We start from the raw sequence: 48,074 nt of genomic DNA, 5'->3' as shown, positions 1-48,074 counted from the left end.
ATTTGAAAATTTCGTTAAAGGGTTCTGCGATTTTATCAAGTCAAAAATTGAAAAAACTAATTTTTAGAACCCACCTTTACTCATATGGCCAACCTGATAGAATTTCGCGTTTTCTGCGGGTTCACCATTGTAAAGCTTTTCTCCTTTATACAAATTTGTGGTTGATAGCATTTCTTGCAGAATTTGTTTATCGTCATCCTTCACCAGATTGAACCATCTATTAACACCGTCTTTTTCCAGCTTAACCAAGGTTTGTTCTTTTACAACTATTTGCTTAAGAATTGTATAATCATCAGCTCCAATGATTTTGTTGTTTTCTATCAATGGTGAGATGTTAATAAATTGATGATACGATTGATGCTTTGTTTCAGGTGTTAGCTTAAGCCCATTGTTAAAAATGTAGATACATAAAATAGTAGAAAAGACAATTAGCAATGCTCCCTTAATAAACTGCACATATGTAGTGGATGTCATGCCCGCGGTTGCTACAATAAATATAACAATGACCCCAACGATGATTACTCCCCAATGATGTTCTAAACCCAGCAATGGTTTTACCAAAGCTCCTGCACCAACCATTTGAGGTATGAGGTAAAACATAGATACAATTAAGGTGCTGATGGCAGCTGTTAATTGAATAGCCTTAGAGTCGAATTTTGCATCCAAGGCATCTGTGAAGGTAAATTTACCCAATCGCTTAAGTGGTTCAGCAACCAGAAACAGCGCAACAATCCATCCGGCCAGATAACCTATCGAATACAGGAAGCCATCATACCCTGAGAAGGCAATCATTCCGCAAATGCCAAGAAATGAGGCAGCCGACAGGTAATCGCCGGCAAAAGCGATTCCATTAACGCCCCAGTGTATAGTGCCACCTGCTGCATAAAAGCTTGAGGCTGATTTGGTTTTGCCTGCGAAGTAAAACGATAAGCCAAGTACTAGTGCCACAAATAATATAAAAATAATGATGGCGGTTATTGATGGTGTATAGATCATTATTTGTCCTCCTTATTCATTGAATTTTCATAATTGGTGCAGATGGCGTTGTAGATTAAGCCAAGAACAATAGCAAAAATGATTAGTCCAAAACCATAGACAACAGCTAAGTTTTGCCCGGCAAAGATGATTTTACCCATTAATTCATAATTGACAACGCCAATAACGACAAATCCTGCGTAGACCAGTGAATAGAAGATAAATAGGATAACGCCGAGCTTTGATTTTTTCTTTGATGCATGATCAACGCCAAGTTTGGCAGCAGGTCCGTGTTCCATAAAGCTTATGTATTAGTTAGTAATTGGCTGTGAAACCACCACTAAAAGTGGCCGGGAATAAAGTTATTTGTAATTGTCAGAAAGTAAGGAGGATAGGATAGTAAAAGTTATGAAAGAATGTTCAGAATAGAAATAGAACTGAGAGATTATTTTTCAGTTGAGTAAAGAATTGTAGCTTAATCGTCAGCTTGTAAATAAATATACGAGGTTGAATGCTATCAACACCTTCTAAAAAAGACTATTTTTACATGTAACATATGAATGTATTTCTAGAGAAAAAAAGTATGATACGACCTTCAAAAGAAAAATGGGAAAAAATAAGATGTAAAGGAAAGATACGATATGCGATAGTATACGGAGCGTTAGGGATGGGGCTATTTTGGGCAGCTATTACTAACGTTATTTCTCATCTTGTAGAGCCTGTTGAAACTTGGCATATTCGATTAATTCTTTTTACAATTGGAGGATTTATACTTGGTTTTTTTAATGGTTTAACTGTTTGGAAGTTAAATGAACGAGCTTATCATAATAGTTAATCAAGAGTTTATCACATGTTCGTTGTAGCACTTACGCTTTGTCGCTGTTAAAAAGACAACAGACAAAGATATTATTCCACCCGATTTTCATTACACCATTTCCAATGGTGTTCATTAATAGGGTAGTTACGACAGATACCGGCGCGAGCCTCATATACACCACATGTAAAGAAACCATTATCTATTTTTAGGAAGATGCAATCGCCATTTTCTTTCGATTTTAGAAAGTAGCCATCATCATAACTAGGGCCACGAGGGTCGGTAAATTCATGACGGTGCATTTTCGTGAAACCTTCTAATGCTTTCAGTTCATTCTCGTTAAGTTCCACAAATGGAAAGTTACGACAACAAACACCACAATTCTGACAGGTAGGCGATGAGATTTTGTTTTCCATAAAGCAATTAATCTTAGTTTAATTTGATTCGTTGCGAATGGAAAGAGGCATTGTAATATTCATTAATATTATCCCATCCGGATCAAAGGTAAGGCTTTTTATTTCAATCTGAGTTTTATAATTTAAATTGAACTCACGTTAATAATTAGCAAAAGTTTGACCAGTCTGTTAATCGAAACGGCAGCCGCCTTACTTATTGTAAATCTATGTTAATGATTAGAATAAAATTTATATTTTAGTCATCTTAACATTCTCACACATCCCAGATCACCATGAATAAAAACACAATTTACAACTGGAGTTTATTAATTCTTATACTTAGTGCTTTTGCTGCCTGTAACAATAAGAAAAAAGCCAAAGGCTCTGCCAAAGTAGAAGTTAGCTACACAGAAGAACAAGCCAAAGAGGTTAGTTTTGTAACAAGTGGCGAGATTCATTTCGACGAAAGCATTAAAGTGATTTTCAACAACCCGGTTATCGAAGATAACGAAGTGGGAAGTTCAGCAAAGGAAGCTTTTAGCTTTTCACCAGCCATTAAAGGTGATGCCAAATGGGAGAACAAACGCACTTTGCTTTTTGTACCTGATGAAGCATTGGAGTTACGCACAGCTTACCAGGGAACACTACACCTGCAAGATATTATTGATAAGTTTAAAACAGCCAGGCTCGATGATTTGGAATTTGCTTTCAATGTTTTGGGTCGCGACATAACTGCTTTTAAAGGCTCATTGGAGTTAAAAGATCATAATAGCCCCAAGCTTTTGGTCTATCGTGGTAATATTACTTTCTCTGAAAAAACAAAGCTGGAGACACTGCAAAAAGCGGCTAAGATCAAAGGTGGTAAATGCACGCTTAACTGGAGCCAGGTGGATGACTGGAATTTCCAGTTTAGCACCACTGAGATTACCCGCTTAGATAATAACCAGAACTTTAGCTTCATCATTCAAAAAGAAGACCTGGAGCTGGAATTTGACTATACCGAAACCTTTGTGGTTTCGCCTCTGAAAAAGATGGAAGCCAACAAATTCAGGGTTGATGAAGATGGGCGCAATCCGCGTGTGCGAGTGGTTTTCTCCGATGACATAAGCATGGAGCAAAATATTGATGGCTTGATTTCAGTGTCACCAGCCATCGATTATAAAATTAAAAAACTGGGCAAGACAGCCATCATCGACGGTAACTTTAAGTTTGGCTCTTCCTATACCATTACAGTTAACAAGGGTGTTAGCAGCCGATGGGGCACCAAAACTGAGTCTCAGGTAAGCAGGGAAATTAGCTTTTCAGATATTCCACCACAGCTGGAGTTTGCATCCAATGGTATTATATTGCCTACATCCAATAACAAGAAGATACAGTTTTACACCACTAACCTTAGTCGGGTGCACCTGCAGGTTAAAAAAGTGTTCACCCAGCGTATTGGTGATTTTGCCCGTTCGCAACAACTCAACAGTTCACGCACCCGTAACAAAGGATTTGGGAGTAACTATGAAAGCAACATTGGAGTCATTGTTAAAAACCAAACCATCGAAATTGGTGCCACACAAAACGAGTGGTTACTCAATGAATTTGATTTATCCGATCTGTTTGGAAAATACGATGACGGTTTATTTTTGATCCGCATCAACTTCACACCCGAAGACATGATGAAGGAAACGGAAGAAGACATCCTTCATTATGTATTGAACAAAGGCCAGATATACAAACCTGTCTTCTTAAGTGATTTGGGCATGACATTGAAACGCACCAACGATGGTACTAATGTTTTCGTTACCAATATAGTGAGTGGCAAAGCCATGTCGGGTGTACGTGTTTCATTACTAAACTGGCAGGGAGATGTTGAAGCCAGCAACACAACTAACAGCCAGGGCTTAGCAAGCTTTGGCAGTCGTAATTATTACAATTACGTAAGCGCTGAATACAAGAACCAACTAACGCTGCTAAATAAAAACGAGATGAGCTGGAGTAATTCAGGCTTTGATATTGGCGGTGTGCATAACAATCGAAACAAAACTAAAGGTTTTATCTACCTGGAGCGAGGCGTATACCGTCCGGGCGACTCCATTCATGTGTCCTTCATCGCCAGGAATAGTGACTCAACTTTTCCACACAATCATCCGGCCGAAATATCGGTTCGCGATCCGCAATACAACACCATCTTTGAGCACGTTGAGGTAAACTCAACCGATGGCATGTATGTGTTTAAAATGACCACCGACGACAATGCACCTACCGGTACCTATAACATAAACATACAGGCTGGGGGTTCTTATTTTAATAAAGAATTGAAGATAGAAACGGTGGTAGCCGAGCAATTAAAGGTGCAGGTTAAACCACGCAAAAGACAGTTTATATGGACGGATAAAGTCATTGATTTCGATATTAATGCCAAGTACCTGTTTGGTGCTCCGGCGTCCAACCTTAAGGCGGAAGCAAGCATTGAGGTGTTACCTTATGAAATGACCTTTCCCAAATATCGCGAATTCACATTTACACGTGAAGATGTGGAGTTTAAAGCCAGCACGCACAATGTGCTTAAGACCGAATTAGATGCGAAAGGTCATCACAGTGCATCCTGGTTTGTACCTTCCCTGGGGAAAGTCCCATCAGCCTTAAAACTAAAGATTGCTGCCAGGGTATTAGAAAAAGGCGGTCAACCCAACGAAGGTTGGAATTACACCAGCATGCACGTTTATCCTAACTATGTTGGTATTAAAGACCCAAGTGGATACGGTTATTATAAAACCAATCAGGAGGTTAAGTTCCCAGTTATTTTACTCGATACCAACGGGCAGCCTGTAAGTGGCAGCACTCTGCAATATAAAATTTACCGAAACGATAAGCGCTGGTGGTACCAGTATGATTCGCGCAGCAGTTATCGTTTAAAATATAAAGAAGACAACCAGACTTACCTCGAAACAGAAGGAAGCATCAATTCAACAGATGGTGTGGCCACCATCAGCTTCGAACCTTCAGAAGATGGCGAGTACCTGATTGAAGTGAGTGATGGGGGTAATGGGCACTCAGCTTCTATTTTCTTTAGTGCATACCGTTATGGCAGCTCAGGGGGCAGTGATCGCAACGAAGGAACTTTGGCCATTAAAGCCGATAAAGAAAAATACAGTCCGGATGAAACAGCTAAGATTAAGCTGCCTAATCCTAAACGTGGTAACGTATTGGTGACAATTGAGCAGGGCAATGAAATGCTAGATTGGTTCTGGGTGGACCCATCAAAAACAGATGCAGACGAGCTGGTGATAGACATTCCGCTTGACAAGAGCATGCTACCAAACGTATATGCCACAGTATCCGTATTGCAGCCGCATGACCAAACCATCAACGACCGTCCGATTCGGATGTTTGGCATCATCCCCATCTATGTGGAAGATGAAAATACCAAAATCAAATACCTGATTAGCACGGCCGATAACCTGGTGCCCAATGAGGATTTTACTGTGGATATCAGTACCGAAAATGGTCAGCAGTCACAATTTACCATTGCGGTGGTAGACGAAGGTTTATTGAGCTTAACACAATTCAGAACGCCTCGCCCATGGCGCGAGTTCTATAAAAAAATTGGTTTGTTTGTAGATAGCTACGATATTTTCTCACAGGTAATCAGTGCCAATAAAGGTGATGTTTTTCAAACCTTCTCCATTGGAGGAGCCGAAGAAATGGATTACCGCGAATCGCAGGTTGATCCGGTTGATGGCAAGAAACGATTTGAACCGGTGTGCATGTTTAAAGGTCCGCTTATGACTGATAGCAATGGTAAAGCAAGTGTATCGTTCCACATGCCTAATTACAGCGGTGCTGTACGCGTAATGGTAGTGGGAGCACAGCGTGGAAACTTCGGTAATGCTGACAAAACAGTTCCTGTTCGTTCCGATATAATTATGCAACCAAGCATACCGCGTATGCTTAACCCGGGTGATGAGTTTACTTTACCTGTGGCTTTGTTTAACCTTAATAAGAAAATAACACAGGCCGACTTTACAATCAGTACTGAAGGTCCACTAGAGGTCATCAGTCATATCAATCACTCTGTTGATTTCTCTCAAAGTTCGGAAGCGGATATTGCCTATAAAGTGCGTGTTAAAAAAGCAGTGGGACAGGCTAAGATTGTGATCAAAGGTCAGTCGGGCGATATTGTGGTCGAAAGCACAACTAACATTAAGGTGGTACCCAATGCCACGCGCCAATACGATAAGGAGACACAAAAAGTAGCGAAAGGCAATAGCATTGAAATGAATGTGCCAAAAGTAGGACTGGATGGAACCAATAATGCTTCCATAGAACTAAGTGTTTTCCCCAATATGGACTTCAACCATCGCCTGAAGTGGCTGATTCGATACCCTTATGGCTGTGTTGAGCAAACGACATCGGCTGTATTCCCACAGTTGATGCTTAAGTCAATGGGTTATTTCAGTACCGGAGAGGGCAAGCAAATCGATGAAAATATTAATAATGGTATAAAACGCCTTCAGCGTTTTGTGGTTGCCAATGGTGGCTTCTCCTATTGGCCGGGGGGGACATCAATCTCCTTCTGGGGTACCAATTACGTTACCCACTTTTTGGTTGAAGCCAAGAAAATGGGCTACGCTGTGCCTGACTATTTATACGATAATGGCATTAATACCTTGCGCAATTACGCCAAAAAGCATAAAGGGGACTTGATGACGCGCGTCAATCGCGTATTTATCCTGGCTTTAGCTGATCGCAGTGTGATGTCTGAGATGAACTTGCTGATGGAAAATAAGATTGATAAAATGAGCAGCACGCAAAAGTGGATGTTGGCTACAGCTTATCACTTAAATGGTGTAGAAGATGTGCGGGAGCAGATTCTGGCTAAAGCCGAGCACACAACAGAAGAATATAAACCGGATATCTACAGCTATGGTTCAAAGCACCGCGATGACGCCATCATTCTTTATTGCGCCACATTGATGGGTAAAATGAATGATGCCGAACTGTTGGCCAAAAGCACTGCCCGGAAATTATCCACTTTAGATTACCTGAGCACTCAAAGTTCCGGTTACATGTTATTGTCATTAGGAAAGTACTTTAAGGCAAGAGGAATTGAAATCGGTAATGGGCAAATTATGACCGGTAACATCATATTGGCGAATGGAGACAAGATTGCCTTTAATAAAGCCGGTAACTACTCGGTAAAGATACCCGATAACTTTGGACAAACTCTTAAGGTTGAATTATCTGAAGCTTCGGATCTTGAGCAAGTCTATGCGACTTTATCCTGGAATGGAGTGCCTTTTGAGGACAATACACCAGCAGTAGAAAAGAATCTGAACCTTGATGTTGAGTGGTATGACGAAAATGGCAAGCATATTAATCCGCAGAATCTAAAACAGGGAACTACATTCTATGGACGATTCAGTGTTCAAAATGCCAGTGCAGTAAGTGATTTAAATGAGTTAGCCTTGGTGCAAATAATTCCATCCGGATGGGCCATTGAAAACACGCGTTTGAATGGCACTTTATTACCCGACTGGGTAAGAGAATGGAGTATCGGGCATGAAGATTACCTGGACATACGTGATGACCGCGTGATGTGGTTCTTTGATCTTGATGGTAAAAAGAAACTAGACTTTGTAGTGAAGCTCAACTGCATTCATGTTGGTCAGTTTGTTTTACCTCCAACATTAGCCGAGGCTATGTACAACAGTGATTTTAAAGCGACAACAGAAGGAGTGAAAGTGCATGTTGAGTCATATAAATAAAAGAAAAGTATTACGATGGTTGGGGGGCTTGCTTCCAACCATTGTTTGCTTCTATTTAATAATTCCCTTTTCTAAGCCATTATTCAAAGAAGAATACAGTACCACAGTAAAAGCAAGTAATGGCAGCTTGTTGCATGTGTTTATAAATGCCAATGAACAGTGGTACTTTCCCCCTGATACCACAGTTGTGCCTAACAAGCTTAAAACAGCTGTTATTGCGTTCGAAGATGAACATTTTTACCAGCACTGGGGCATTGATGTAAGAGCCATCTTGAGAGCTATGTGGCAGAACATTCAAAATGGACAGATAGTCAGTGGAGCAAGTACTATCCCTATGCAGATTGCCCGTATGTCGGCGCCAAAGAAACGGACATACATCAATAAGTTTCGTGAAATATGTCTGGCTATAAAGCTTGACCTTCACTATTCAAAAGAACAACTGTTAAAACTCTACCTCGATCATGCACCTTATGGGGGGAATGTGATAGGCTATCGTACAGCTGCCTTTAAATTTTACGGCAAAGATGCCAGCTTACTGACCTGGGGCGAGGCAGCTACTCTGGCCGTATTACCCAATGCACCCGGCATGATCTACCCCAAAGATAGTTCAGCGCCACTGCGGAATAAACGTAATCGCTTACTTAAAAAAATGCTGGATAAAGGGGTGATTAGTGATCAAAACTACCGCCTGGCTTTACTCGAAGATTTACCCGATCGCTTTATTTCATTTGAATCACATGCACCTCACCTGGCACGTCGCTTAAAATCAGCCAGTCCCCAACAATGGCTATTACAAACCACGCTTGACGAAACGACCCAGAAGCGTTGTGTTCAATTGGCCGGGAAATACCGAAAAATCTATGCTCCCTACGATATCAACAACCTCTCAATTTTAGTTGCTGATACTAAAACAGGTGCCATAAAAGCCTATGTTGGCTCACCTGATTTTTTTGATGCTCAACATGGGGGACAAGTAGATGGTGTGATGGCTGCCCGTTCTTCAGGATCAATATTAAAACCCTTTTTGTATGCCCTAAGTATTGATGAAGGCATCATTTTACCGCAAAGTTACGTTCGCGATTTACCAACTTATTTTGATGGTTTTTCACCCCGAAATGCCAATCGTGAATTCCAAGGAGTTGTCACCGCGCATGAGTCATTGGTACGTTCTTTAAATATTCCGGCTGTTCGTCTGCTAAACTACTATGGCGTCTATCAGTTTTACAGTTTCCTCAAGCTCGCAGGGACAAGCACACTTTTTCGAAATGCAGATGAGTATGGCTTGCCTCTCATTTTAGGAGGTGCTGAAGTAAAAATGTGGGACATGGTAAAACTGTATCGCGGATTGGCCAACAATGGTGTTTTTAGCGATAACTACCTTTTGCAAGGACAACAAGGCAGCCAAGCAAGTGCCCAGTTAATCAGTAATGGTAGTTGTCAGCTCACCTTGGAGATGTTAAAAGACTTAAAGCGTCCGGGAAGTGAATATTTCTGGGAACGCTTCAGTAATTCAAGACCCATCGCCTGGAAAACTGGTACGAGTTACGGACATAAGGATGCCTGGGCTATTGGCGTAATTCCGGAATATACCATTGCTGTTTGGTGCGGCAATTTTAATGGAGAAGGTAATAAGAATATTAGTGGTGCTGTAACTGCAGGCCCCATTTTATTCGACATACTTCAAATGTTACCAGTTAATTCTGGTAATTCCTGGTTTGAATCTGCTGACATGGACTATAAGCCAATGAGTATATGTTCCTTATCTGGCTTCAGAGCTACAGATGCGTGCCCCGTGGTGGATACTTTATTTGTACCAGAAGAGATGAAGCCTCTTCGATCTTGTGATTATCACCAGTTTAAATACTTCTCAGCAAATGGTCAACATCAGTGTTGTTCGAAGTGTTGGAACGACATTGGCCGTGAAAAAAAAACGGTAACCGTTTATCAACCGGATATTGCCTTTTATCTGCGCAAGAAAGGTCAATACATTGCCCGGGCTAAAAGTCATTACCCTAAGTGCAAAGCCTACACAACACAGAACACGCTTAAAATCATCTACCCCAACCCCAATGCAAAGCTGTTTTTACCCCGTGACTTTGATGGGCAGTTACAAAGTGTAGTTTGTAAAGCTGCTCATCAGGATGAAAACATCAAGATATATTGGTATCTGAATGAGCAATATATTGGTCACACATTGGGGGAAAACAAGATGGAAATGATATTAAAAAATGGATGGAATCACCTTAAAGTAATAGATGAGAATGGTTCTTCTGACGCGCAGCGGATTTTTGCAACATTAAAGGACAATTAGAATATGATTTCTAGTTTAATCAGTAGATAAAACATAGAATTACACCAATGAGACTGGCCTCTTGGTAATCAATATCTTGGAGCCATTATTGTGGTTTGAAAAGTTGTTTATCACTAAAAATTATTCATTCGTCAAGGAAATAATATCGTTTATCAACAGGAGTGGCTTATTGGCGTTTCTATTAAAGATAACTATTATTTTTAAATGATAAATGAACCCAACTCCAAAGCACTTGATTCATGCTAAGAAGGAAAAAAGCTCTCGAAGACACTTACATTGATGACGCAAAGTCACGCCTGATGATGGCCTCTCTGGTTGATAAACTAAAAGATATCGGACTGTTTATTATTGTTGCGGCTGTGCTAACTTGGTTAGTTTTAGGCGTTTTGTAGTCGCTTTTCAAATCCAATAGATATTACTTTTGGGCATTATATATTTATGTAGCTTTGCTCACTAAAATTATCAGGGTTACATATGTTGAGAAAATTAATACTAACGATTTTAGATTGGTTCTACCAACCATTTGAAAAATACCTACCCCGTCAAACATTTAATTATGCTGCTTGCGGAGGCGCTAACACCGCCTTTGATATATTTCTTTATTTTATCACTTATAACTTTGTGCTGGATAAACAGATAGTACAAACAGGATTAGTGGCCATTAGTCCCCATATTGCAGCTTTTATTTTTGTGTTTCCCATCACTTTTGCTACCGGATTTCTACTATCAAAATACATAACATTCACCGAATCGAATTTGAGGGGACGCATACAATTAGTGCGCTATGGTTTAACTGTTCTGGGCAGCATTATTCTAAACTATATACTCTTAAAACTATTTGTTGAGCTTGTTGATTTGTACCCAACTGTAGCAAAAATAGTAACAACTATAATTGTTGTAGGATACAGTTATGTCTGTCAGAAATACTTCACCTTTAAGGTGAAGATACATAGTAAGGAATAGTTATTTGTGAATAAAAAATTGTCATTTCACATTAATTAACGATTTGTTTCTTCAAATGCTTAAACTTTCTTGTCGGGCCAATGTTCTGATGGAAAAGCAAAATAAACCATGGAGAATAACTTCAACTTACCACGCAATAACAAAAAGCGAATCGTCATTATTGGAGCAGGATTTGGCGGACTGAAACTGGCTCAAAAATTAAGTGGCTCGCCTTACCAGGTTGTGGTCATCGACAAACAAAATTTTCATCAGTTTCAACCTTTGTTTTATCAGGTGGCTTCGTCCGGAATTGAGCCCAGCTCAATTTCTTTTCCGGTTCGAAAGATTTTTCAATCGCATAGTAATCTTCATTTCCGAACAACCGAGTTGGTGTCAATTAATGCCGATAAAAAAAGTATAACAACATTGGCTGGCGAAATGAATTACGATTATCTGGTTCTGGCCAATGGGGTGAATACCAATTATTTTGGCTCCGATAATATGGAGAAGCATAGTCTGCCAATGAAAACTACGGCCGAGGCTATTAATCTTCGAAATCGTATTTTATCTTCGTTTGAAAAGGCCAACTTAACTGAAGATGCCGACGAACACGCGAAGCTAATGTCGGTGGTGATTGTTGGAGGTGGTCCTACCGGGGTTGAATTGGCAGGTTCCATTGCCGAGATGCGTCGGTTTGTGTTACCAAAAGATTATCCCGAACTGGATTTTAGCAAAATGAAGATATTACTGTTTGAAGCCGCACCCCGGGTTTTAAATGGTATGTCTGATCGGGCCGGGAAAAAGGCATTAGAGTTTCTAGAAAAGCTTGGCGTTGAAGTGTGTTTAAATACGCGAATAGATGATTATGATGGAAATAAAATCAGTTTATCTGATGGTGCGACACTTTATGCCCGAAACCTGATTTGGACAGCAGGTGTAAGCGGACATCAAACAGCAGGTATTGACTCAGCCAATTACACTCGTGGCAATCGTTTGTTGGTTGATAATTATAATCGATTAAGGCCATATGATAGCATATTTGCCATTGGAGATGCCTGTTTAATAGAGGGCAATGATAAGTACCCGAATGGTCATCCGCAGGTGGCTCAGGTGGCTATACAGCAAGCCCTTAATTTGGCTCGAAATTTTGTAACAAAGAAGCCTTGGCGTGTTTTTAAATATACCGATAAAGGAAGTTTGGCAACCATAGGCCGTAACATGGCAGTAGCGGATTTACCAGGATTTAAATTTTCAGGTGTCTTTGCTTGGTTTCTTTGGTTATTTGTGCACCTGATGGCTATTGTAGGAGTTAAAAATCGCTTTTTTATATTTGTTAACTGGGCACAGAGTTATTTCTCGCGCGACCAATCTCTACGCATTCTAATATCGCCTTATAAGCGAATAAAAAAATAGAACTTTGCTGCCTGAATATCGGGCAGTTAGTTTAATCTGTTGTTACAAAAACCAGCTTTTAATTCGGTATCGTCTTCAAGTGTTACGTAAACAAGATACTTATCCATTGGGTAGGTATCATTGTTTGTATTTTCTTCAAAACGAAATTTTTTCACACTTGTACGGAAGTAACGTTCTAAGGAGGTGAGTAGATGGTTGTAGGTATTAATTTTTAAAGCGCTTACCTCTGTGCCATGCTGAAATCTAAATAGAATCGAATCATGACTGTCGCTTCTGGCGCTTTGAATACTATTTATAGTGTTTCGAAGGCCATTTAATTGGTTAAGCTTGTTTAACTTAGCTTGTTGTTGTTTTTGTTGTAGCAGAATTTCATTCTCGCGTTTTTTTTCGAGCTTTTTATTTTCAGGATTTAATGTGTGGTATTTGAGGAAACTTAATTGCTTGAATAGTTCAATGATAAAATCTTTCTTATCATCGGGTATTTCAATTTTAAAAATAGCCATGATCAGTTATTTGAGTGTATGTAATTTTAGGTCGGACAAATATAATCAAATAAATGAACCGCGCTAATACGCACTCGATGTTATTAAAAAGGTGCTAATTTAGTTTCTGAAATTCGAAAGACTCGTTGAAATACTAAAGTGATTTGACGAACCAGCCAGATGATATCTGGCAGAGCCATAAGCGAAGTGAAATTTATATACCCGAAAGCCAAAACCCCACGAGAAACCAGTTGTCGACATCTTTTCTGTGATGCCCAATTCTTTTCGTCGTCGATGATTGTAACCAACAGCCACATAAAAGTTATCTGAAGGTACTAATTCAAGTCCAAAAACCATGTGACGCATGAGTTGATCGATGCCATTGGCATTGTTGCCTTCACCTTCAATGATATCGCCATTGCCATCTTCCACTTTGTATTTCATATTCCAGTCAAATAAATCTTGAGCTGTTAATGAAAAACGGAATGGGGCATGAGCCAGTTTTTTGCTGATACCAATCTGCAAATCAGTTGGTAATGGCTCATAGGTGTCGTTGTAAGTTGTTATTTGCGAACCGACATTTTTTAATGTTATCCCCGCCGAAAATAACTGATTCTCGGAGTGATAAAGCAGGCCTAAATCAGCTGCTAAACCAAAAGAATTGTACTGTTCGAGGTTAGAAATAATTGGTTTCAATGAAATACCAGCTCTTAATTTTGGTGACAATACTTTTGAGTAGCTCAGGTTAATGGCGTATTCAGCTGCCGAGAAAGTACCGTTTAAATTACCATCTACATCGGCACGATCAAAAGTTCCATAGTTAATGGAATGAATGCTTACCCCAAAAGTTCCGACGCTTTCAACTGTATGAGCATAACCTGCGTAAGTCATTTTAATATCACTTACATAAGGCACATAATTAAATGTCATTGTTTGATGAAGCTGTGAAGACAGATTGGCCGGGTTGTGAAAAACTAAGCTGACATCATTTAAGTGCATGCCAACCTGATTACCCCCCAAAGCACCGACTCTGGCCGAGTTGGTCAGAGTCAAAAAGTCATAAGTATTACTGCCTGCTTGCTGTGCATTGGCATTAATAGTCCATCCGCATAATAGGATGGTAAATAAATATATGACTGCTTTTCCCTTCATCGTAAGTACTAAAACGGTAAAAATATTAAATTAGTGTACCTGCTCCAATCATTTATCAAAAATGGGTTTAAGACCTTCAACCACGTCGAATGCAGCAGGGCAAACAAATGTGTTTTTATAAGTAAGTGTCGTAATCTGATAAAAGCGTTTTCGGTCGGTATGCGGGTACTCTCGACAGGCTTTAGGACGTGATTCATACACCATGCAGTAGTTATCAGCCATTAAAAAGGGACAAGGTGTTTCTTTGAAAATATAATCGCCATCATCATCCAGTAACAGGTATTGCTCAATAAGCTGTTTAGGTTTCATGCGCAGATGATTTGCCAAACGGTCCACGTCTCTGTCTAAAATTATAGGGCTGATAGATTTACAGCAATTGGCGCATTGAAGGCAATCGGTGTATTCAAATACTTCCTGATGCAAACGCTGGGCTTCGTCATCAAGATTTTTAGGCCGTTTCTTTTTGAGTTTGGCTAAAAATGATTTGTTCTCCTTGGCTTTGTTACGAGCCTCCTGGTCTAATTTCTTTGGGTCAAACTCCACGCTTTGGCACTTTAAATTGTGAAACAAATACCCCACTTATTAAGATAGCAATACCAAGTAACATTTGAAATGTGAGAACTTCGCCCAATACGTACCAGGCAATTATGGCTGTAAAAACAGGAATCATATTAACAAACACATTGGCTTTTGTAATGCCAATAATGCGCATGCCGTAGGTGAAAAAGATAAATGCCAGAGAAGATGCGACAACCGCAAGTGCAACAACCGCATAAATAGCCTCACCTGTAATGGGTTTGTCGCATAGTTTGGGTACATCGTAAATAAAAAATAGCGGCAGGAAATAGATAAGCCCGATGGCATTCTGAAAGGTAATAATGCTAACTGCATTGTAATGTTTTGGTACTTTTTTTAGAACCACAGAATAGCCTAATGCCGCAAAAACGGCGAGAAATACCAGTAATATACCTTTTAATGGGGCTGCCAATGAAAAGTCATCTTTAAATATGAGCATTAAAACGCCGGCAAAGGATACAAAAATACCCAGTATATTGGCCCAGCTTATTTTACTTTTAAAGAATATTCTGTCGGTGATTGGGGCAAAAAGAGGAATGGTGGAGACAATAACCGCGCCTACGGTTGAAGACACCAATTCTAGCCCAAAACTTTCGCCCATGAAATAAAGAAAAGGCTCGAAGAATGCTAACAGTAGAAACCACTTGAAATCAGCTTTTAGCATGGGCTTGAGCTGTCGTAATAGCTTTAAGATAATGTACAATAAGCAGGCACTGATGGCCAAGCGCATCACAACAATTGTTAATGGATTAAACGATACAAAAGCCTGCTTTATCCATACAAATGAAAAGGCCCAACATATCATGGATAACACCAAACTACCCAATACTTTAAAACGCTCTGACATTGACTGAATTTTAGTGAGCGCAAAGGTAAAAAAAAGCGCTTAGCTACAATTCTTAATAAACTAGCTTTTTTAGTGCGAAACCTGTATTTGATATTTACGCAATAAACCAATTAACTGGTCGCTTGAGAATTTGGCTTTATTAATGTTGTTTCGTTCCGGATCAATAGTGAAGTTGTAGCAACTCGATAAATCAACTTTAACCAGGTTAGTATTGTCAAATAAGGCATTGCTGCAATCGCAATTAGCAAAGCTCGTTTTTGTTAGATTGCAATCCGCAAAGTCGACTTCGTGCAATTGGCAGTTTGTAAAACTGCAGTTCTTGAGGTTTCGGCTATAAAATGAGGCCAAGCGTAGTTGGCAGTTATCAAAACTCGGGGAGAAGAGCATTCCATTGCATTCAGTAAATTGAATGCCCAGTAGTTTACAATCTTTAAATTTCACATCACGCAAAACCGCATGAGCTACATTGGCATTGCTCAAATCGCAATTTACAAATTGGCATTCTGTGAATTGGTAATCGCTCAAGTTGGTTTCAGTAAAAATACAATTGGTAAACAGGCAGTTATCATACTCACCTGCAGGAAGAATATCTTGCGAAAAATCCTTGTTGTTGTAATCTTCTTCTTCAAAAAATGGTTTAATCATTGTCTTCCAAACTAAATATTTCTTCAACTGCTACTTCGAAAAATCGTGCAAATTTAAGAGCGAGGACTGTTGATGGTACAAACTTACCTTTTTCAATCGTGTTGATTGATTGTCTGGATACACCAATTTCATCGGCCAACTGTGCCTGAGTAACATTTTTAATGGCTCGGTATATTTTTAGCTTGTTTTTCATCCGGCGTATTTGATTTTTTTAGTGTACGCATATACAATAACATAAATAAGCATTTGAATTTGCAGGAAAGCCAATATTTTAACCTCAGTTGCACCTTTTATGAGCATCATTGCGCCTGAAAAGATCAAACTTGCAAGAAACGCGATAAGTAAGGCATTAGCTCGTAGTTTGGCCAAAAATTCATCTTCCACCTTTTCTTTGGAGAAAGAGTATATTAAAAGACCACTCAGAGCCAGCCAAAAAATAAGCTTCTGAATATGTTGATGTTGAGTCTCAGTAAAAACATAATACGAATTCTCACTTGTTGTATCAGTGGTTTCTTGAGTCGTTGCATTTATAATGTTTCTTGGGAAAAGAAGATGCTCATCAAAGCTTTTAATAAAGGAAAATAATATTGATAACATGAATAAGGCTATGCCAATTTTTCGAAAGAAATAGGGTAGGAAGGTCTTCATGACTTAATGTTTAGTAATCAATACATGACTAAAAGTAAAGTAAACCTTACAAAAAATCAAATGAACACGTCAATATTTTTATTGATAGAGCCAAATAGCCTTTATGCAAATGGAGGGTGATGAGCTAAACTTACATGTAACTATAGGCTTATTTGAAATAAAATCCAATTGAGCCAGTGGCTAATGGTAGAGGCTCTTCTGTAGTAAGTAGATTCTGAATTAACATTGTAAAGTTCAGAGCGTTTCATTATTTCAACGACTTCATCTTTCGAAGGCTTTTCACCTTTCTCGAAGTAAAGTTGCAAACACGCTTTAAAAGCCTGATGTTTTAAAACTTGCTCGATAAAGGCCATTTTTCGTTGTGCCAATGTCATTTTGAAAAGCTGTTGGCCCATGGATGTTAATTGATATTCAATCTGCTGGTTCTGGTTTTGTTTTTCAACGAGCCCGAGGTAACGACAAGCGTCTGTATAGTAATTGGTTTGTCGAATATTAAAGTCGTAATTTTCGGTGACCGCATTCCTGCTAAGTGACTCTTTTGAGTTCAGTAATTCGCATAAGTTAATAATACGTTCAAAAGAATCGGCCTGAGGAAAAGGAATTGGAGGCTCTGCAATAGTGGGAGTTCTTTGCATTAGCTTATTTAGAGCTTTCACATCAAGCTTTTGATTGCTAATGGCATATTTCTTCTCATTAATTTGCCGAATGGAGTTATAATTATTCGGATCATCAAAATCAAACTCTCGGCAATGAAATACACCATCCGAATAAGTTAAGAATACAGAACGTATGTCTTTTCTTGATTTATTACGCCACAGGCGATAAGGATAATATAGTTGACGAATTAAGAAGTCATCTGACAGGTTGTTTTTCGCTTCAATCAAGATGATGCTATCGTTGCTTTCAAAACCGGCATCAATTTCAATTTGTGCATTCTTAACGTCGATTATTAAGTTTTGCTTTGACGTTTGAATGTTAAACGAAAATTCAGAAGAACTCATTCTGCCATTAATAGTCTGATATAATTTTTGTTTACCGAGAAAATCACTTAGAATACCGGATAAATAGGCGCAGTTTATGGCAGTTGATTCACTGGTAATGTTATTGTAGTTGATGCTCTCAATTTGCGCAGGAAACTCGATTTCAATAATCTCTGAATTATTATTTTCGAATTTTTGAAAAGTCTCAAAATCTGAAATGATGTAGCCTCCACGCGAGTTGGGTAAGATTGATAAATGGTATTGCTTAAAGATGGCTGGTAACTGAGAGGCATAATCAAACTTGGTCATTAAACGTGCTTCCCTAAGCTTATTAATGGTGGCTGAAGTAATTTCGAAACAGCCGGTTTCATTAACTATTTTCGCAATATTGTATTGCTCGAATAACTCTTGCCACGCAACATCATTTTTTGAAGCATTACTCATAATTTCTCACCAATACTTCGTCAATGGCACCTCGTTTGGCTGCGTTGGAATTAATGGCTCTGGTCGCTTTTACAACCTTAATGTCATAAGCCGCATAAAGCTCATGAATAATTGGGGTAGAAGAGTTGGACAATAAAAACTGAACCCCTTTATCGTTTAGGCGATTACATACATCGCGCAAGCGTTCCTGCTCGGCAAGGTTAAAACCGCCTTGTACATATCCCGTAAAGTTGGCGCTTTGTGAAACTGGTACATATGGTGGGTCGAAATACACAAAATCACCTTCTTTGGCTGTTTCTACTGCTTTTTCGAAATCGCCGTTCAATATTCTTACCTTATTGCTGTTTAGGAATTCACTAACAGCATTAATAGTAATGTCATTAACGATATTCGGATTCTTGTATTTGCCAAAAGGCGAATTAAACTCACCCGAATTATTTACGCGATAAAGCCCATTGTAACAGGTTTTATTGAGGTAGATGATGCGAGAGGCTTTTTTTATAGCAGAAAGCTTATTAAAACCCGGCTTTCTGTCAAGGCCTCGAATTTCGTAAAAGTAGTCCGATTCGTTTTTGTGCTTTTTAAGGTCTTTAATCAGCTCTTCAGGATGATTCTTAATCACCTTATACACATTAACCAGTTCCTGGTTAAAATCGTTTATAATGGCATTTTGAGGCTGTAAATTAAACAAAACAGCACCACCACCTACAAACGGTTCGTAGTAGTTATTATATGATTTGGGCATGTATTGATTAATAGCCGGCAGAAGTTGTCTTTTACCGCCAACCCATTTTAGAAAAGGTGCTATTAATTTGTTTTTGCTCATATCAATTTATTATAGCTGCAAAATAACAAAAAATAGCTGTAGCAATATTCATTTGTTGATAAGTTAAGTGCACAAAAAAAGCAGAATCACTTTCGTCATTCTGCTTTTTGAAATATGTAATTTGCTGATTGTTATCCTAAAAACATATCAGAGAACTCCTGCTCAAAAAAGAACTCAGAGTTACCAAAGGCTGGTTTTAAGTCATCCATCCAAAGGGCTTTATCGTCAAATTTAGCAAAGAACGGACGTGCTACCCAGTTGCTTTCACGGCCCTGAATAAATTCAAGACAAAATGCTTTTTCACCTTTAATTTCAGTCACACCCACAATGCGTACTTTACCCGGCGTACACGACATACTTGGTCCGCGTACTGTACGGCAAATACCACTTACTTTCTGGTATGCCTTCTGGAAAATTTGCCATGCGTCAACTAATGATACACCAAAGTACTTTTGAGCACCAGTATCACGAGCAATAAACATGTAATAAGGTATTAAACCTAAGCTCACTTGTTTTTGCCACATCGTTGACCAAATTTCAGGCTTGGCGTTAATGTTATTTAATAACGGTGACTGTGTACGTATTTGAGTGCCAGTTGCTTTTATTTTTTTAATTGCTTCTTGTACTGCTTTGGTCTCCAACTCACGATAGTGGTTGAAGTGAGCCATAAAGGCCAATGTTATACCAGCGTCAGTTACTTTTTTAAAGGCTGCTAATACTTCATCAGCATCGCTATCAGTTAAATAACGATAAGGCCAGAAACCTAACGTTTTAGAACCAATACGGATATTCTTTAAATGTGGTATATCAGCTTCAACCAATGCAGTTAAATAAGCATCCAACATTTTACCTTTCATCACCATTGGATCACCACCAGTTATTAACAGGTCAGTGATTTCAGGGTGAAGTTTTAAGTATTCGATGACATAATCAATTTCCTTCATGGCGAATTTCATTTCGTCCATGTTGGTAAATTGTGGCCAGCGGAAACAGAAAGTACAATAAGCGTGACATGTTTGTCCCTGTGCAGGGAAGAACAACATGGTTTCGTCGTATTTGTGCTGAACACCTGTTAATTTAACACCGTTTAATTCAGGTACATTGTATTCCATTTGACCTGCCGGGTGAGGATTTAGCTTTTCACGTATCTTATTAGCTTCCTCTTTTATGCTTGCTTTATCGGCATCACTTTTCAATACTTCGGCCATGTGGTTGAAATCTTCCTCTTCCAACATACCTTTTTGAGGGAAGTTCAAGATGAAGATTGGATCCTCTTTATAGTTGGCCCAATCTATCAATTCATCAACAACATAACTGTTAGTTTTAAAGGGCAAAACTGTTCCAACCACCTCAATGCTAAAAATGTCTTCTTCCGTAAGTCTTGCTATTTGTGGAATTTGTCGATAATTGTGCAGCGCATAAATCTTATACTTCATAAGCAATCTCCTTTTTTATTGATTCGGCAAATTTTGTGCGGAATCATTTGTTAATATTCCAAAACCGGTCAATTAAGAGAGTTGCTAATCTTCATTCCCACAGCAACATGACCGAAAGTTTCGGGGTGTCTATCATTACAAATGACGTGCCGCAAAAGTACAAATTTTAAAAATGATATCAAAATTGTTTAACTTTCAGTTGGTAATCGTTAGAATCTCAACGGAATCAGGTATTTACATTTGCTTTAATATGAAATGTTAAAAAATCACTTACAATGATTAAGTATTTTTAACGAATAAGCTCGTTTCTGTTGATATCGAGCTTTAAAAACACAAAAAGTAACAGTGTAAAACCCCAAAGTGAAGAGCCTCCATAGCTAAAGAATGGCAATGGAATACCTATTACAGGGGCCAAACCAATGGTCATGCCAATGTTAATGGCAAAGTGGAAAAAGAAGATGGCTGCCACTCCGTATCCATAGACTCGACTAAAGGCTGAGTGCTGTTTTTCGGCAAGAAATATAAGTCTTAAAAGCAGTGCTAAGAACAACAGTACCACAGCTGTTGAGCCAATAAAACCCCATTCTTCACCCACAGTACAGTAAATAAAGTCAGTCGATTGCTCTGGTACGAAGTTAAACTTGGTTTGCGTGCCTTGCAGGTATCCTTTGCCGCCAATTCCGCCAGAGCCAATGGCAATTTTCGATTGATTCACATTATATCCGGCTCCCAGAGGATCCTGCTCAAGGCCAAGTAACACATTGATACGTGTGCGTTGGTAATGCGACAATACATCCTCAAAAAAGTAATCGGCAGATAGGGTTAATATGATGGCGCTCCATAAGATTAATAGATATGTGGGTACAAACTTATTAATACGCTTAGAGATAGTGGTATATAATAAATAGACGCTTACAATTAATATGGCAGGAATTAATACGTATTCAAGTTCCAGGCTAAGGCCTGAATAAATATAGGCTGCATAACTCAAAGCTAATACAACGCCACCACCAATAATGGCCTTAATTAATTCGGTTCGGGCACCTTTAAAATAGAGTATTGCAATGATGCTCATCATAATGAGTCCAATGATGGTAGCATTGGGCATCATTAAGGTAAGAATAGCCACTATTGCAGCTATAAAGCCAAAGGTTAAAATATAGCCGGTTAATCCTTCGCGATAGAAAACGATTATAAATACAGTGTAAACAAGGGCTGATCCGGTATCATTTTGCAGCAGGATCAAAAGCATTGGAAACAATATAATGGCTCCGGCTTTAAGCAGGTCAGAGAACTTTTTAAATGAAAAGCCATAACGACTCAGTGCCCTAGCCACGGCCAGGTTAGTGGCCATCTTTGATAATTCGGCAGGCTGAAAACGAATAGGTCCAATCTCAAACCACGATTTAGCACCATTTATTTCTTTACCAAAGAGTAATACAACAATAAGTAGTAAAATGGTGATGCCATAAAAAATATAGGAGAATTCGACATAGAATTTACTGTCGGTAATTATTATCATACCTACAAAAACCAAGGAGAAACCGATCCAAACCAATTGTTTGAAATACTCTTTATTGGTATCAAAAAAGACCGGATTTTCAGGGTTGAAATTGGCCGCATAAATATTTAGCCAACCAAATAGAACCAAGAGGCTGTATAATCCAACTGTAATCCAGTCAATGCTTTTATTGTAGTTTCTGCTCGGCATTTATTAGGTCTCCTTCCAGAATGCGGTTTTCGGTGTACTTTCTATATGGTGATGTTGATATTTCTCCATTCAGGTATTTCTCTATCATTAAACTGGCAATGGGTGCTCCCCACGTTGCACCAAAACCACCATTTTCAACATAAACAGCAATGGCAATTTGTGGGTCATCTTTAGGCGCAAAAGCAATAAAAATAGAGTGATCGTCACCATGCGGGTTTTGAGCCGTTCCGGTTTTACCACAAATGGTTACGCCCGGAATTTGTGCTATGCGAGCCGTACTTCCGGCGCCACCCCATACGGCCAGTTCCATACCGTTTATAACAGGTGCAAAATGTTGTATGTCGATACCCGTTTCATGAATTTCACTGAATCGGTCATCGATCAATTCGTCCTCAATATCTTTGATAATGTGTGGGGTCAAAAAGTGACCGCGATTAGCCAGCATGGCGGCCATATTGGCCATTTGTAAGGGTGTGGTTAATATTTCGCCCTGACCAATGGATAGCGATATCACCGTTAATGAATTCCAGCTGCCTTTATATATTTTGTCGAATGTACCCGAGTTAGGAATAAAGCCTCTCGATTCATTTCTGAAGTCGGAGCCTAATCGGTAACCAAAGCCAAATCTTACAGCGTAGTCCTTCCAGGCATCAAAAGCATCTTGTATGTTGTTGTATTTAGGGTTATCCAATATGTCACGAAACTCATAGCAATAATAGGCATTACACGAGTGTTGAATAGATTGTGATAAATTAAGCGGTGAATCGTGCAAGTGGCAGCCCACCGAAAGACTTCTGGTAAAATAGCCCATAAAACATTCATGAGTCGTATAAGGTTTTAGTGTTCCTTCTTGTAGGCCGATCAATGCATTAATCGTTTTAAAAGTAGAGCCAGGTGGGTATTTTGACTGAACTGCACGATTCAACAATGGGAATAAGGTATCAGCTTGTAAAACCGGGAAGTTTTTGGAGCGATCGCGGCCAATTAAAAGTGACGGATCGTAGTTAGGAGCAGATATCAAAGTGAGTATCTCACCGGTTGTGGGTTCAATGGCCACAATGCTACCCACTTTATTTTTCATGAGTTGCTCGCCATATTGTTGTAGTTCAATATCCAATGATAGGGTAATGTTTTTACCTGCTATGGCAGCAGTATCGCCTTTGCCACCTCTGAAAGCTCCTTTTTCGCGGCCATGCACATCTACCAGCATAAACTTTACACCTTTCTTGCCACGTAGCTTGTGTTCATAGGTCTGTTCAATGCCACTAATGCCAACATAGTCACCTTGCGAGTAGTAATTGTCTTTTTTCAGGTTATTCTCGCTGATTTCGCCCACATAGCCCAATACATGTGCTGCCGAAGGGTATTCGTATTTTCTGAGAGAACGCCCTTGAACGAAGAAGCCTTTGAATTTATACAGTTTCTCCTGGAAGCTTCCATACTGTTCAGCGGATAGCTGCTTCATGAAAACAGAAGGCTTGTAGGTCGATATTTTTCGGGTTTTAATGTCCTGCCTCATCTGAACAAAACGTTCGCGTAATTGCTCAATGCTTAAATCCAGTGATTCGCAAAAATCGACGGAATCAAAAGGAACAATATCGCGGGGCACTACCATCACATCATAAACAGCCTGATTGGACACCAAAAGCTTTCCGTTACGATCATAAACCAATCCGCGTGATGGGAATTGTGTAACTTTTCGTCGTGTATTACTTTCGGCCGAAATGCTATACGATGTATCATACACTTGCAGGATAAAAAGCTTGACAATAAATATCAGAGCTAAACTCACCATAATGGTGGCGATTAATAGTGTACGATTGTTGATTCCTCCCACGACTTACCTCCCTTGTTTCTTACCCTGACTAAATAATTGGGCAACTATGATGAGTAATATCGTGAAAACAGTACTGCTAACAACCCTTAAGAAGGTTGAGAAAAAATGTGTTAGCGAAAATACTTCGATAAAGAATAAAAAGAAGTGGTGAGCAAAAACCAGGATGATGCTATACCTTAAAAACCAGGAGATACCATAAAACCCCATGGTAGGGATGGTGCCTGGCTGGTATTCATCTCGTGGAGCGAAGATGCGAAGCACATATGGCCGCAGGAAACTCATAAATACGGTTGCCGAGGCGTGCATGCCAGGTGTATTACTAAAAATATCAATGACCATACCCGACGAGAAGCCTAATACTAACAATAGCCACCCCGGTATTTCAAAAGGTAAGGTGATGATAAACAGGATGTATAAATAAGGATTGACATATCCACTTAACTGAATATTGTTCAGCACTAAAATTTGTATCAGCGTGAAAAATATGAAGTTAAATATGTATCGTGGTAAATGACTAATCATCTTCGGTCTCCTTCTCTAGTTTAATTTGTTCATCGCGTGAGTTGTGGCCAATGATTTCAACAAATGCCAGGTTTTTAAAATCAACTGATAACTTAACACGTGTGCGGTAGAAACTGGCTCCCTTATCTAGCGTTACCTCTTCAACATTGCCTAATAATACGCCCTCTGGAAAGATGGATGAGTAACCGCTGGTAACCACCAAATCACCCACGTTCACATTGGCATGTCTTGGTATGTCAAGCAAGTATACATGTTGGTACGATGTGCCATCCCATTCGAGTGAACCAAAAAAACCTGATTCTTTCAGTTTGGCCGATATCTTCAATCGGGTATTAATAATGGAAATAACCGTTGAGTAGTTGTCTGAGACATTCTTAACAATGCCCACAGCACCTTTATTTGAGATAACACCCATTTCGGGTTCAATACCATTTAAACGGCCTTTGTTGAGTGTGATGTAATTAAAACGACGATTGGTTGAATTGTTTATCACTCGGGCCGAGCGATAGATGAACTCTTGCTTGCTAACCGTATCGTGAACCAGGTTAAAGTAATCGCGTGATGCACGAAACGATTCTGGCATGCGGCTGCGCAGGTAAGCATTTTCTTGTGCTAAATCTTCGTTAATGTCACGTAACATCAGGTATTCGGCTCCGGCATTGTAGCGCTTGAATATGCCGCCGGTTACTGTGCTCGATGATGAAAGGAAAGAGGAACGCTGGTAGGCGTTGTAGTTAAGTACCAGCAAAAGAGAAACGGCTTCAATAATAAAAAAGAGAATCGCAAAATGGTATTTTATAATAAAGCGGATAAAGTTTCTCATGTAAATATAGTTGTTGGTAAAAAGTCAGTAGTCAGTATTTTACCTAGAGGTGAGCAATGAGAATTGAGCGGTGAGATTGATTCAATTGAATAGTAATCTCATTACTCATATCTCACATCTCATAGCCTTTTTTAATATACTGACTACTGTCTAATATCTACTGACTATTTTATCTAATCAAATAAGGCAATATTCGGTGACGGTTTTTAAGTGCAATACCAGTACCGCGAGCCACGGCGTGCAATGGATCTTCGGCAATGTGGAACGGGATATTAATCTTATCCGACAAACGCTTATCTAATCCGCGAAGCAAGGCGCCACCACCAGCTAAGAAAATACCATTCTTAACAATGTCGCTGTACAACTCAGGAGGTGTTTGCTCCAATGCTGACAATACCGCTGTTTCAATCTTTGAAATGGATTTTTCCAAACAGTGTGATATTTCCTGATACGAAACAGGCACCTCAATTGGCAGAGCAGTCATCTGATTTGGACCCTGAACAATAAAATCAGTTGGTGGCTCATCCAATTCTGGTAAAGCTGAACCCACTTCAATTTTAATGTTTTCAGCTGTGCGCTCTCCAACTTTTATATTGTGCTGACGACGCATGTATTCCATTATATCAGCTGTCAGGTCATCGCCTGCAATACGAATGGACTTATTGGTTACAATACCGCCTAATGAAATAACAGCAATCTCGGTTGTACCACCACCTATGTCCACCACCATGTTACCTTCCGGCGCTTCCACATCAAGTCCGATACCCAGGGCTGCCGCCATTGGTTCGTAAATCATGTGAACTTCACGGCCACCGGCATGTTCCGATGAGTCACGTACAGCACGAATCTCAACTTCGGTACTTCCTGATGGAATACATACTACCATGGATAAAGAAGGAGCGAAGAGGCGAGGCTTCTGATTAATCATTTTAATCATACCACGAATCATCTGTTCGGCCGCGTTAAAGTCGGCAATTACACCATCGCGCAAGGGGCGGATGGTATAAATATTATCGTGGGTTTTGCCATGCATCTGGCGGGCCTTTTCTCCAATGGCTTCCAGTTTGTCGGATTTGCGGTTCAGCGCTACGATGGATGGTTCGTCAACTACAATTTTATCGTTATGGATAATAATTGTGTTGGCTGTACCAAGGTCGATGGCTATTTCTTGCGATAAGAACGAAAATAGTCCCATTCAACTTATATTTTAATGTTTAAAATGACGTTTTCCAGTAAATAACATGGCCATACCGAATTCGTTACAGGCTTCTATAACTTCTTCGTCACGGATACTTCCACCCGGCTCAACAATGTATTTCACCCCGTATTCGTTAGCCGCTTCAATGCTGTCGCGGAATGGGAAGAATGCATCGGAGATAACCACCGAATTAGCAATGTCAACCCCTTCTTTCATGTTAAAGCGAGGCATTGTCAAGTGACGCATACTGTCTAGGCGGTTAGGCTGACCCATACCGGCTCCGGTTAACCAAAACGAACCATCGGCTTGTTCGGTAACAACCGCAATGGCGTTACTCTTAAGGTGCTTACATGCTGTAATACCAAATTTGGCCAATTCCATTTTCGTATCATCAAATTCTTTCGATGTCACGTTTTTGAAATCAGAATCAACACCTTCATCTTCATCTTGTACCAAAATAGCACCACTTACAGAGCGAACCAATTTTTCACCTGTCAATTCATTTTTAATTGGTGTTTCCAGTAGGCGAAGGTTTTTCTTTTTACCAAATACCTCTAGTGCTTCTGGCGTATAGGCAGGGGCAATAATGATTTCAACAAATCGCTTGGCAAACCAGTTAGCAATTTCTTCAGTGACTGTATCGGTAAAGCAAATGATACCACCAAAAGCAGAGATAGGGTCACCTGCCCAGGCTAGTTCCAATGACTTCATGGTGTCGTTAGTAACGGCCAATCCACAAGGATTAAGGTGTTTTACAACCGATACGGCTTGCTTGCCTTCAATATGACCAACTGAGTGGTAGGCGTCGCTGGCTGCTTTCCAGGCTGCATCGGCATCCAACATATTGTTGTATGAAAGTGCTTTGCCTTGCAATACATTGGCATTGGCCAGTGAGGCACCTTCTTTTACATTGTTGTATTTGTAAATAGTTGCTTTCTGATGTGGGTTTTCACCATAACGTAGTACATCACCATCATTCAGGCTGATGCGCTCCATATCTTCCTTGTCTTTGTTAAAGAAGTTAGAAATAGCCGAATCGTAATGCGATGAAACACCAAAGGCTGCTGCTGCAAACTTAAAGCGGTCTTCCAATGACGATTCGCCATTCTGATTTTTCAAAATAGCCAATAAATCAGCATACTGGTCTTTTGAAGGAACGATAATCACATCTTTGTAGTTCTTAGCTGCTCCACGTATTAACGAGATACCACCGATGTCAATCTTTTCGATAATATCCTGAAGTGGTGCACCTGAAGCAACGGTGGCTTCAAACGGATAAAGGTCAACAATCACCAGGTCAATCTCAGGGATTTCGTACTGAGCCAATTGCTCAATATCGCCTTTGTTATCGCGACGAGCTAAAATTCCACCGAACACTTTTGGGTGAAGTGTTTTAACACGACCACCTAAAATAGATGGGTAGCTGGTTAAGTCTTCAACGCGCTCACATGGCACATCTAATCCTTCGATAAAAGCCTGTGTACCACCTGTTGAATAAATGGTAACACCCTGTTCGTGTAATGTTTTAATGATTTCATCTAAACCGTCCTTGTGAAAGACTGAAACCAATGCCGATTTTACCTTTTTTAAAGTACTCATTTATATCCGTTTAATTCTTTCACGCAAAAATAAGAAAATAAGCAATGCCAACAAGGTGCTTTAGGTATTTAAATTAGAATGAATTTAGATTAGTTTTTGTGTTAACCAAAACCTGTCAGGATTATGAATCCTGTCAGGTCTTAAAAATGACTTACCGCAAAGAAAAACCAAAATAAAATCCTTTATATAGTGTCTTCATAAACTGCATTTTAGGTGTGATAAGTACATAAGAATATCAGTAGTTTCTCTCCCGTGCTAAATCTCATCACTTCAAAAAAATACCTGATTGTTTTAATCCTTATATTTGAAACCATCATTGTTACCAACTCACTTAGCATAGGTATGGAAATCATTCAACGATTAAAACAAATAGGCCCCGGCATATTAGTAACTGCCGCCTTTATAGGTCCCGGAACCATTACCACCTGCAGCATTACAGGTGCCGGTTTTGGTTATGCCTTACTATGGGGCTTGCTGTTTAGCATTATCGCCACCATTGTGTTGCAGGAAATGACAGCTCGTTTGGGCCTGGTGGGGCAAATGGGGCTCGGAAAAGCACTACGCTTACAGTTTAATAATCCGATTGTAAGATATCTGACAGCCGGATTGGTGCTTTCGGCCATACTCATTGGCAATGCAGCTTATGAAACCGGTAACATACTGGGTGCATCCATGGGAATGGTTGAGCTATCAGGTGTTTCAAGCATTCAAATGGGGGAGTTGTCAGTTGGTCTATGGGGACCAGTCATTGGTTTACTTGCCTTTATTTTGTTGGAGATGGGTTCGTACAAACGCATCGAAAAAATGATTATCGGCCTGGTACTGCTGATGAGCTTTGCATTTATTACAACAGCCATTGTGGTTGGGCCACACATGTTAGAGGTACTAAAAGGTATGTTTGTACCATCCATGCCCGATGGCTCTTTTTATCTGCTTATGGGTTTAATTGGTACCACGGTAGTACCGTATAATTTATTCCTGCATGCTTCCAGTGTGCGTGAAAAGTGGAAGAATCCTTCTGATTTAAAAATTGCCCGTACCGACTTGTTATTTTCCATTCTGCTGGGTGGGTTCATATCCATGTCAATCGTTATTACGGCAGCAGCTACTTTTTATGGAAGTGGTATTGAAATAAAAGGTGCAGGCGATTTAGCCAGTCAGTTAACACCTGTGCTAGGTAGTTGGGCTGGAGTATTTATGGCTTTGGGCTTATTTGCAGCTGGCATCTCCTCAGCTATAACAGCACCGTTGGCCGCTGCTTATGCAACATCGGGAATACTTGGGTTTAAACCCGATTTAAAATCGCAGAAATTCAAATGGATATGGCGTGCAATATTACTAATAGGTATTCTCTTTTCGGCCATTGGTTACAGTCCGATTAAAGCCATTGTTTTTGCACAATTTGCCAATGGCTTATTACTGCCGTTCATAGCCATCTTTCTGCTCATTGTGATGAACAACAAGCAAATTCTTGAATCGTATACGAATAATAAATCCCAAAACCTTCTGGCCATTATTGTGGTATTAATTGCATTAGGTTTGGGCATAAAAAGTTTAACGCATGTAATGGGTTTATTATGAAATTGAGTGTGTAAATCGATATGTATTAAGTAGGCAGCTCTTCCCTTTTTTCCTGAGAAAAAGGGGAAGTACCATATCGAAGATGTGGGGATGGGGATTATAGAATAAACAAAAAGTAAGTCGGGTTTGGGCGAAGCGCCAATAGATACAATATGGAATAAAAAGAGGAAGCCACGAGGGCTTGAGTTGAAAGAGAAGTTAATAGAATAAGAAACATGAAATATATAGATATAAACTGCGACTTAGGAGAAGGCATTGGTAATGACGCTGCCGTGATGCCATTCATCAGCTCAGCCAATATCGCCTGTGGTTACCATGCCGGCGACATCAACAGCATGGATAAAACCGTGCAGATGGCCAGAGAAAACAAAGTGGCAATTGGTGTGCACCCCGGCTTTAACGACCCGGATAATTTCGGCCGAATAGCTCATCATCTTTCTGCGGCAGAAATAGAACAACTGGTAAAAGAGCAAGTAGTGATTCTGCAAAAGCAAGCCGTTAAACATGGGTGCTCAATTACTCATGTCAAACCACACGGTGCCTTATATAACATGGCGGCGGCTGATTACGATATTGCTTTAGCCATTGCACAGGGCATCAAAGCGGTTAATGCCGGGCTGCTGTTTTACGGACTAGCCAATTCATTAATGCTTAAGGCTGCTGAAGATCTTGGACTAAAAGCCGTTTCCGAAGTCTTTGCCGACAGGGCTTACACCAGTAGCGGGCAATTGGTTTCCCGCCAACAGGCAGGAGCCGTCATCCATGATGTGGAACGCTGCAAAAAGCGAGTGCTCGACATGGTGCTTCATAACCGTGTTGAAAGTATCGATGGTGAGCCAATAGCCATCAAGGCCGATACCATCTGCATACATGGCGATAATCCCGGAGCAGTAGAACTAGCCAAAGCGCTTCATGGCATGTTAAAGGCTAATCATATTCAAATTGTTTCACCAATAAGCCAATTATGATGATGCAAATATTTCCATTGGGCGATTCGGCTTTTCAGGTGAAGCTTGGCACTGCCATATCTCCTGATACCTTGCAGAAAATTAGGTCCTTGATGCAATTGCTTGAAGAATCAGAAATTGAAGGCATCACTGAACTCGTACCTTCGTATACCGATATAATCATTCATTATCAGCCCTTGGTAATCGATTTTAAGCTGCTGGTGAGCCAAATAAAAAAAATGGCAGCTGAGATAAAACCAAATTCTGCAGTTGATTACAAAACGGTTCGCATTCCTGTATTATATGGCGAAACGTTTGGCAAGGATTTACCGCATGTATGTCAACATAGTGGATTAAACAAAGAACAAGTCATCAATAGGCATTGCGAGGCCAGTTACCTCGTGTATATGCTTGGTTTCACACCTGGGTTCTGTTACCTCGGCGGCATGGATAAAGCCATTGCTACCCCACGTAAAGAGGTGCCTGATTCTAAAATACTGTCCGGCTCAGTGGGTATTGCAGGTGAGCAAACCGGTATTTATCCCATTGAGAGTCCCGGAGGCTGGCAAATAATCGGACGCACACCCTTGCGATTATTCAAACCCGAAAAGGATGAGCCTTTCTTATTAGAAGCTGGTAATGTTCTGGAGTTTTATCCGATTAACAAAGACGAGTATGAACGATTAAATGAGCACAACGATGGGTAAAATAAAAATCCTTAAGCCTGGCTTGTTATCTACCATACAAGATTTGGGTCGAGTAGGCTATCAGCAGTTTGGCATGCCCGTGTCGGGAGCCATGGATACACATGCTTTACAAATGGCCAATTTATTAGTTGGTAACAAGCCGTCGGACGCCTGTATCGAAGCCACATTAATGGGACCTGAGATTGAATTTATGACGGATGCCCAGATTGGTCTGGCCGGAGCACTGTCGGATGTAACAATCAATAACATACCGGTTGATGCCTTTACGAATCACCTGGTAAAGAAGGGAGATGTGCTTAAAACAGACATTTTTAAACAAGGTAGTCGACTTTACATAGCTATTGCCGGCGGATTTGATGTGCCGGTGGTAATGGGCAGTCAATCGACCTATTTGCGTGGCAAACTGGGCGGTTATGGCGGACGTGCATTGCAGGAAGGTGATGAAATTGAAATAGGAAAGGGGCGTGCAATCTGTCAACGGCGCTTAAATCCGGATTGTCTGTTGTTACCACAAAACACCAACACGATAAATGTGATTGCCGCCATCGAAAGCGAAGCCTTTACCTTAGCTGGCATAACAAATTTCCTTAGCGAGAATTATACCGTCAGCAGCCAGAGCGACCGCATGGGCTATCGATTGAATGGCCCTCACATCGCACATCGCCATGGGGCCGACATACTATCGGCAGGCATTGCCAACGGCACCATACAAGTGCCGGCTCATGGCGAGCCCATTATTATGCTGGCCGACCGCCAAACCATTGGAGGTTATACTAAAATAGCCAATGTTATTTCAGCCGATTTACCCTTGCTGGGCCAGATGAAAGCAGGCGATAAAATCCGTTTTAAAGAAGTCAGGCTCGATGAAGCTCATCGTTTATTGAGGGAACAAAATGAGATGCTGCTTAGGGCAATTACCGCTCAAAATAACTAAAAACTGACTCTGCTATGCTGCATGGCGTTAGTTTCAAAGTTCAATTCATTCTCCCCCTGGGGAGATACCCGAAGGGAGTGGGGGCTTTCTATTAAACACAAACTATGCTGCATCCCGTTAGTTAAAGTAAAGATTTGTAAGAAATAATTTACCGCAGAGTTAAAAGAGAACACAGAGGATGTACAAGATGTATTTTCCCAACGCTGGCGCAGATTTGCAATCTGTGCCTTATTACATGGATTAATGCCGAAACAGGAGCACAGATTGATTTTTTATCAATCGTTTTGATTCGTAATCGGTATCACTCGGCGGTTGAAATGATTCGTTCTAAAAAATCGTCGATACTATTTGAATTCGAAGTTTCATGACATTGGCTAAGACAATCAAACTCATACCACAGTAAATCATTAATGCCAAATGGATTGTGTTGATGGAAACTGAAACGCGGAATATTCCACTTGTTGGGTTCAAACCAGGAGCCTTCAATAAGATTTGATTCAATACGTTGAGTGATATACTCTACAGACAACTGATTGGGATTAGAGAAAATTACCTCCCCATAGGTTTTGTAATTGCCCTCATCGCGATAGAGGTATTCGAATTTGATGTTTGCCATTTATTTAGGAAAGAAGCCCTGTCAGAACTTAAATCCTGACATGTTATGCTTATGCTTTAAACTGAAAATTCAACTTTATGTATGTCTCATTATTTTCCTCATAAACTTCTCCGTATCCCATCTTTGAGCCACTAGGATTGTCAAGCTTACAAGTGTTTTTAAGGTATTCTTTGAATTTATTAAAATCAACTAAGTGATAACATACAATATCAGCATTAGACTTCACAATTATAAGGCCACCAATCACAGCATACTTTCCTGTCCAAACAGTCTTTGAGGTCATACCTAACGCTGCTTCAACAAGGAAATTGATTAATCTGTATTCATAAAAATTATGGCCTAGCGATAAATCGTAGTTCAACGGGTTAGAGGTATTTAGCTTATTAATGATGTCAGGTATTTTAGTTATCTGACTTATATATTTATCAAGAACAATATGTGCTAATATTTTTGGTAGGTCACTATCGATTAATTGTAGATTAAGCTTAAAGGTGTTGTCTTGATATGAGTCAAAGTCTATTGAATAGCCTAAGTTTTGAATTTCCTCTATTCTTTTGATGTATTTTTTGGATTTTGGATTTAAAGAATTGACTGTGGCAATATCCGCCGCCGGCATCGCGTTACCATTTTGATTACTTATCTTATAGATAATGTTGGTCGTTTTGTTGGCATTGAAAAGTGTAGGGTCACTACCTAGAAATGATTTAATACTAAATTCTTGATCAGAAGTTAAACCATGTACACTATCATAAACTAACATTCTAATATCACCTTTGTTTTGTGATTTAGTTTTAACCTGATTGATATGATGATTCTTAATTTTGGTTTCAGTTGTGTTGTTTATTTTGTTTTTGTTGCCACTAAGTTTATGAATTTCCGTTAAAAGTTCATCAGCTAACGCTTTAGCGTCAGTATAGCTGAAGCTCATTATTACTTTTTTACTTGTAGTATCTATAATGTCGATTTGATTTCCAGCGCGTTTGAATTCTAATTCTTTTCCTGTATCATCTCTATAAATAGAATTGACATCAATAGAAGAAGTTGTTTTATTTAATTTTTCATCGGCAGAGAATAGTATGCCATCGTGCAGTAGTTTAAAGAATGTGTATAATTCACTCCATTCTCCTTTATTTCCTTTTAGTGTCATTTTTCTTTAATGTTTCAATTATTTTCTTTGCAGTAGCTTGGATGGCAGGAACTGCGACTGAGTTGCCAAATTGTTTGTATGCAGATGCATCTGAAACGGGGATAAGATATTCATCTGGAAATCCTTGAAGTCTTGCCCATTCTCTAGGAGTCATTTTTCTAATGCCTTGCCTGTTAACTTCTCCTTTAATGTTGGTTACAGGTGTAAAATCTTCTAATCTGTCATCATAAACTAAATTTCTTTCTCTGCCCATGCCTCCGCAGACAACAGCGTTAGCAGTTCCATCATCTGGGATGATCTCGTAACCAAACCCATTACCTTTACTTGCATGTCGTTTTTTGTGCTCTATTAAGGTGTTTAAATATGTATCTGACAGATAGTATTTAACGGAGACTGGGTTTTTCTCTTTTACCTTTTCAAATATGATTTTTTCACAAGACGGCTTAGGATAATGAAATTCATTAATTCCCAAATCTTTCCTAAACCCAACAATGAAGATTCGTTCTCTATTTTGAGGGGTGCCAAAATCTTTTGCGTTTAATATTTTCGGCTCTGGAACGAAGTATTCGAGATCTTCCCTTAATACATTTAATATTGTTTCAAGCGTTTTGCCACCGCCATGATTTAGTAATCCTTTGACATTTTCAAGAAAAATTGCTTTAGGTTGTTTTCTTCTGATAATCTCTGCTACGTCGAAGAAGAGTGTTCCTCTTGTGTCTTCAAATCCTCCTCGCCTTCCAGCAATTGAGAATGCTTGACATGGAAAACCAGCACATAAGATATCAAAACTATCAGGTATATAGTTTTTAGTCTCATCTTTTGTGATATCGCCAAAAGGCACTTCACCAAAATTGGCTTCATATGTCTTTTTAGCAAACTTGTCCCACTCAGAGCTAAATACACATTTGTTGTTTAAGTTTTGTAAAGCCATCCTAAAACCTCCAATTCCTGCGAACAGATCGATGAAAGTAAAATCTGGTTTTTGGGGTGGTGGAAATGGTATATCATCAAATTTGAAAGGGATTTTTATTGAATGACCATTAACTAATGATTGGCCTTTTGCTTTCAAATATTCTTCAGCCTTTACCTTGTAATATTTACCAGCATCATCTTCTACGGTTTGCAGATAATGTGTAACGCATGCATGCTCTTCCTCAAAGTATTTTAACTTCCTAAAGTTTAATACCTTTTTTAGTTCTGAATACTTCTTCATTTCTTCCCTTCAATAAAAATGTCTGATGCAAAAAAATCTTTAACCGGAACATCAAGTGCGGTTATCACCTTCTCAATATTTTGAATGGAAACATTTCGCTTCCCATTCTCAATACTGGTCATATATGTTCTGTCGATACCAGCTTTAAAGGCGAGCGCCTCCTGGCTTAGTTCTTGTTTTTGACGTAGTTCGCGTACGCGTTTGCCAAATAGTTCCTGTAAATTCATGGAGGGTAAAACTATTCGGATGTGACTTATAAGTCAACGGACTATACGTCACATATTGATAATTTTATCAACAGGTAGTTATTGTATCAGGAAAGTTTTTCGAGAAGGTTTTCAAGAGTAGTAGTAATGGATTTTGATTTTAACTTACATTCCCAAATCACAATCACTTTCCAGCCTAACACATTTAAATCTATTTCAGCTAGTTTATCACGTCGGCTATTACCTTTGATTTTAGTGAGCCACCATTCGGTGCGTGTTTTTGGTATGGTAAAATATTTGCAGCCTTTGTGTCCGTGCCAAAAGCAGCCGTGCACAAATACGACTGTTTTGTATTTGGGTAAAACGATATCAGGTTTGCCCGGCAGCTCTTTTACATGCAGGCGATAACGAAAGCCGTTGGCAAACAGAAAGCGACGCACCAGCAGTTCAGGCTTCGTATCCTTCCCCCTAATCCGGCTCATATTATACGCCCGGGTCTTTTTATCGTGCACATCCATCTATTCAAATATAAGGCTTTAGGTTTTTGGGATGCGATTTTTATTGACAAGCTGCTTATTAAGATCGCATCCTTAAGGAAGAGTTAGCTATTGTATAGTAAGCGTAATAAAATTGACAAAAACCATCTGTTGTTCATAAGAAAAATTTATATCTTCACTGCCCGTTTAACCAAACGCCATACCTTATGCTTAAAAAATGCCTGATACTCGAATGTCAGCAAAAGATACAACGGGTTCCCTACAAGCACATTTGCTACCTGCAATATGCTCAAGGAGCCATCACCATTTATTTAAGCGGCGATATCACCCTGTCGCATTGCGAACAGCTCAAAGATTTGGAAAATAGTCTGCCCAATTATTTTGTTCGCATTAACCGCAATGTGATTATAAATCTGAATTATTTATCGGCCTATTTTAAAGTATTACAAAAGGTTCAGATGGAAAATGGAAAGGAATTTGACGTTTCGCGCCGTAATACTACCCAATTATTAGAGAAAATTCAGCCATTTTCATAACCGCTTATTTGCCAAATCCTACCGTTTATTCCTCAATCTCTACCGCTTATTCAGTTTTTCTGACCATTTGAAATCAGCAAGTGCTTAAAGTAATATCTTGTGTATCGATTTTTAAGCACGATACAATGAGGATTTTACATCATACTATTAAGCACAATATTTATCTAAAAAGCTTACAAGACAGTCGGGAGTATATTTACCTGGCTAAAGGCAATCAAATGAGCGCTCAGTTGAAGGTACGCTCCGCGCAGTCGATCTTCCCAATGGCGCAATCAATTTCCCCAGGCTCTCATGCGATCGTACCGTGTTCTCAATCAATTTCCCCGCCTGCGCAGTCGATCTCCCCGGTGGCGCAGTCGATTTTCCCCATGGCGCAACCGATTTCCCCGATTGCGCAGTGCATTGTAACGCTTGCGCATGCATGGCACCATTCATAAATCAATATTTTTAATTAAACCATATAGATATGACAAAACGACTTTTTAAATCAGAATCAAAATTCTTAGAAAAATCCCGAACAGCCATCACCAATGCCGAAACAAACCCGGCTATTAAAGCAGCACTTGCCGAATATGGCATGGGAGACGAGCAATTAGCAGTAGGGCGTCAAACTTATAATGCAAGTCAGGGCATTTGGGATAAAAACTTTAAAGAAGATACCGAATCGAGTGAGGCTTCATTGACATACTCAACAACTTACAACGAACTTCAAGCTGTATTTAAGGTTCATCGCGATAAAGCACTGATATTTTTTAAGCATAAACCAGAGGTTTTGGTAAAACTTGGTGTAAAAGGTCGCTTTCCGCGTAAGTACAACGATTTTTTCGATAAGGTTCGTTTGTTTTATACAGCTGTTAAAGCTGATGCCACCCTTCAAACAGAAATGGATAAAATAAAACTCACAGCAGCACAGGTTGATGAATGCCTTGCCCTGCTTGAAGAACTCTTAGCCAAGCGTTCGCATTTTGACACCGAACTGGCCGAATCACAGGATATGACCAAGAATAAAAATGCCGCCCTCTTAGCTCTTAAAGAGTGGATGGATGATTTCTATGCGATAGCCAAAGTGGCACTCTACGATCAGCCTCAGCTACTCGAAGCATTGGGCGTATTTGTCAGAAGCTAATTATTTACAGTCGATTGCTTTAAACCTGTCAGGATTCAGAATCCTGGCGGGTTTTTCATTATTGTCAACTAAAATAGCAAATACGCCTAAACAACATTCATATGGCAAACTTTAATAAAGCATTTCAACAAACCATGCAGAACGAAGGCGGTTTTGTGCTGCACAAAGTGGAGCACGACAGTGGTGGCTGGACTTTTGCCGGTATTGCCGAGCGTTACAACCCCAACTGGCCTGGCTGGTCATTGGTAAAAGCCGGCAGGCACGATGACCCTCTGGTAACCCGTATGGTAATGGATTTATATAAAGAAAAATACTGGGACAAGGCACGCCTGGATGAGGTCGAGAGCGATTTAGTGGCCTATAATATTTTTGACTTTGGTGTTAACGCAGGCGTGCGCACTTCGGTAAAAATGGCGCAGCGCATTGTTGGTGTCACACCCGATGGGGGATTGGGGCCCATCACCCTCAAGGCTATTAACAACTATGGTGAACAGGCTTTTGTACAGGCCTTTTTTATTGGCAAAGTGGCTCGCTATAATGCTATTGTGGCCCGCAACCGTACACAAATAAAATTTCTTCACGGATGGCTCAACCGATCTTTTAAAACATTAGCGCTATGACAATACCAATCGGAAAAATAGTAGACGGGGTAGTTAATACCATTGATGAGTTACATACCTCCAGGGAGGAAGAGATGAAAATGGAATTGGAGCTCAGAAAGATCACTCACAACGAAAACCTGGGGCAGATTGAAATTAATAAAATCGAAGCTGCCCATAAATCAGTATTTGTAGCCGGTTGGCGCCCCTTCATTGGCTGGGTATGTGGATTGGCTTTACTATACAACTTTATTTTAAGAGACATAATGGTGTATGCCATTAAGTTGTGCAATGCCAGCGCACCACCACCTCCGGCGCTTCAAATGGAGCATTTAATGACTGTTGTGATTGGTATGTTGGGTTTGGGCGTGGCACGCACCTATGAAAAAACCAAAGGCGTTAACGCTGATTCACTAAAGGCAGCACCGAAGAAGGGATTTCTAGGTGGGCTGTTTAAACGGAAAAGATAAGAGGAGGGGTAAACCTGACAGGATTCAAAATCCTGACAGGTTTTGTTTTATGCCTGGTACTATCACCTCATCCCAGCCTTCTCCTCAAGGAGAAGGAGATAGAATCATGGCAGATTGCAGCATGTATTCAAAGCTCAGTGTTTCAATCTTTCACACTTCCTCTCCTTGAGGAGAGGACCGAGGAGAGGTGTTTTATAATTGCACTGAGAGGCGGTGTTTGTGAGCTGAGAAGTTTTTAATTAAGCTTCTTGGATTTTAAGAGCCGGTGTTTTAAGCTATTAACGCATTTGACTTGGATGCTTTTGTTATTACTAATCATTTATCACCTCATCCCAGCCTTCTCCTAATAGGAGAAGGAGTGAGCACACTGAACGGCAGCGATTCAATTTTAAAAGTGCTATTCTTCCAAGATGAGCACTTCCTCTCCTGTCAGGAGAGGACCGAGGAGAGGTATTTTGATTACACTTATGAGAGGTGTATATTATAAAAATTCTGATATTAACTAACTTGAAGCTTATGTCCCAAGAAAACTTTGATAATCTCTTTTACGGTGCCTCTGCTAAAATTAGGCAGCGAGCAAAGGATTTGCGTAAAGAATTTACTGGTGCTGAAAAGATTCTGTGGAACAAACTCCGTAACCGACAGTTAAATGGTTTAAAATTCAGGCGTCAACACCCTATTGATATATTTATTGCAGACTTCTATTGTCATGAGAAGAAACTAGTGATTGAGGTTGATGGAAAAATACACGACTTTCAGAAAGAATATGATAGAGGCAGGACGGCTGAGTTAAATAACCTTGGTGTTAAAGTACTACGTTTTACGAATGAAGAAGTTCAGAAAAATATTCAAAAAGTATGTAAGACAATACTCGAGATTTGTGATAAGCTATAAAGAGATTAACGCATTTTTATTTAATCACCTCATCCCAGCCTTCTCCTAATAGGAGAAGGAGAGAGCATCATTGCAGATTGCAGCCTGTAATCAAAGCTCAGTGTTTCAATCTTTCACACTTCCTCTCCTCAAGGAGAGGACCGAGGAGAGGTGTTTTTCTTAATCAAGTATACCAATTAAAAGTAAATTAAAGCAAGGGTTTAGTACATACAGAAGCGCTGTTCGTAGCAACATGGAATTTTATGTCTTTCAACTTATACAATAAGTTTGTATTTTGGAGCTACAAACCCATATCCATCTGACATGAAATTTAGTTTATTATTTACCCTGCTGATTGCCTGCTGTTACGTGGCATCCTATAGTCAAGGCTCCAACGAACATAATTATGGTATAGAACATACTGTTGATGAACCTTCGCATTTATTTGAAGATGATGAGGTTTTGGAAGTATCACTACGTTTCAAGGTCAGACAATACACACGTAAGAAACCTCGCGAATACATAAAAGCACTTTTAACCACCCACCATAGTCCTGTCGATTCTGTTAATCACAAGCTCAAACTCAAATCACGAGGTGAATTCAGAAATGAATATTGTAGTTTTCCGCCCATCAAGCTAAACTTTAAAAAGGGCGATTTTGATTATGAAGATTTGGATGACCTCAATAAGGTAAAGCTGGTAACACATTGTCAATACTCGAAGCAGAGTGCTCAATATATCTATAAAGAGTACTTGTGCTATAAGCTGTATAGTGTGTTAAGCAATCAGAGCTTTGGTGTGCGTTTGCTCAAAATCAATTACATCGATACGGGTAAAAAGAAGAAGGTCATTGAGCAATATGGATTTTTAATTGAGCCCGTTAATATGCTTTCGGAGCGACATGAGATATTGCATACCGAGGTGTCAACCATTTCACAATTACATATACAGCCCAATATATTAGATAGGGTAGCCATCTTTAATTACATGATAGGTAATGGCGATTGGAGCGTAAAGGGGCAGCATAACCTAAAGGTGTTTGTTCCTCTGGTGCCATCACCACAACCCAATGGAATAGCCGTTCCGTATGACTTTGATTATTCGGGAATGGTAAACACCAGTTATGCCGTGCCCAATGAAGAGTCGAGTATCTCTTCAGTAACTGAGCGGTATTATATGGGTGTCTGTCGCAGTGAAGAAGGCTTTAGAGAGGCCTTGCAGGAATTTTTGGATAAGAAAGAGGCCTTATACCAGGTGGTAACTGAATTTGAGTTGCTCAATGATTTTCACAAAAAACAAATGCTTAATTATCTCGATTCGTTTTACGATGAATTTGAAAATGATCGGATTATCAGAAGTATGCAATCAACATGTTTAAGCTATTAATTCTATCCTATATGATGTCTTTTATATCAGATTCTTCAAATGCCGATTTTATTGATGTGCTTACTCGTTTTGCGGTTAATGCTTTCGTTATACTGATACTTATTGGTGGTTTATATAAAAAAACGGAGGAAAACAAAGAGTATGTTTTTCCACTCGTGATTATTGGTATTATAATCTTCCTTCTATCGTCGTACTTAAGTATTGTCAGAGTTGAGTTGGGAATTGCCCTGGGCTTATTTGCCATTTTCAGTATCATTCGCTTTCGAACACGAAACATGCAAGCCTACCAGATGGCTTATTTATTTACGATTATTGGCACATCGGCCATTAATGCGCTGGCCTTATTTCCGCATCTCTTGCGTGGTATGTTCTTGAGTAATATGCTTATAATTACCTCCGTTATCGTGCTTGAGTATTATAATCATCGTACGATTAACCAAAAACAGGAAATAAGCTTTAGCAACCTGGAGCTAATCAAACCATCTAATCGTAGCGAGTTAATAGAACATTTGAAGCAAATTACAGAATTAGATATCCAAAAAATCACGGTAAAAGAAGTGAGCTACATCAAGCGGGAAGCAAAAATCACCATCTATTATAAGAAATAAGTTTGTTATATATTAATGGCGTCCTAAATGTTTTTGTTTAATTCGCTACACGTCCTGTAGGGAAAGGGCCTCAGCTGGTGAACCATGAAACAAGGTTGTTTGACGCTAAAAATCGTTTTCTGTTTGAGCGAAGCGAGTTTAAACGATTTCAGTCAAATAACTGTAGTTTTATGAGAGAAGCAGGTGAAGCCTTGATGTTTTTTCCTTAGTTTTTGACATCAAGATCAAAAAGTAAGTTGGGTTTGGGCGAATAGCCCAATATCATGAAATAATTAGGACAATATTGGTTATATATCAACTAATAATGGACTTGAAAGTTCGACAGGCTTCAGACTTCGGACTTTTTAAACTATCTTGCCTACACAAACAACACCAACCCATGATACTGGTCTATAAGTTTTTAAAAGAAAGTTTCCTGTTTGCTATCAATGCCTTGCGTACGAATGTGCTGCGCACTATTCTGACCCTTTCAGGTGTTACCATTGGTATCTTTTCCATCATAACAGTGTTTACCTTAATCGATTTTTTGGAGAAGCAAGTGCGCGAGAGTATTGAGTCATTGGGTGACAATGTGGTGTATATTCAAAAATGGCCCTGGACGCCACCCGAAGGGGAATCGGAATATCCCTGGTGGCGCTACATGAACCGGCAAGTACCGTCCTTAGATGATTATGAGCAAATTAAGCGTCGTTCGCAAATAGCTGAGGATGTATCCTATGTGATGTCATCACAAAAAATGCTTCAGTACGAGTCAAATTCATACGACAATGTGGCGGTCATGGGCGTGTCCGATGGATTTGATAAAATATGGACCTTTGAAATTGCCGGTGGTCGTTACTTTTCACCTTACGAAGCCAATAGCGGAATGGGAGTGGCCATTATTGGTGCCGAAATAGCCAGCGAATTATTTCAGGGAACCGACCCCATAGGCAAGCGTGTCAAAATGATGGGCCGTAAGCTGACGGTTATTGGTGTTTTGTTACGTACCGGGTCCGATATTTTTGGCAATAGCCTCGATAAGAATATCATTATTCCCGTTAAATATGCTCGTAACCTGTTTAACCTCCGCAGCGAATCGGTTAACCCCATGATATTAGTTAAAGCTAAGCCCGGCTATACCTCAGATGATATGGTAGACGAGCTTACCGGTGTGATGCGTGCCATCAGGCGTATTAAGCCTCAGGGCGATAATGATTTTGCACTCAATCGCATTAGCCTGATTCAGAAAAATTTCGATAGTCTTTTTGATTTTATCGATTGGGCTGGATGGTTCATTGGTGGTTTCTCCATACTGGTTGGAGGTTTTGGCATTGCCAACATCATGTTTGTATCAGTTAAAGAGCGAACGCGTATTATAGGAATACAAAAGGCATTAGGTGCTAAGCGAAAATTTATCCTGATGCAATTCCTGATTGAAAGTACCGCACTGTCATTACTGGGAGGGCTGGCCGGATTATTCATTGTTTTTGGTATTGCCATGACGATTAGCTTGGCGACTGATTCGGAGATGGCGCTTACCTTGCTTAATATTCTCAAGGGTATTGGCATATCTTCTTTTATAGGTGTTGTCTCTGGTTTTATACCCGCCTGGAAAGCCTCTAAAATGGATCCGGTAGAAGCGATAAACGCCTTGTAAGATATTTCAAGACCTGTCAGGTTTCCAAAAAGCTGACAGGTCTCCCAAATATCTAAACAAAACCCCTCTTTTCTTTTTTATCTATTATCTAAGAAGTCTAACATCTAATAGTTTTAATTATGAACTTATTATTAATATCAAACTCAACAATGGCAGGCGAAGCCTACCTCGATTATCCAAAACATAACATCTCCGGGTTTTTGGGAAATGAAAAAGTAAAATGTCTGTTTATCCCTTATGCAGGGGTAACCGTATCGTTTGACGATTACGAAGCGAAAGTAAAAAGCCGCTTTAATGAAGTGGGGCACGATGTGGTTTCCATTCATCATTTCGATGATCCGGTGAAAGCAGTAGAAGAAGCCGAAGCCATTGTAGTTGGCGGAGGAAGTACCTGGCAATTGTTACGTATGATACACGATAACAAGTTAACCGAGCCAATTCGTAAAAAAGTATTAGGCGGAACAAAATACATAGGATGGAGTGCTGGTTCAAACCTGGCATGTCCTACTATTAAAACCACCAATGATATGCCAATCATCGATCCACTCGGGTTTGATGCACTTAATCTAATACCGTATCAGATTAATCCGCATTATCTTGATGCAAATCCAGAAGGTCATGGTGGCGAAACACGTGAAGAACGCATCATGGAGTTTTTAGTTGTTAATCAATCAACCACAGTTGTAGGTTTACGTGAAGGATGTATGTTTACTTATTCTGATGGTAACATTGGCTACGAAGGTAAATTACCATTGCGTGTATTTCAATATGGGAAAAAACCTTATGAAGTACAGCCTACCGATGATTTTAGTTTTTTGATGAAGGTCTAAATCTTAATAAATGCAAAAAAGATAGCAATACTATTAAATGTAATTGTGATAACTCAATTTGGCATGCGCTTTGTATTTCAACGGGCTGTAAAATTAAAAATTTAGGAAGCTATGAAGGATTTTTTTAAGACTTATAAAAATGATATTCCTGCCGGATTGGTTGTTTACCTGGTGGCATTGCCATTGTGTTTGGGTATTGCATTAGCATCGGGTGCACCATTATTTTCAGGGGTAATATCTGGTATATTAGGAGGTATTGTGGTGGGCTTTATGTCTGATTCACGATTAAGTGTCAGTGGACCGGCTGCTGGATTAACCGTCATTGTGTTTGCAGCAATTGCAACCCTTGGTTCATTTGAAACCTTTCTGTTGGCGGTATTTATTTCAGGTGCCATACAATTGGTTTTAGGTTATTTGAGAGCAGGGGTTATTGGTCACTTTTTCCCAAGTTCAGTTATTACCGGAATGTTAACAGCTATTGGTTTAAGTATCATACTAAAGCAGATTCCTCATGCTTTTGGTTATGATCTGGCCGGGATTGACACAGCTGCCTTTGAAGATAAATATGGTCACAACACATTCTCGGAGTTATACTATATGATTGAAGCTGTTCTTCCGGGAGCAATCATTATAAGTGTATTGTCAATGAGCGTTTTGTTTCTGTGGGATTCAAAAACATTTAAAAGCAATCTGGTTTTACGACTCATTCCTGGGCCTTTAGTTGTGGTTGTGTTAGGTGTTGCACTTAACGAAATCTTTAAATCGTCGGTACCTGTGCTTGCTTTAGATGCAACGCACCTGGTTTCTTTACCCGAAATGAGTGGTTTTAGTTCCTTAATTGATGAATTACGATTCCCTGCATTTGGAGCAATAACAAATCCTGACGTATGGGTAGTGGCTTTCACAATTGCTATTGTTGGAAGTTTAGAATCCTTATTAAGCCTTGATGCAACGGACAAATTAGATCCTGCCAAGCGTATTGCATCCCCAAATAAAGAGCTAAAAGCCCAAGGTGTAGGTAATATGTTGGCTGGTTTGGTTGGTGGATTGCCAATGACGGCTGTTATTGTTCGTAGTTCGGCCAATGTTAATGCCGGAGGTAAAGGTAAGTTTTCAGCTATCTTCCATGGAGTATTATTATTATTGAGTGTATTGTTTTTTGCACCGTACCTTAATTACATCCCATTATCGGCTTTAGCAGCTGTACTTATTCATGTGGGTTTAAAGCTTAATAAGGTATCGATATATAAAGATGCGATTAAGAAAGGTGTAAATCAGTATATACCATTCTTTGCAACCATTGCGGTCATCTTATTAACAGACCTGTTGAAGGGTATCACTTTTGGTATTATCATCGGTTTTGTGTTTGTGTTAAAGTCAAACTTCCGTTCAGGTATTATTTTGTCTAATGTTGGGAATAATTACATGATTCAGATTTCGCGTAACTTATATTTCTTTAATAAAGCCAATGTGCGACGTACGCTTCAGTATTTGCCAAAAGATATCAACTTGCTCGTTGATGGTACAGAGGTTGACTTTATTGATAACGATATACTGGAAGCGCTTAAAGATTTCTGTTCCTCAACAGCCAAACAGAATAATATTAAAGTCACCATCAAAAAGAGTGAAACGGCGGCACTTTCAATGTTTAGAGCTGGCGTGGCATAATTATAAACCAAACAAAACTGATAGATATGAAGTCATACGATCAAATATTTCTGGCTAACCGTAGTTGGGTGCAGACCATTAAAAATGTAGATGAAGAATATTTCAAGAACTTGTCATTGGGGCAGGCGCCAAAGTATTTTTGGATTGGTTGTGCCGATAGTCGCATGTCAGAAACAGTAATTACACGAGGTAAGTTGGGTGAATTCTTCGTTCATCGTAATGTGGCTAACCTTGTACATGCCGAAGATGATAACCTGATGGCTGCTCTTCGCTATGCAGTCGACTATTTAAAAGTAAAGCACATTGTGGTTGCAGGTCATTATAGCTGTGGTGGTGTTAAGGCTGCTTATGATGGTTTGGAAGATCCTTATTTAACCAAATGGGTAGGTGATATTAAAGATACGCTTGATTCAAATCAGCAAGAGATTGCCAATATTGATGATGATACAAAAAAACTGGATCGATTATCGGAGCTAAGTATTATAAAGCAGGTTGAAAAGTTAGCATCTATGGATATAATTAAAGATGCATGGGCAAGAGGTCAACGTCTTTTTGTGCATGGATGGGTATTTGATATTTCGACTGGTGAATTGAATTCATTAAAGGAAATTCATCCGGATGATATGATTAAGTAAACGTTCTGCTTTTACGATATAATAAAAGGTTGACACCAATGCGGCGTCAACCTTTTTATTTGGGATAGTACTTCAAGTTCTATTTTTTATCGTTAAAGCGGTCAACAATACAGGCACAAGCTGCATCTCCTGTAATGTTAAATGCCGTTCTTAACATATCAAAAACGCGATCTAGAGCAAATAATAATGGTAAGCCTTGCGCCGGAATATCTGCAGCAACAAGTACTGCAACAATTAACAATGAAGGACCTGGTACGCCGGCTTGTCCTATTGAACCAACAGTAGATGTTACAATGATGGCAATGTATTGCGTTATTGTGAGGTCGATATCAAATAGTTGTGCAAAAAAGATGGCCGCTAAGGCATAATATAATGCACTACCTGTCATATTAATAGTGGCGCCCAGTGGCAAAACAAACCCACTTGTAGCCTTAGATATCTTAAGTTCTTCTTCACACACCTCCATGGTTATTGGTAAAGTAGCGAGCGAAGAACTGGTTGAGAATGCAACAATTTGTGCTTTAACCATCTTTCTGATAAACTGAGCAATGGAAACCTTAGCAAACAATTTGAGTGTAAGCGGATATAAGCCAAATAACAAAATAATACCACCAACCACGTTTACCCACATTAAATCTAAAGCCATCATCAGTAGCTCAAATCCAAATTCGCCAATGGCTGCCGCCATCAATCCAAATACACCAATAGGAGCTGTATACATAACTATTTTAATCATCCATATTAAAGCCTCAACAAGGTAGTTCATGCCATTCATTAAAAAAGCCTTCTTTTCACTGCTCAAAGTTGATATGCCTATGCCTAGGAATAGGCCAAAGAATATAATCTCAAGAATGTTGCCTGTCACCAATGATGCAATAGGGTTTTCAGGTATAATATTGATGATGGTTTCCCAAAAACTCATTACTGGAGCTTCTGCGCCGCTGGTGTCTTGAGGGAACATTTCCATAACGGTATCATGATCGAGGCCTGAACCAGGTGTAAATACTTCACCTAAGAATAGCCCCAACATAACCGAAACGACAGTAGTTATTAAAAAATAGCCAATGGTGCTGATACCGATCTTACCTGCCGATTTGGTGGCACCAAGCGAGGCTGCCCCTGAAATTATAGAGATGGCGACCAATGGAACAACAAGCATTTTTATTAAATCCATAAAGAAATCACCTAGCGGTGAAAACATGGATGCCTTTGGACCCATTATGGCACCAACAGCCGTTCCCAGTATCATGGCCAACAATATTTGGAAGCCTAGGTTTTTAATTAACTTCTTTAAGTTCATAGCTAAATAATTGATTAAAAGTATTTAAGCTAATTTCGCAACTCTTCTTTAAGAATGAAAGAATTTCAAAGGGATTTTTTTGAAGAATAAATATCTAAAAAACTTTCCACCACCAACCCCCACCAAATCAATTCTTAAGCCATACTCTTCCAAGCTGCCTCATAAATTTTTCGTTTTTTAATTTGGAGATACGAAAAATACTCCCTTATTTTGCACCCGCTTTTGAG

The 48,074-nt window shown here is 39.6% G+C and carries 45 protein-coding genes; 20 read left to right on the top strand and 25 right to left on the bottom strand.

The window, feature by feature from the left end:
• Positions 1-63: 63 nt before the first annotated feature.
• Together JIV24_RS14790 and JIV24_RS14785 are read right to left on the bottom strand one after the other, a co-directional pair.
• The gene (locus JIV24_RS14790; RefSeq protein ID WP_200465837.1) at positions 64-996 is read right to left on the bottom strand and encodes a sodium:solute symporter family transporter; all 933 of its coding nucleotides are present in this window, start codon (positions 994-996) and stop codon (positions 64-66) included.
• On the bottom strand, positions 996-1,274 hold the full coding sequence (locus tag JIV24_RS14785; RefSeq protein WP_200465836.1) for a DUF485 domain-containing protein: 279 nt from the start codon (positions 1,272-1,274) through the stop codon (positions 996-998). Before JIV24_RS14785 ends, JIV24_RS14790 begins: the two co-directional genes overlap by 1 nt.
• A 257-nt stretch (positions 1,275-1,531) precedes the next feature.
• On the opposite strand from JIV24_RS14785, the gene JIV24_RS14780 reads away from it, so the two are divergent.
• Complete coding sequence (locus tag JIV24_RS14780; RefSeq protein WP_200465835.1) at positions 1,532-1,810, top strand: hypothetical protein; 279 nt, start codon at positions 1,532-1,534, stop codon at positions 1,808-1,810.
• A gap of 71 nt (positions 1,811-1,881) precedes the next feature.
• Here the strand turns inward: JIV24_RS14780 and JIV24_RS14775 are convergent, their stop codons facing one another.
• Positions 1,882-2,205, bottom strand: coding sequence for a YkgJ family cysteine cluster protein (locus JIV24_RS14775; protein ID WP_200465834.1), 324 nt, complete (start codon positions 2,203-2,205; stop codon positions 1,882-1,884).
• A 272-nt stretch (positions 2,206-2,477) separates the two neighbouring features.
• Between JIV24_RS14775 and JIV24_RS14770 the strand changes: the two genes are divergently transcribed.
• The 4 genes from JIV24_RS14770 to JIV24_RS14755 all read left to right on the top strand — a co-directional run bounded on the left by JIV24_RS14770 (position 2,478) and on the right by JIV24_RS14755 (position 12,606).
• A complete protein-coding gene (locus JIV24_RS14770) occupies positions 2,478-7,940 on the top strand; it encodes an alpha-2-macroglobulin family protein (protein WP_200465833.1) in 5,463 nt (1,820 codons plus the stop codon).
• Positions 7,921-10,251, top strand: coding sequence for a penicillin-binding protein 1C (gene pbpC, locus JIV24_RS14765; protein ID WP_200465832.1), 2,331 nt, complete (start codon positions 7,921-7,923; stop codon positions 10,249-10,251). Before JIV24_RS14770 ends, pbpC begins: the two co-directional genes overlap by 20 nt.
• Before the next feature lie 474 nt (positions 10,252-10,725).
• On the top strand, positions 10,726-11,214 hold the full coding sequence (locus tag JIV24_RS14760; RefSeq protein WP_200465831.1) for a GtrA family protein: 489 nt from the start codon (positions 10,726-10,728) through the stop codon (positions 11,212-11,214).
• A 108-nt stretch (positions 11,215-11,322) separates the two neighbouring features.
• Positions 11,323-12,606, top strand: coding sequence for an NAD(P)/FAD-dependent oxidoreductase (locus JIV24_RS14755; protein ID WP_200465830.1), 1,284 nt, complete (start codon positions 11,323-11,325; stop codon positions 12,604-12,606).
• Between the two features lie 26 nt (positions 12,607-12,632).
• Here JIV24_RS14755 and JIV24_RS14750 read toward each other — a convergent pair whose 3' ends face one another.
• From JIV24_RS14750 to purH, 16 genes are all read right to left on the bottom strand, one after another.
• Entirely contained in the window at positions 12,633-13,109 is a 477-nt protein-coding gene (locus JIV24_RS14750; RefSeq protein WP_200465829.1) for a hypothetical protein, read from the bottom strand.
• A 99-nt stretch (positions 13,110-13,208) separates the two neighbouring features.
• Positions 13,209-14,240, bottom strand: coding sequence for a type IX secretion system protein PorQ (gene porQ, locus JIV24_RS14745; RefSeq protein ID WP_200465828.1), 1,032 nt, complete (start codon positions 14,238-14,240; stop codon positions 13,209-13,211).
• A gap of 48 nt (positions 14,241-14,288) precedes the next feature.
• On the bottom strand, positions 14,289-14,783 hold the full coding sequence (locus JIV24_RS14740) for a YkgJ family cysteine cluster protein (RefSeq protein ID WP_200465827.1): 495 nt from the start codon (positions 14,781-14,783) through the stop codon (positions 14,289-14,291).
• Complete coding sequence (locus JIV24_RS14735) at positions 14,773-15,663, bottom strand: DMT family transporter (RefSeq protein ID WP_200465826.1); 891 nt, start codon at positions 15,661-15,663, stop codon at positions 14,773-14,775. Before JIV24_RS14735 ends, JIV24_RS14740 begins: the two co-directional genes overlap by 11 nt.
• A 69-nt stretch (positions 15,664-15,732) precedes the next feature.
• Entirely contained in the window at positions 15,733-16,308 is a 576-nt protein-coding gene (locus JIV24_RS14730; RefSeq protein WP_200465825.1) for a pentapeptide repeat-containing protein, read from the bottom strand.
• Positions 16,301-16,501, bottom strand: a complete 201-nt coding sequence (locus JIV24_RS14725; RefSeq protein ID WP_200465824.1) for a helix-turn-helix transcriptional regulator — start codon at positions 16,499-16,501, stop codon at positions 16,301-16,303. Before JIV24_RS14725 ends, JIV24_RS14730 begins: the two co-directional genes overlap by 8 nt.
• Complete coding sequence (locus JIV24_RS14720; protein WP_200465823.1) at positions 16,498-16,905, bottom strand: hypothetical protein; 408 nt, start codon at positions 16,903-16,905, stop codon at positions 16,498-16,500. The genes JIV24_RS14725 and JIV24_RS14720 overlap by 4 nt, the downstream gene beginning before the upstream one ends.
• Positions 16,906-17,096: 191 nt before the next feature.
• Complete coding sequence (locus JIV24_RS14715) at positions 17,097-18,380, bottom strand: type II restriction enzyme (RefSeq protein WP_200465822.1); 1,284 nt, start codon at positions 18,378-18,380, stop codon at positions 17,097-17,099.
• Entirely contained in the window at positions 18,373-19,206 is an 834-nt protein-coding gene (locus JIV24_RS14710; RefSeq protein ID WP_200465821.1) for a DNA adenine methylase, read from the bottom strand. Before JIV24_RS14710 ends, JIV24_RS14715 begins: the two co-directional genes overlap by 8 nt.
• Positions 19,207-19,337: 131 nt before the next feature.
• Positions 19,338-20,642, bottom strand: a complete 1,305-nt coding sequence (locus tag JIV24_RS14705) for a KamA family radical SAM protein (RefSeq protein ID WP_200465820.1) — start codon at positions 20,640-20,642, stop codon at positions 19,338-19,340.
• A 289-nt stretch (positions 20,643-20,931) separates the two neighbouring features.
• Entirely contained in the window at positions 20,932-22,353 is a 1,422-nt protein-coding gene (gene rodA / locus JIV24_RS14700; protein WP_200465819.1) for a rod shape-determining protein RodA, read from the bottom strand.
• Positions 22,331-24,148, bottom strand: coding sequence for a penicillin-binding protein 2 (gene mrdA, locus JIV24_RS14695; protein ID WP_234445842.1), 1,818 nt, complete (start codon positions 24,146-24,148; stop codon positions 22,331-22,333). Before mrdA ends, rodA begins: the two co-directional genes overlap by 23 nt.
• 45 nt (positions 24,149-24,193) lie before the next feature.
• Positions 24,194-24,712 carry a rod shape-determining protein MreD gene (gene mreD / locus JIV24_RS14690; RefSeq protein WP_200465817.1) on the bottom strand — a complete coding sequence of 173 codons (519 nt, stop codon included), beginning with the start codon at positions 24,710-24,712 and terminating at the stop codon, positions 24,194-24,196.
• A complete protein-coding gene (mreC, locus tag JIV24_RS14685; RefSeq protein ID WP_200465816.1) occupies positions 24,705-25,535 on the bottom strand; it encodes a rod shape-determining protein MreC in 831 nt (276 codons plus the stop codon). The genes mreD and mreC overlap by 8 nt, the downstream gene beginning before the upstream one ends.
• Positions 25,536-25,704: 169 nt before the next feature.
• Positions 25,705-26,730 (bottom strand): rod shape-determining protein, encoded by a 1,026-nt coding sequence (locus JIV24_RS14680; RefSeq protein ID WP_200465815.1) that lies wholly within the window; start codon positions 26,728-26,730, stop codon positions 25,705-25,707.
• A 12-nt stretch (positions 26,731-26,742) separates the two neighbouring features.
• Positions 26,743-28,332, bottom strand: a complete 1,590-nt coding sequence (purH, locus tag JIV24_RS14675) for a bifunctional phosphoribosylaminoimidazolecarboxamide formyltransferase/IMP cyclohydrolase (protein WP_200465814.1) — start codon at positions 28,330-28,332, stop codon at positions 26,743-26,745.
• A 342-nt stretch (positions 28,333-28,674) separates the two neighbouring features.
• Here purH and JIV24_RS14670 point away from each other — a divergent pair, with 342 nt between their 5' ends.
• The 4 genes from JIV24_RS14670 (at position 28,675) to JIV24_RS14655 (ending at position 32,501) form a co-directional block, all read left to right on the top strand.
• Positions 28,675-29,913, top strand: a complete 1,239-nt coding sequence (locus tag JIV24_RS14670; protein WP_200465813.1) for an Nramp family divalent metal transporter — start codon at positions 28,675-28,677, stop codon at positions 29,911-29,913.
• Positions 29,914-30,128: 215 nt separating this feature from the next.
• Positions 30,129-30,881 carry a 5-oxoprolinase subunit PxpA gene (locus JIV24_RS14665; protein WP_200465812.1) on the top strand — a complete coding sequence of 251 codons (753 nt, stop codon included), beginning with the start codon at positions 30,129-30,131 and terminating at the stop codon, positions 30,879-30,881.
• Positions 30,878-31,567: a 5-oxoprolinase subunit PxpB gene (pxpB, locus tag JIV24_RS14660; protein WP_200465811.1), complete on the top strand. Its 690-nt coding sequence runs from the start codon at positions 30,878-30,880 to the stop codon at positions 31,565-31,567. The genes JIV24_RS14665 and pxpB overlap by 4 nt, the downstream gene beginning before the upstream one ends.
• Complete coding sequence (locus JIV24_RS14655; protein ID WP_200465810.1) at positions 31,560-32,501, top strand: 5-oxoprolinase subunit C family protein; 942 nt, start codon at positions 31,560-31,562, stop codon at positions 32,499-32,501. The genes pxpB and JIV24_RS14655 overlap by 8 nt, the downstream gene beginning before the upstream one ends.
• A gap of 301 nt (positions 32,502-32,802) precedes the next feature.
• Here the strand turns inward: JIV24_RS14655 and JIV24_RS14650 are convergent, their stop codons facing one another.
• The 5 genes from JIV24_RS14650 to JIV24_RS14630 form a co-directional block, all read right to left on the bottom strand.
• Positions 32,803-33,117: a hypothetical protein gene (locus tag JIV24_RS14650; RefSeq protein ID WP_200465809.1), complete on the bottom strand. Its 315-nt coding sequence runs from the start codon at positions 33,115-33,117 to the stop codon at positions 32,803-32,805.
• Positions 33,118-33,166: 49 nt separating this feature from the next.
• Positions 33,167-34,264, bottom strand: a complete 1,098-nt coding sequence (locus JIV24_RS14645; RefSeq protein ID WP_200465808.1) for an HpaII family restriction endonuclease — start codon at positions 34,262-34,264, stop codon at positions 33,167-33,169.
• A complete protein-coding gene (locus JIV24_RS14640; protein WP_200465807.1) occupies positions 34,245-35,477 on the bottom strand; it encodes a DNA cytosine methyltransferase in 1,233 nt (410 codons plus the stop codon). Before JIV24_RS14640 ends, JIV24_RS14645 begins: the two co-directional genes overlap by 20 nt.
• A complete protein-coding gene (locus JIV24_RS14635) occupies positions 35,474-35,704 on the bottom strand; it encodes a helix-turn-helix domain-containing protein (RefSeq protein WP_200465806.1) in 231 nt (76 codons plus the stop codon). Before JIV24_RS14635 ends, JIV24_RS14640 begins: the two co-directional genes overlap by 4 nt.
• Before the next feature lie 86 nt (positions 35,705-35,790).
• On the bottom strand, positions 35,791-36,201 hold the full coding sequence (locus JIV24_RS14630) for a very short patch repair endonuclease (protein ID WP_200465805.1): 411 nt from the start codon (positions 36,199-36,201) through the stop codon (positions 35,791-35,793).
• 185 nt (positions 36,202-36,386) lie between these two features.
• Here JIV24_RS14630 and JIV24_RS14625 point away from each other — a divergent pair, with 185 nt between their 5' ends.
• From JIV24_RS14625 to JIV24_RS14575, 11 genes are all read left to right on the top strand, one after another.
• On the top strand, positions 36,387-36,716 hold the full coding sequence (locus tag JIV24_RS14625) for a LytR/AlgR family response regulator transcription factor (RefSeq protein WP_200465804.1): 330 nt from the start codon (positions 36,387-36,389) through the stop codon (positions 36,714-36,716).
• A 466-nt stretch (positions 36,717-37,182) separates the two neighbouring features.
• Positions 37,183-37,842, top strand: a complete 660-nt coding sequence (locus tag JIV24_RS14620) for a hypothetical protein (protein WP_200465803.1) — start codon at positions 37,183-37,185, stop codon at positions 37,840-37,842.
• Between the two features lie 101 nt (positions 37,843-37,943).
• Complete coding sequence (locus tag JIV24_RS14615) at positions 37,944-38,462, top strand: glycoside hydrolase family 108 protein (RefSeq protein ID WP_200465802.1); 519 nt, start codon at positions 37,944-37,946, stop codon at positions 38,460-38,462.
• On the top strand, positions 38,459-38,911 hold the full coding sequence (locus JIV24_RS14610; RefSeq protein WP_200465801.1) for a 3TM-type holin: 453 nt from the start codon (positions 38,459-38,461) through the stop codon (positions 38,909-38,911). The genes JIV24_RS14615 and JIV24_RS14610 overlap by 4 nt, the downstream gene beginning before the upstream one ends.
• A 516-nt stretch (positions 38,912-39,427) precedes the next feature.
• Positions 39,428-39,805: an endonuclease domain-containing protein gene (locus JIV24_RS14605; protein WP_200465800.1), complete on the top strand. Its 378-nt coding sequence runs from the start codon at positions 39,428-39,430 to the stop codon at positions 39,803-39,805.
• A gap of 303 nt (positions 39,806-40,108) precedes the next feature.
• Complete coding sequence (locus tag JIV24_RS14600) at positions 40,109-41,170, top strand: hypothetical protein (protein WP_200465799.1); 1,062 nt, start codon at positions 40,109-40,111, stop codon at positions 41,168-41,170.
• 11 nt (positions 41,171-41,181) lie between these two features.
• A complete protein-coding gene (locus tag JIV24_RS14595) occupies positions 41,182-41,778 on the top strand; it encodes a DUF4956 domain-containing protein (RefSeq protein ID WP_200465798.1) in 597 nt (198 codons plus the stop codon).
• Between the two features lie 379 nt (positions 41,779-42,157).
• Positions 42,158-43,414: an ABC transporter permease gene (locus tag JIV24_RS14590; protein WP_200465797.1), complete on the top strand. Its 1,257-nt coding sequence runs from the start codon at positions 42,158-42,160 to the stop codon at positions 43,412-43,414.
• Between the two features lie 119 nt (positions 43,415-43,533).
• The gene (gene pepE, locus JIV24_RS14585; RefSeq protein ID WP_200465796.1) at positions 43,534-44,244 is read left to right on the top strand and encodes a dipeptidase PepE; all 711 of its coding nucleotides are present in this window, start codon (positions 43,534-43,536) and stop codon (positions 44,242-44,244) included.
• A 111-nt stretch (positions 44,245-44,355) separates the two neighbouring features.
• On the top strand, positions 44,356-45,912 hold the full coding sequence (locus JIV24_RS14580; RefSeq protein WP_200465795.1) for a SulP family inorganic anion transporter: 1,557 nt from the start codon (positions 44,356-44,358) through the stop codon (positions 45,910-45,912).
• 26 nt (positions 45,913-45,938) lie between these two features.
• Positions 45,939-46,547, top strand: a complete 609-nt coding sequence (locus tag JIV24_RS14575; protein ID WP_200465794.1) for a carbonic anhydrase — start codon at positions 45,939-45,941, stop codon at positions 46,545-46,547.
• Positions 46,548-46,626: 79 nt separating this feature from the next.
• Here JIV24_RS14575 and JIV24_RS14570 read toward each other — a convergent pair whose 3' ends face one another.
• Positions 46,627-47,847, bottom strand: coding sequence for a dicarboxylate/amino acid:cation symporter (locus tag JIV24_RS14570; RefSeq protein ID WP_200465793.1), 1,221 nt, complete (start codon positions 47,845-47,847; stop codon positions 46,627-46,629).
• Between the last annotated feature and the right edge of the window lie 227 nt (positions 47,848-48,074).

The organism is Carboxylicivirga marina (assembly GCF_016612505.1).
Lineage (GTDB): Bacteria > Bacteroidota > Bacteroidia > Bacteroidales > Marinilabiliaceae > Carboxylicivirga > Carboxylicivirga marina.
The sequence above is the reverse complement of the archived record's forward strand: the minus strand, read 5'-3'. Positions and strand labels throughout refer to the sequence as shown.

Excerpts from the sequence above, each read along its gene's own strand:
- porQ (WP_200465828.1), bottom strand. The coding sequence starts at position 14,240 with ATGAAGGGAAAAGCAGTCATATATTTATTTACCATCCTATTATGCGGA.
- JIV24_RS14610 (WP_200465801.1), top strand. The coding sequence starts at position 38,459 with ATGACAATACCAATCGGAAAAATAGTAGACGGGGTAGTTAATACCATT.
- JIV24_RS14735 (WP_200465826.1), bottom strand. The coding sequence starts at position 15,663 with ATGTCAGAGCGTTTTAAAGTATTGGGTAGTTTGGTGTTATCCATGATA.
- JIV24_RS14650 (WP_200465809.1), bottom strand. The coding sequence starts at position 33,117 with ATGGCAAACATCAAATTCGAATACCTCTATCGCGATGAGGGCAATTAC.
- JIV24_RS14595 (WP_200465798.1), top strand. The coding sequence starts at position 41,182 with ATGATGTCTTTTATATCAGATTCTTCAAATGCCGATTTTATTGATGTG.
- JIV24_RS14720 (WP_200465823.1), bottom strand. The coding sequence starts at position 16,905 with ATGTTATCAATATTATTTTCCTTTATTAAAAGCTTTGATGAGCATCTT.
- JIV24_RS14600 (WP_200465799.1), top strand. The coding sequence starts at position 40,109 with ATGAAATTTAGTTTATTATTTACCCTGCTGATTGCCTGCTGTTACGTG.
- JIV24_RS14665 (WP_200465812.1), top strand. The coding sequence starts at position 30,129 with ATGAAATATATAGATATAAACTGCGACTTAGGAGAAGGCATTGGTAAT.
- JIV24_RS14670 (WP_200465813.1), top strand. The coding sequence starts at position 28,675 with ATGGAAATCATTCAACGATTAAAACAAATAGGCCCCGGCATATTAGTA.
- pepE (WP_200465796.1), top strand. The coding sequence starts at position 43,534 with ATGAACTTATTATTAATATCAAACTCAACAATGGCAGGCGAAGCCTAC.
- rodA (WP_200465819.1), bottom strand. The coding sequence starts at position 22,353 with ATGCCGAGCAGAAACTACAATAAAAGCATTGACTGGATTACAGTTGGA.
- JIV24_RS14590 (WP_200465797.1), top strand. The coding sequence starts at position 42,158 with ATGATACTGGTCTATAAGTTTTTAAAAGAAAGTTTCCTGTTTGCTATC.
- JIV24_RS14570 (WP_200465793.1), bottom strand. The coding sequence starts at position 47,847 with ATGAACTTAAAGAAGTTAATTAAAAACCTAGGCTTCCAAATATTGTTG.
- JIV24_RS14780 (WP_200465835.1), top strand. The coding sequence starts at position 1,532 with ATGAATGTATTTCTAGAGAAAAAAAGTATGATACGACCTTCAAAAGAA.
- JIV24_RS14790 (WP_200465837.1), bottom strand. The coding sequence starts at position 996 with ATGATCTATACACCATCAATAACCGCCATCATTATTTTTATATTATTT.
- JIV24_RS14775 (WP_200465834.1), bottom strand. The coding sequence starts at position 2,205 with ATGGAAAACAAAATCTCATCGCCTACCTGTCAGAATTGTGGTGTTTGT.
- JIV24_RS14620 (WP_200465803.1), top strand. The coding sequence starts at position 37,183 with ATGACAAAACGACTTTTTAAATCAGAATCAAAATTCTTAGAAAAATCC.
- JIV24_RS14680 (WP_200465815.1), bottom strand. The coding sequence starts at position 26,730 with ATGGGACTATTTTCGTTCTTATCGCAAGAAATAGCCATCGACCTTGGT.
- JIV24_RS14730 (WP_200465825.1), bottom strand. The coding sequence starts at position 16,308 with ATGATTAAACCATTTTTTGAAGAAGAAGATTACAACAACAAGGATTTT.
- JIV24_RS14625 (WP_200465804.1), top strand. The coding sequence starts at position 36,387 with ATGCTTAAAAAATGCCTGATACTCGAATGTCAGCAAAAGATACAACGG.
- JIV24_RS14615 (WP_200465802.1), top strand. The coding sequence starts at position 37,944 with ATGGCAAACTTTAATAAAGCATTTCAACAAACCATGCAGAACGAAGGC.
- JIV24_RS14710 (WP_200465821.1), bottom strand. The coding sequence starts at position 19,206 with ATGAGCAAAAACAAATTAATAGCACCTTTTCTAAAATGGGTTGGCGGT.
- JIV24_RS14605 (WP_200465800.1), top strand. The coding sequence starts at position 39,428 with ATGTCCCAAGAAAACTTTGATAATCTCTTTTACGGTGCCTCTGCTAAA.
- JIV24_RS14785 (WP_200465836.1), bottom strand. The coding sequence starts at position 1,274 with ATGGAACACGGACCTGCTGCCAAACTTGGCGTTGATCATGCATCAAAG.
- mreC (WP_200465816.1), bottom strand. The coding sequence starts at position 25,535 with ATGAGAAACTTTATCCGCTTTATTATAAAATACCATTTTGCGATTCTC.
- mreD (WP_200465817.1), bottom strand. The coding sequence starts at position 24,712 with ATGATTAGTCATTTACCACGATACATATTTAACTTCATATTTTTCACG.
- JIV24_RS14760 (WP_200465831.1), top strand. The coding sequence starts at position 10,726 with ATGTTGAGAAAATTAATACTAACGATTTTAGATTGGTTCTACCAACCA.
- JIV24_RS14655 (WP_200465810.1), top strand. The coding sequence starts at position 31,560 with ATGGGTAAAATAAAAATCCTTAAGCCTGGCTTGTTATCTACCATACAA.
- JIV24_RS14770 (WP_200465833.1), top strand. The coding sequence starts at position 2,478 with ATGAATAAAAACACAATTTACAACTGGAGTTTATTAATTCTTATACTT.
- JIV24_RS14635 (WP_200465806.1), bottom strand. The coding sequence starts at position 35,704 with ATGAATTTACAGGAACTATTTGGCAAACGCGTACGCGAACTACGTCAA.
- JIV24_RS14750 (WP_200465829.1), bottom strand. The coding sequence starts at position 13,109 with ATGGCTATTTTTAAAATTGAAATACCCGATGATAAGAAAGATTTTATC.
- JIV24_RS14755 (WP_200465830.1), top strand. The coding sequence starts at position 11,323 with ATGGAGAATAACTTCAACTTACCACGCAATAACAAAAAGCGAATCGTC.
- JIV24_RS14715 (WP_200465822.1), bottom strand. The coding sequence starts at position 18,380 with ATGAGTAATGCTTCAAAAAATGATGTTGCGTGGCAAGAGTTATTCGAG.
- JIV24_RS14645 (WP_200465808.1), bottom strand. The coding sequence starts at position 34,264 with ATGACACTAAAAGGAAATAAAGGAGAATGGAGTGAATTATACACATTC.
- JIV24_RS14630 (WP_200465805.1), bottom strand. The coding sequence starts at position 36,201 with ATGGATGTGCACGATAAAAAGACCCGGGCGTATAATATGAGCCGGATT.
- JIV24_RS14580 (WP_200465795.1), top strand. The coding sequence starts at position 44,356 with ATGAAGGATTTTTTTAAGACTTATAAAAATGATATTCCTGCCGGATTG.
- JIV24_RS14705 (WP_200465820.1), bottom strand. The coding sequence starts at position 20,642 with ATGAAGTATAAGATTTATGCGCTGCACAATTATCGACAAATTCCACAA.
- JIV24_RS14640 (WP_200465807.1), bottom strand. The coding sequence starts at position 35,477 with ATGAAGAAGTATTCAGAACTAAAAAAGGTATTAAACTTTAGGAAGTTA.
- pxpB (WP_200465811.1), top strand. The coding sequence starts at position 30,878 with ATGATGATGCAAATATTTCCATTGGGCGATTCGGCTTTTCAGGTGAAG.
- mrdA (WP_234445842.1), bottom strand. The coding sequence starts at position 24,148 with ATGGTGAGTTTAGCTCTGATATTTATTGTCAAGCTTTTTATCCTGCAA.
- purH (WP_200465814.1), bottom strand. The coding sequence starts at position 28,332 with ATGAGTACTTTAAAAAAGGTAAAATCGGCATTGGTTTCAGTCTTTCAC.
- JIV24_RS14575 (WP_200465794.1), top strand. The coding sequence starts at position 45,939 with ATGAAGTCATACGATCAAATATTTCTGGCTAACCGTAGTTGGGTGCAG.
- JIV24_RS14725 (WP_200465824.1), bottom strand. The coding sequence starts at position 16,501 with ATGAAAAACAAGCTAAAAATATACCGAGCCATTAAAAATGTTACTCAG.
- pbpC (WP_200465832.1), top strand. The coding sequence starts at position 7,921 with ATGTTGAGTCATATAAATAAAAGAAAAGTATTACGATGGTTGGGGGGC.